Genomic DNA, 44,471 nt, shown 5'->3' with positions numbered 1-44,471 from the left:
TCTCGCTCGACTTGCATGTGTTAGGCCTGCCGCCAGCGTTCGTTCTGAGCCAGGATCAAACTCTCAAGTTCAGACAGAGATATTCAAACCAAAAGGTCCAAATACTCCACATTCCAAGCGTCTTTCCATACTCACAATCATTCCAAGTTCCACAAGAAACTTGGCCGAATTACTTGCATTGGCATAAGACACCTAGACGACTTTATATCGCACCATCTAAACCCAGAACCGAAGCTCCAGACCCAGAAGACACGCCGCCCAGGCATCCCTTCCATTATCATATTCAATTGTCCAAAAACCGGTGAAATCAGTGTTCGCGTTGCCGCGAAAAATACCGTCTCACACTTCAGCGCGGCGAGGTTTGTTGGCCCCCGGCCCGCGCTGAGGGGCGGCTTATACGTCTGGGCTTCGGGGGTGTCAAACCCTTTGTGACGATTTTTTTGCAAGAAAATTCACGGCCACCGTTTTCAGCGTCGCGTCCCCCTGAGAAAAGGCTTTTCGCATGTCCGGATCCGGCCATGCGCCCTTTCCCAAAAAACTGCGGCAAACCGCCCATTCCCTTTGAGAATGCTTGACTTCGAAACCGGATTTCAGCACTTTCAGTTCAATTGAAGTAAAAATTCGAAGCTATACTGTTTTTTCGCCGATTTATTCTTTCTTAATAGTTTACCTCTTAGGAAAGATCCCGGAACCCAATGTAGTTTCGAAGTTTACTAGCGTTATCGATACGGATGGGCACGTGTATAACGAAACGGCAGACAAATTCGCAAATGGGCAGGCAAACCCGATGCAGGAGGATCAATTCCTTCCGTCGGACGAAACGGCACTCCCCGGTAAATCAAAACAGTTCGAGAAGACAATGCGGCGCACACGTCTTATAGCAGCGGCTTGCCTCATCGCCTCCGGCGGTCTGATTACCGGCGCCGCCGTCGGCAGCAGAGGTCCGGCCGACCAATACGGCGCGGAGGGCACGGTCGTCGACACAGGGTCGGAAGACCTGTTGTCCGGCGCACCAGCACTACAATCCGGCACAGCCGGTAGTGATACACAGACGGCAGCCATCGGCCCGAATGACATCGACCTGAGTGAACCGGCCGCCGTCTTGGCGCCGCCCAAGGAAGTCACGCGCGTTCTGGCCGTGGGTAAGGGCGACACATTAATGGGCATGCTGACCAATGCCGGCATCGATCGCCGCATCGCGCATGACGCCATCGCCGCGCTTTCGACAGTCTTCAGTCCCCGCAAGCTTCGCCCGGGACATGAACTTTATGTAACCATGATGCCTGAAACAGAGCAGGCCGACCCCGCCCAGTCCGGCGTCGCCGCCGGCATCGAAGCCATGCAGCTCGTCTCCTTGCGTTTGCCCGAAACCCCGATCCGGGATGTTCAGGTCAGTCGCTTGGACGACGGCGCCTATGAGGCCGAGGCGCTGGAAAAAACAACGGAGATGGCGCCGACCGTCGCATCCGGCCATATCCAGACCAGCCTTTACGAAGCGGCACTGGATGCCGGCGTTCCCGCCACCGTCCTCAACGACCTGATCCAAATCTTCAGTTTCGACATCGATTTCCAGCGTGAAGTCCAGAAAGGCGATAAGTTCGCCCTGCTCTACGATTTGGTGACTGCGGACGGCGCAATCGTCGATACCGGCGCAATCCAAGTCGCTGAAATGACCGTGCGGGGCGAACTGCACCGTTACTACCGTTTCAAGGACGAACATGGTTTCTGGGATTATTTCGACGAGAAGGGCCAAAGCGTCCGCAAGGCGCTGCTACGCACCCCCATCGACGGCGCCAGGCTGACCTCAGGCTTCGGCAAACGCAAACACCCGATCCTGGGCTACACCAAGATGCATCGCGGCGTCGATTTTGCCGCCCCGACCGGCACGCCGATTTACGCCGCGGGCGACGGCACCGTCGAGGTGGCCGGCCGCAACGGCGGGTACGGCAATTATATCCGCATCCGGCACAACGGTACCTACAAGACGGCCTATGCCCATCTTTCCCGCATAAAGGTGAAGAAAGGCAGCCACGTTCGTCAGGGCCAGGTGATCGGGATGGTTGGCACGACCGGACGATCCACGGGCCCGCACCTTCACTATGAAGTCCATCAGAACAACAAGCAGACCAACCCGCTGAGCGTGAAGCTGCCGACCGGCAAGAAACTGACCGGCAATCAGTTGGCCGCCTTCAAGAAGCGCCAGGCCGAGTTGGATTCGCAATACGCCAAGTTGGATACGAGCTCCAGCGACGTCGCGACCGCCGCGGGCGAACAGTAAGCAGCGCTTCCGTCCCCGTCGTCACCGTATTTTTTTGATTTTCCGCATCGCCATGTCGCGTTTCACGCGCGACAGGCGGTCCGGGAAGAGAATGCCGTCCAGGTAATCCACTTCATGCTGGATAACCTGGGCAAGCCACCCTGCCGCCTCTAAATCCCGGCGCTCCCCCGCCTCATCCAAATAGGTCACGCGAATGGCGTCCGGCCGGGTCACCTCTGCCGTCACGCCGGGGAAGCAGAGGGACGCCTCGGTAAATGTCTGTTCCCGGTCCGACTGCCATGTAATCTCAGGATTGATCATGGCCAGTGGCTCCCGCACCCCTTCAGGCTGCAAGTCGACCACGGCTATCCTGTCCAGCGACCCCACCATATTGGCGCCCAGCCCGATGCCGCCCGCTTCATAGAGAATGTGGAACATCCGCGCGACAGCCGCCCGCACCGCATCGTCCACCGCCGCGACCGGTTGGGCCTTTTTGCGGAAGATGGGATCATAGCCCCGGATCAACGAAAGCTCGCTCACCGCCGCCCTCATACGTCCTCCGCCCTCACGGCGGCCATGCAAACATGATCAACGGCACGGACACCACGACGATCAGAATTTCCAAAGGCAGGCCAAGCCGCCAGTAGTCGCCGAACCTATACCCGCCCGGCCCCATCACAAGCGCGTTGTTCTGATGCCCGATCGGCGTCAGGAAAGCGCAGGACGCACCGACCGCCACAGCCATCAGGAACGGGTCAGGCGAGGCGCCCATGCCGCGCGCGACCTGCACCGCGATCGGGGCCATAACCACGACCGTCGCCGCGTTGTTCAACAGGTCGGACATGAACATCGTGGTTACCAGCAGGATGGCCACGACCACAAAGGCCGGCACACCCTGCGTCACCTCGGTAATGCCGCCCGCAATTAGGCCGGTCATGCCGGTCGTCTCCAACGCCTGACCAACCGGCAACAAGGCCGCCAACAGGACGATCACAGGCATGTCCACATTGGCGTAGAGATCCCGGATCGGCAGAATGCCCGACACGACGACGGCGACAACCGCCGCCACGAAGCAGACGGCAATCGGCAACAGACCAAAAGCCGCGACACCAACGGCCGCCGCGAAAATGCCGGCCGCAGCAACGCTGCGCCCGCGCAGGCCATGGGAAATATCGCGGCTTGCCAGCGGCAGACAGCCAAGCCGATTGAGCGCGTCGGGCACATCGTTTTCAAGGCCCTGCACCAGAAGAACGTCCCCCGGCCGAACCCGGAAGGAACTGAGGCGCCCGCCGCGCGCATGCCCCTGCCGGCTGATCCCCAGAAGGGTGAGGTTGTATCGGCCTTTCAACCGCAGCGCCCCGACCGTGCGCCCGGCGATGCGCGATCCAGGTGTGACCACCGCCTCGGTCAATACGGCATGTTCGCCTTTCGAAAGCGACTCCTTGTCGGGGCGGCTTCCCGCGACCCGCAAACCCAGCCGATCAACGAACCTGTCCAGATCCTCGGGCCCCGCCTCGACCAACAGACGGTCGGTTCCTTGCAGCGGTTCGTGTTGCGGTGGGCGCGGGTAGTGACGCTTTCGCCGCACCAGGCCGACGATGGCGACATCCAGGTCCTCGGTCATCTCCTCGATTTCCGAGAGCGTCTTGCCATGTGCCTCGGACGCTTTCGGAACCGCCAGTTCAGATAAATACGCCTCCAGATCGAAGGCCTCCCCGCCTTCCGCGGTCTTGCCCGAAGCGCTGGGGATCAAGCGCCAGCCGACCAGAGCGATGAAGGCGACCCCAAGCAGCGCGACCGGGAAACCCACCCAGGCAAAATCGAACATCGCAAATCCCTCGCCCATCGCATCCTGGCGATAGGTGGCGATCAGGATATTCGGCGGCGTGCCGATCAAGGTGACCATCCCGCCCAGGATCGACGCGAAGGCGAGCGGCATCAGGACAAGCCGGACCGGCCTGTTCGCTTTCGTGCAGGATTCGATTGCCGCGGGGAGCAGAAGGGCCAACGCGCCGACATTGTTCATGAAGCCGGACATCGACGCGGCCACAACGCTGAGCACGCCGATCTGCCCCGTCTCGGTACCGGACGCACTGCGGATCCATCGGGCGATACCATCGACGGCGCCGGAAACCGAGAGCGCCCGGCTCATCACCAACACGCCGGCCACGGTAATGACCGCCGGGTGACCGAACCCTTCGAAGGCGCTTTCCGCCGGTACAAGCCCCAAGACCACGGCGGCCACAAGCCCGCCCGCCGCCACGACGTCATAACGCACACGGCCCCAGACGAAGAGGCCGAGCAAGGTGGTCAGAAGAAGAGAGATCGCAATTTGATCGGTTGTCATGACGCGAGGCTAGCCCAAATTTGGCAATCCCGACAGACGTTCCGGATCGTCTGCGCTATTGGTTAGACATCGCATCCAGGCCTGACCAGGTGGTTAGGGCGACAACCACCAACATCGCCACCGCCATTGTCGAATTGATAATGGTCATGGCGCGTGGGGTGAGGTCCAGGCGGTGCAGCGTTACGCCTGCGGCCAACCAAATCAGATGAACCGGAATCCAGATAATATTGGTCAGCAGGAATTTCAGCAGAATTTCCGTTGTCAGGCTTTCCAGGTGGAAAGGATACCCGAAAAAAAACGCCGAATTCACCACATAGGCTTTCGGATTGATCAACTGCAGCATGACGCCGCCAAGAAAACCCGGGGCGGCCTGCTTCTCGATGAAGGAAATCTTCGACCCGGATCGCGCGATGCGCAGTGCCAGATACAGAAGATATCCCGCGGACGCGAAGATCAGGACCGTCCGGATGGTTTCATCGGCCAGAACCGCGGCGGCCAAACCCGTCACAACCGCCAGGGCCACCGCATTTGTCCCGACCCATAACCCCAGAAGAAATACCAAGCCGGGCCGATACCCAAAACCGGACCCCACACCGGCCGTGGTCAACACCCCCGGTCCCGGCGTGAGGATGGTCAGGAAAAAGGCAGCCGTGAATGTCAGCATGGGAAATCAGCCTTTTCCGTTACGGGGAACCGCAACAGCGGCATCAACGCAAATCGTCCAGGACGGCATAGATCGCGTCCAAGCAGGAGGCACCCAATTTGCGGCACCGGTTCGGGGACCAGCCGAACTGTTCGTCCGGCGAATTCGCATTGTCCTTGAACGGCATTTCCAGCGTCATGGCGAGGCATTTATGCGCCGACGCGATTTGCGTCGAACACATGCTGAGATTGGCCTTGCCCGGGGGCGCCTTGGGATAACCGTGTTCCGATTGGAAGTCCGGATTGGACTGCCGCAGGGCGGCTTCAAACGCGATGCGTAGATCGATTTGCCGCTGCTCCACATCCGGGATGCCGTCGGCACCGGCAATGAAGTTGTACGGCAGTCCTTCGTCGCCATGAACGTCGATGGAGAAATCCACCCCGGTGGAGCGCATCTTCGCGGCGACGTGATACACTTCGGGACTGGTTTCCGGGTTCGGATCGGCCCAGACACGATTCAGGTTCACGCCGGCCGCATTGGTGCGCAGGTGACCACGGCGGCTTCCATCCGGGTTCATATTCGGCACCACATAGAGGGCCGCCTTGGCGAGTACCGCCTTGGCCACGGGGTCGTCCGGGTCCAGCGCTCGGGCAAGGAAACCCTCCATCCAAAACTCAGCCTGTGTTTCGCCAGGATGCTGGCGCGCGATCGCCCAGATTTTCAACTTGGAGGAATCCGACCCGCCGATGGTGATCAGGTCCATCGCATCGCCGTCCACCGTTTCGCCCAAAACCTCCACCCGCACGCGCGGGTCCGATTGGCATCGCGCGATCAGATCGTGATGACGGTCCCGGCCATAAGGGGCGAAATAGGCGTAATAGGTGCTGTCGCAGGCGGGCACATGATCGATGATCAACTGGCCGTTCTCATAAGACGTGTCGACGCGGAACCAGGTTTCCCGATCATAGCTGGCGCAGGCGCGATAATCTTCCCAGCCCTTCGTGTAGCTCGCTTCCCCGGCGTTTTCGATCACCATGCGGCGACGCTCACCCGCTTCCCCTGTGACCCGATAGTGGAACCACTGGAAAAACCCTTCCGGGCCTTCATCTTTGCGGATGCGCAGTCGGATATCATTCGGGTCTTCGGCGCTGACGACCTCGATATTGCCGGAATCGAAAAAGGCGGAGATATGCATGCCCTGTTTCCCAAAAATTCGGATGACATTGAAAGTTGTTCGCCCCCAGAAAGTATAGGGTGCCTGCCCTTTGACAAGCGGGCGGGGGCAGACCGGCGGCGACGCGGGCCGGAATATCTGTGTTTCCCTCTCTGCAGCAAACCTCAATCGACAGTCAGCCGGCCGACCTTGGGATGGCCGGAAGGGCTCGAAATTCACCGCGACGCCCGCTATAGGTTGGCGGGCAATACTTGTCGCGTGCCCGTTGGCGAACACGGCCCCCAAACCCAATATTCCGGCGCAAGCCTGTGAGGAACCAAATGCCAGTAGACTTGTCATTCACCGAATATGGAACCGGCTCCCCGGTGGTGATCGTGCACGGCCTGTTCGGGTCGAAGCGGAACTGGTCTTCCATCGCCAAGCAATTGGGTAGGACCCACCGCATCATCGCGGTGGACCAGCGCAACCATGGTGATTCCCCCTGGGACGATGAGCACACCTATCCCCAGATGGCTGAAGACTTGGCGCATCTGATCCGCAACCATGCAGACGGCCGGGCAACGGTCATCGGCCACAGCATGGGCGGGAAAGCCGCCATGGCACTTGCCCTGTCCGAACCTGACCTGGTGGAAAGGCTTGCGGTCGTCGACATCGCGCCTGCCCCGTCCGGCGGCACCCTGATCGACCTTGTCCATACAATGGCCGATTTGGACCTGAGCGATTACAGCCGCCGGTCTGAGGTTGAGGCCGCCCTGAGCAAAAGCATTCCCGAACCCGCGATCCGCGCCTTCCTGGCGCAGAATGTCGCGACCGGCGACGATGGTTTGCGTTGGCAATTGAACCTGAAAGCTCTGGCCGAAAATTTCGACGCCATCCTGGAATTCCCGGACTACGACGACGCCTGCGCCTATACCGGACAGACGCATTTCATCGCGGGCGGAAAATCCGACTATATCCAACCGCATCATCAGGCCGAGATTGAGCGTTTGTTTCCGGGCGCGGCCATCGACGTCATCGTGGATGCCGGCCATTGGGTGCATGCGGAACAGCCCAAAGCGTTCATCGAAACAATTCACCGCATACTTCCCTGACCGCCCATGCGTGCGTCCGTCATCATCAATGCCCTGGTGGCGGTCGTCGTCGGCTTTGGCAGTACCCTGGCCATCATCGTCGCCGCCGCCCAGGCGCTTGGCGCAACAACAACGCAGATTTCCTCAAGCGTATCGGCCATCTGCCTCGCCCTCGCAATTTCGGCCACCTATCTAAGCATCCGGCACAAGATCCCCATGGTCACCGCCTGGTCGACGCCGGGCGCCGCCCTGATCGCCGCGACAGACGGGTCCATCAGCTTTGCGGAGGGCGTCGGTGCCTATATCGCGGTCGCCGCCGCTATTTTGCTGACCGCTTTTCTGAAACCCCTGACACGGTTGGTCGAACGCATTCCCGCCTCGATCGCCGCCGGAATGCTGGCCGGTGTGTTGATCAAGTTCGTCATCGCCGTGTTCGATCAGGCGGCCGCGGCCCCCCTACTGGTGTTGCCTTTGTTCGCGCTGTTCCTGGTCGTGCGCAGCTTCAGTCCCGCCTGGGCGGTGATCAGTGTTCTGATCGCCGGAACGGGGCTGGTCTATGGCCTCGACATGGCCGGGCCGCTGCCCGACGACATCGGCCTCACCAGTTATGAATTCGTCATGCCGGTCTTTGATCCGGCGGCGCTGGTCGGGCTCGCGGCGCCGCTCTATTTGGTTACGATGGCATCGCAGAACCTGCCCGGTTTCGCGGTTTTGCGCGGGTCCGGATACACCCCGCCAACGGCATCCGCACTGACCGTTACCGGCCTCACATCCCTGGGCTCCGCCTTTTTCGGGTCACTGACCACAAACATGGCGGCCATCACCGCAGCGATTTGCACTGGGCCCGATACCCATCCGGATGCAACGAAACGGTGGATGACGGGGCCGTTTTATGGGTTTTTCTATCTGATCCTGTCGCTCTTCGGCGCCTCGCTCGTCGCCTTGTTCGCCGCCCTGCCGACCGCCTTCATCGCCACTGTCGCCGGCCTGGCCCTGTTGAGCCCGCTGGTCGGCGCCGCGACAACCGCCTTGAAGGACGAGGCTGGCCGCGTCGCCGCCATGGCAACGCTGTGTGTCACTGCGTCGAGCCTGTCGCTTTTCGGGATAGGGTCCGCATTCTGGGGCGTCCTGGCCGGGCTTGCCGTGATCGGCATGGATGCTTTTGCGAAGAATATCCGCCGCCGGCGCGGAAACTAGCGCAGAACCAGCACGACGATACCGCCGCAGATCAGCGCTACGCCCAGGACCTCGGCCGGCTTTGACCGCTCCTTGAAGATGAACCAACTGGCCGCGAAGGTGAAAACCAGTTCCACCTGCCCCAGGGCCCGGACATAAGCGGCATTCTGGATCGTCATTGCGACGAACCAGCAGGCCGACGCTGCAAAGCCGGAGATGCCGGCGGGCAAGGCGATCCGCCACGCCCGAATGGTGGCCATTGCTTGGCCCGGTTCCCTAATTTTCAGCCACAGCGCCATGACCACGCATTGGATCACCAATGCCACCGCCAATGTGAGCGACGCCTGTGCCAGGAAACCGTCCCCGCCCAGCGAGAGCGATCCCGCGCGATAACACACGACGGACATGGCCAAACAAGTGCCCGACGCAATCCCCGTCAACGCCGGCCTGCCGACCAGGTCGCGCAGCATATAGCGGTTCCATCCGGTCTGGGCGAAGGAAATGGCGAGCACACCGAGCAGGCTGATCAGGATGCCGATCAAGGCCTGAAAGCTCACAGACTCACCCAGCAGGATAAGGCCCAAAAATACAGTCTGGACCGTCTCGGTCTTCGAATACGCAGTGCCGACCGCAAAATTCCGGTGGGAGAAGATCGCCACCAATAGCCCGGTTGCCATGATCTGGGCGACCCCGCCAAGGGCGCAATACAGCACGAACTGCGCATTCGGCTCAGGCGGCGCGCCGACCTGGATATGCTGCATCGCGGCCGCGAAGACGATGGCGAAGGGAAGCGCGAAGACGAAGCGGGAAAAGGTCGCCCCGCCGGTTGTGAGCGACGCCTTCAACTGTTTTTGGAACACCATCCGCAGATTCTGCAGAAAGGCGGCCGCTACGGTGACCGGGATCCAGAGTTCCAAAGATCAAGTTCCGTTCTGTAAGGCTGAAAAGACTTAGAAGAAGGACCGACCGAGAAGCATGGCCCCAGAGAGCAACAGCAGGCACTGAACGATTACGTTGAATAGCCGATCATCCAAACGATGGTAAAGCGTCGTTCCGATCCAAGAACCTATGACGGTCGCCGGGATACTGATCAGGAAGGCCATGCCGACTTCCCCGTCGACGCGACCGTAAAGCGCATGCACGCCCGTCGCCGTGGCCAGGATGATCGCGTTGTAGGGCTGATAAATGCCGCGCTGAACCGTCTTGGCCAAACCGCGCAACTGACACCAGATCAAAGGGGCCGGACCGGACAACCCGGCCACACCCCCCATCACCCCGCCGATGATGCCGACGGCCCCGTCGGCAAAACGGTTGTCGATCTTGATGGAGGCAATATTCCCGCGGAAAAGGAAAAACAGGGAATAGATCGAATATCCGACCAGGAAGACGCCGACGGCCACTTTTACATGGCCGGGTTCGACATAGTCCAGGGACCACACACCGAGCGGCAGGCCGATAAAGGCCCCGATCAGGAACGGCGTCACCGCTTTCCATTGCAGGTGACGCCAAGTGCCTTTCAGGGCGGAAATCTGGCCGACCACCGAGCATGCCGCCGCCAATGGCGCGACCACGACAGGGTCCATGAAATGCAGCCAGAAGGCGGAAACGATCAGCGCCGTGCCAAACCCCGCAAGCCCGGTCACGAAGCCACCGGCCCCCGCGCCAAGCAGGAAAATCATCATGTAAAAGGGGTCGAACTGATCCATCCCGCGACTGAATCCAGGTAAATGTTTTCGGACGGGCCTTCGCGGCCTTGCGGGTAATTGCACGCCCCGGCGCTGGGCTGCAAGGGCCATTGCCCCGCGCGCCGATGGGCCGGACCGATCGAAAAATAGAACGGGCGTCCGCGACAATGCGGACGCCCGTTGCCTTACCAAACGCTGGGGATGGTTCTAGGCGGCAGCCTCCAGCGCTTCTCCATTGATTGAGAGGCCTTCGCCGGAGACGGAAACTCTCGCCTCCTCCCCATCGGAAACCGCCCCTTCCAGGATCATGCTGGCCAGCGGGTTTTGCAGCGATCTTTGGATGACCCGCTTCAAGGGTCGCGCGCCATAGACCGGGTCGTAGCCCTTGTCGGCCAACCAGACCTTTGCGGCCTCGTCCACCTCCAGCGTGATATTCCGGTCTTCCAGCAGTTTTGCCAGATGACCCAGCTGGATATCGACAATCCCGGTCATGTGGTCCCGACTCAACCGGCGGAACAGCAAGATTTCATCCAGACGGTTCAGGAATTCGGGTCGGAACGAAGACCGGACCACATCCATTACCATCGGGCGAACCGCTTCGACATCTTCGCCTTCCGCCTGGCCCGCCAGGAATTCGGAACCGAGGTTGGAGGTCATGACGATCAGCACATTCTTGAAATCGACTGTGCGGCCCTGTCCATCGGTCAAGCGCCCGTCGTCCAAGACCTGAAGCAGGACGTTGAAGACATCCGGATGGGCCTTCTCGATCTCGTCGAACAACACGACCTGGTAGGGCCGGCGGCGAACCGCTTCGGTCAGCGCACCGCCTTCGTCGTAACCGACATAGCCCGGGGGCGCCCCGATGAGGCGGGAGACCGCATGCTTTTCCATATATTCCGACATGTCGATCCGGACCATGGCCTGATCGTCGTCAAACAGGAACTCAGCCAGGGCCTTGGTCAATTCCGTCTTACCCACACCAGTCGGGCCAAGGAACAGGAAGGAACCGATCGGCCGGTTTGGATCCTGCAGTCCGGCGCGGGACCGGCGCACCGCATTCGCAATCGCGGTGACCGCTTCGTCCTGCCCGATGACACGGGACGCAATCTGGCTTTCCATCTGCAGAAGCTTTTCGCGCTCGCCTTCCAGCATTTTGTCGACGGGAATGCCGGTCCAGCGCGAAACCACGCCGGCGACGTCCTGGTCGCGAACTTCCTCATTCAGCATATGCTCGCCGGTGATCTCCTCGGACGCGTCCAGCGCTTTTTCCAAGTCGGGGATGACGCCATAGGCCAGTTCCCCAGCGCGCTCATACTTGCCTTCACGCTGGGCGCGGTCCAATTCGGCGCGCGCATTGTCCAGCTTTTCCTTGATGTCTTGGGCACTGTTGAGCTTGGTTTTCTCCGCTTCCCAACGCGCGGTCAGCACGGCGGATTCCTCTTCCAGGCCGCTCAACTCGACTTCCAGTTTCTCGAGCCGGTCCTTCGAGGCACGGTCGGATTCCTTCTTCAGGGCTTCCCGCTCGATCTTCAACTGCACGATCCGGCGGTCAAGCTCGTCGATTTCCTCAGGCTTGGAGTCGACCTCCATGCGCAACCGGCTCGCCGCCTCGTCCACAAGGTCGATGGCTTTATCCGGCAGGAAACGGTCGGTGATATAGCGGTTGGACAGGGTTGCCGCCGCAACGATGGCCGCATCGGTGATGCGCACACCGTGGTGCAATTCGTATTTTTCCTTCAACCCACGCAGGATCGAAATGGTATCGGCGACCGTCGGCTCGGAAACCACAACAGGCTGGAACCGCCGCGCGAGCGCCGCATCCTTTTCGATATGCTTGCGGTATTCGTTCAGCGTCGTGGCACCCACACAGTGCAACTCACCGCGCGCCAAGGCCGGTTTCAGCATGTTGGAAGCATCCATCGATCCTTCCGCCGCGCCGGCGCCGACCAGCGTGTGAAGCTCGTCGATGAACAGGATAATTTCGCCAGCGGCCGAGCCGATTTCTTCCAACACCGCCTTCAGCCGTTCCTCGAATTCGCCACGGAACTTGGACCCGGCGACCATCGCGCCGAGGTCAAGCGACATCAGCCGCTTGTTCTTGAGGGATTCCGGCACGTCGCCGTTTACGATGCGCTGGGCCAAACCTTCGATGATCGCCGTCTTCCCGACGCCCGGCTCGCCGATAAGGACCGGGTTGTTCTTGGTGCGGCGGGACAGGACCTGAACGGTCCGGCGGATTTCTTCGTCGCGTCCGATGACCGGGTCAAGCTTGCCGGCCCGGGCCGCTTCGGTCAGGTCGCGGGCGTATTTCTTCAGCGCGTCGTAGCTCGATTCCGCACCGGCGGAGTCTGCCGTGCGGCCCTTGCGCAATTCCTTGATCGCGGCGTTCAGCGCCTGGGGGGCGACATTGCCGTCCTTGAACGCTTTCGCCGACGCGGTTCCCTCGGCCATGGCCAAGGCCAGCAGCATGATTTCCGCGGTCACGAAGCTGTCACCATTCTTTTCGGCCAGCTTCTGGGCCGCGTCGAAAATCTTCGCGAGGGAGCCGTCCAGATGCAGATTGCCTGCGCCCGCGCCTTCCACCTTCGGCATCTTCGCCAAGGCGGCTTCGGCTGCGGCATGAATAGGCTGCGGATTACCGCCGGCTGCCTGGATCAGGCTGGCGGCCAAGCCTTCCTTGTCGTCGAGGAGGACTTTTAGCAGATGTTCCGACGTCAGCCGTTGATGGCTGCTTGTAAGCGCCAGGGTCTGGGCGGATTGGATAAAGCCACGTGCCCTATCCGTGAATTTCTCGAATTCCATGGTTCAACCTCTCTTGCTGCGCCCCCGGCCAGTGCCAGCAAACGCTTAGTCGAGTCGATGTTTCGTAGCAGTTACACTACCGTTCTATGGACCCTATCAGGCGTCCGAGACATATATGGTGTGTCAAAAAAATCACACAATAGGGGTAAGGAGATTGCAATGGCCTTTCCCCTGAAACCTAGGCTATTCAACCGTTATACGGCAGTTCAAATAGCGCATCGAGCATGAGCAATGCATCATGTCACGAATATAGAAGCCAGGGATGACTGGGCCACGGTGACTTGGTCCGATGGCCTGACTCAATCGCTCTATGCGCCTTGGTTGCGCGACAACGCGCAGGACGCCGAAACGGTCCATCCGGGCAATGGACAAAGGCTGATCGATGTTTCGGATATCCCGGCGAACCCGACCTTCAAATCCACCGAATTGGCGACAGATGGCACCCTTGCCGTCACCTTCGAGCCGGACGGCCATTCATGCCGATACGCACCGGATTGGCTGCGCCGGTTTGCCGAGCCGGTCGCCGATCCTTTCGCGCCGCGTCTTTGGCACGAAAGCTTCACCGTGCCCCGCTTTTCCTACGACGCGATCACCACCTCCACCGATGTAGAGCGGCAATGGCTGACCGCCGTCGCTCGCGACGGGATCGCCTTGGTTACCGGCGCGCCGACCGAACCCGAAACGGTCTGCGCCATTGCCGAGCTGTTCGGTTTCGTCCGGCATACGAATTACGGACGGCTGTTCGACGTCGTATCGGTCGAAAACCCCACGAATATGGCTTTCAGCGCCGCCGGACTGATGGTGCACACGGACAATCCCTACCGCGACCCGGTGCCCGGCCTGCAGCTTCTGCATTGCCTGGAGAATGAAAGCGACGGCGGCGGATCACTTTTCATCGACGGTTTCCAAGCGGCCGAACGGCTACGACACGAAGACCCGACGGCCTTCCACATCCTTGCCACCACCTGGCTGCCCTTCCGGTTCCGGGACGCGAATGTCGATCTGCAGGCCCGCGCGCCGTTGATCACGGTCGACGACAAGGACAGGGTGGTGACGGTCCGTTACAACAATCGATCCATCGCGCCGGCCGATATTCCGGCAAGCGACCTGCCCGATTTCTACCGCGCCTATCGCACATTTTCCGGCCTGCTGCGCAATCCCGAAACCGAAGCAGTCCTGCGCCTGACCCCCGGCGACTGCGTCGTTTTCGACAATATGCGGGTCCTTCACGGCCGAAAGAGTTTCGCCAAGGGGCGACGGTGGCTTCAGGGTTGCTATGCGGACAAGGATGCGATTTTAGGGCGTTTGCGCCTTGGCATCCGTGACACGGCAAGCCTACAACTGTAACAATCAGTCGATAACCTATTGGCAATACTACTTAAATCCACAAATACGGAATTTGTCATGAGCCTGCGGCAAGCACAAAAAGCCAATCCGGACGGCGATATCGTCGACCACCTGATCACGATTTTCGCGGAACGCGGCGGCGAGCATTACGGCGAAGGCGTCAGCCAAACCGAACATGCCCTGCAATCCGCCATCCATGTGGACCAGCAGAATTGCAGCGACGCGCTGGTCTGTGCGGCCCTGCTGCACGATGTCGGTCATCTGTTGCATGAGGAAGACATCTATCACGCCGAACAGGGCATCGACGCCATCCACGAACAGGTGGGCGCGGATTTCCTGGAAGAGTATTTCGGCCCCGAAGTGTCCGAACCGGTGCGCATGCATGTGGATGCGAAACGCTACCTTTGTGCGGTCGAACCCGGGTATTTCGACCTGCTTTCGGAAGCTTCGGTCTTGAGCCTGAAACTTCAGGGCGGGGTGATGGGCGAGGAGGAGGTCAAAGACTTCGAAGCCTCCCCACATTTAGAAGCAGCCCTTCTTCTGCGCCGCGCCGATGAAGCGGCGAAGGTGCCGGGCCTAAAGACGCCAGGCGTCGAAACCTTCGCCGACCGGTTGCGGGGACTGCTGAAGCGCGCTTAGTCTGTTCCCAGAAAAAACGCAGCAGGGGATAGGCCATGTCACGGGAAGCGACCGCGGAACTAGACGATCCGACAACACTTCGGGTCGGCATCAATCTTGGCAATATGCTTCTGGTGACGGACCGGAAGCCGGACGGCACACCCGTGGGCGTCGCGCCGGATATGGCCGCCCGGATCGCGGAGGCGCTCGGTACCGGTGTTGAATACGTATGTTACCCAACGCCGGGCGAGGTCGGCGACGCCATCGACACCTGGGATATCTGCCTGATCGCGATTGAGCCGAAGCGCGCCGAGATCATCGATTTTTGCGAAGCCTATGTTCAGATAGAGGCGACCTATCTTGTCCCCGCCGGATCGCCGCTGGAAAAGATCGAAGATGTGGACAAGCCGGGCGTGAAAATCGCCGTCCCGGCCCGCGCTGCCTATGACCTTTATCTGACCCGCACCTTGCAGCATGCCGAACTGGTTCATGGCCAGGGCCTGCCAGGCACGTTCGAAATGTTCAAGCAGGGTGGTCAGGACGCGCTGGCCGGCCTGACGCCGGCTCTATTGGAAAATGCCAAGGAGATGCCGGGCTCCCGCGTTTTGCCGGGCCGCTATACCGCCATCAAACAGTCTGTCGGCACCAAACACGGCAAGCCGGCATTGAAGGCTGTTATCGAAAAGGTCCTGGCCGATGCCGTCGCCGACGGTACGGTGCAATCCTTGATCGACAAGCATGGTGTCACTGGAAAGCTGGCCGTCGCAACGGACGACTAGCCCTAGTTCTGGCCGGGCCTGTCCCCACCGGGCGACATCCGGACGGGGCTCGCGCCCCTCACCCCACTCCCATTCCTGACAGGAGAGCTCATGGCAAACCTGGAAACTTCCCAAACCTCCTCGCCCAACACCGCCGAACGGTGGTGGCACAGGGCCACCGGATATCAGGTGTATCCGCGCAGCTTCGCCGACAGCAACGGTGATGGCGTGGGCGATATTCCCGGCATCATTTCCAAGTTGGGCCACTTGTCGGATTTGGGCATCGGCTTCATCTGGCTTTCCCCGGTCTACGCGTCGCCGATGATCGACAACGGCTATGATATTTCGGACTACCGCAATATCGCGCATGAATTCGGCACGCTTGAGGACATGGACCATTTGATTGCCGCCGCTAAGGACCGTGGCATCGGCATCGTCATGGACTTGGTCGTCAACCACACCTCATCCCTTCACGCTTGGTTCCAGCGTGCCAGAACATCCCGCGACCTGCCGGAACACGACTTCTACATCTGGCGTGATCCGGGTCCCGACGGCGGGCCGCCGGACGACATGCGGGCCTATTTCGGCGGGCCGGCCTGGACCTATGTGGAGGAGGTCGACCGATACTACTTCCATTATTTCAGCCCGGCCCAGCCGGATCTGAACTGGCAGAATGCCGACTTGCGGGCTGCAATCTACGACATGATGAGCTGGTGGCTCGACCGCGGCATCGCAGGCTTCCGGATGGATGTCATCGACCTGATCGGCAAGGATGTCGACGCGCGGATATATGAAGAAGGCCCCGACCTTCATCCGTTGATTCAGGAAATGCACCGGAAGGTTCTGGCCGGACGGGATATCCTGACCGTCGGCGAAACCTGGTCGGCTTCGACCGACACAGGGCTGCTCTATTGTGGTCGTGACCGCAAAGAGATCGATATGGTCTTCGAATTCTCGCATATCCGAGACGGTTGGCATCCGGACCTAGGAAAATTTGCGGCGCATCCGTTCAATCTGGTGACCTTCAAACGCACGCTCTTCGCCTGGCAGGAATTGATACGCGACGAGGGCTGGCACGCGCTGTTCCTGTCCAATCACGACCTGCCGCGCCAAGTGTCCTACTACGCAGACGATGGCGAGCATCGCCGCGCCAGCGCCAAGATGCTGGCCACCGTGATGCATCTGTTGAAAGGCACGCCCTTCATCTACCAAGGCGAAGAAATCGGTATGACAAACGCCAAGTTCGAGCGTATCGACCAGTATCGTGACCTGGACACGCTGAACCATTTCGAGGAGCAGGTCGCCCTCGGCGTTCCGCCGGAAACATTCATCGCCGGGGCGAACCGCAACAGCCGTGACAATGCACGCACGCCGATGCAGTGGAATTCCGCGCCCCATGGCGGCTTCACAACGGGAACGCCCTGGATCGAAGCCAATCCGAATGCGCATGAGATCAACGTCGAACAGGACCTGATCCATCCCGAGAGTATTTTCGATCACTATCGCCAGCTGATCCAAATTCGGAAGGACCATGATGTTGTCGTCTTCGGGCACACCGTTCCGCTATTGCTGGACGATCCCGATATTCTGGCCTACCAGCGGAAATTGGGTGACGAAACGCTGCTGGTGGCCGGCAATTTCAGCGATAAGCCCCGCCGAGCCGAGCTTCCCGGCGAGGTCTGCGGCACCGGTGAATGCCTGATCCATTCCCATGACGTGCGCAACAAGGTCGACCGCGACTTGGCTTTGGCGCCCTATGAAAGCTTTGCGATCCTGATGAAGTAGTACACGTCGATCCAGCAAGGGGCTGCGGGGTCGTCGACGAGACGGCCGTGACCTGTCAGGCAAAGCACATCCAAATCGCGACGGCCGTTAAGACCGTGCCGAAAGTCATGTTCAGCATTCTGGCGCTGCCCGCTTGGGCAAAACATTTCGAAAGTCTGCCGCCAATTGCCGTCCATACGGAAAATGCGAGAAAATTGTTCAATGTAAACACGGTCGTGATCGCAAGAATGAGGGGAAGGTGCTCTTCGTCCGGCGCGCGCAGAAACTGTGTGAACATCAGCGCTATGATCACGTAGGCCTTGGGGTTGAGGAGAAGCAGAACGGCGCCATCCATGAATGACGCCGGGCGCGCATCGGCGGGGTTGTCGGCAACACCGGAGAAGAACATTTTCCAGGCAATCCGAAGAACGTAGAGCGTTCCCGCTATTTTAAGGACAAGGAAAACGTCAGGTGAATTCTGAAGAGTCGTCATCAGCCCCAAGCCGATGAGCACTGTCACGAGCCATGTCGCAATGTGATATCCGACATTCGCCGGGATCGTTGCAAGCATGCCGAAACGCGCACCGTTGGCGGCGAAGAATATGTTCCCGGGCCCCGGACTGTAGGCGAGTGGAAACAGGAAAAGAACAAGCGAGAATAGCGTTTCGATCATGGCGGCATCTCCTTGTTCACAAGGGAACATGCCTATGATCCAGCAGCCACCCGGTTCTTGCGCACAGCGAACGCCGTTACCGAGGGCATCATCACGGTTTCAGCGTTCGCCACCTTTTTTCAGAAACCGCTGCTCGTCGTTGTCGGTTGACTGCAGCGCCGCCAGGATGCGGACATTTTCCAGCGCGATAACGCTCTGATCGGCGAAGGTTTGGGCAAGCCGCATCGTCGCCTCCCCAAACGGTCGGACTTGCTGGCGATAGATCGTGGCGTACGACGGTTCCAGATACCGGAGCGTCAGCTCGTCTTCAATCCACCAAGGTCTGCTGGTGCGTCAGACGAAGCCACGTGTCGTCGTCCTTCAGATAGGTCGAGGTGCAGAGCGCTTCATACGTCGGCTCGTCACCCCGATCGGCGGCGACGGAATAGGCCAAAATGGCAATCTTGTCTTGGATAGAAATATAGCGTTCGCTCATCTCAACCGACCGCCAACGCTGTGCGACGTTCTTTTCTCTCCACACGTCGGCGCCGTGAAGAATTCCGGCAGGGTAAGGAAAGACAATGACCCCGTTTTCCGCCGTCATGTGACGGGCACCGTCGGCGCCTTCCGTCCAGAAGCGTTCTTCCAGATCCCATATTGTGCTCTCGGTGGTCATGCGGCGCGCCTTTCTAAAACAAGTTATAGGGCCAGGAGAAAACCGCGAAGCGGCGTAGCCCAGTGCCGGCGCAGGTCAGGTTCAGCCCTTCACGTAGCAGGTTGACCCGGCGCCGACCGCAGATGCGGCAGCGGGGCCAAGTGCGAAAATCGTGTGGACCGCGACAATTCTTGTCGAAACAGGCTCCGTCAAGAGATCCTGCTGGAATCGCTACCCGACATTTAGACCGAGGAAGGCATTTGCTTCTGCAAAAACTTGCGGTGCGCGATTTTCGGCGCTGACGAAATGCCCACCATCGGCGATTTCCACATAGTGGCGGGCATCCGTCCCCAGCTTGTCGAAAAGCGCCAGGGCATCGGACCTTGTAGAGGTCATGTCGGCCCCGCCGCGCAGAAGCAGCGTCGGACAGGTGATCGCCGCGGGGTCGTACAATGCGCGACCGTTGAACGCCTCCCACAGATCCAGAAAGGTTCCGTTGGGTGCGCGGAAAGCCGGTGGAGTCTGCTTCTTCGCCAATGGGTCATCCGCCAGCGACGCCTGAAACATCGCCGTCAGAACAGCGTCGTCACGGCGGGTCACGCCGGGTGGCGATTCCTCGTCCCAACGCAGCCGCGTCGTTTCCTCGTTCACCCAGCGGCACGCGCCGAAACCCGGATTGATCCTGGATGGCTCTTTCGGATCGGCCAGAAGGGTGAGCCAACCTTGGTTCCGTTCCGCGAAAATCGGTGCGTACAGGATCAGGCGTTCGACCTTGCCCCGTCCGATGGTCGCGGCATAGCGGGCTGTAGTGATCGACCCCCATGACCCGCCGCCCAGCGCTACGCGGCCCGCCCCGTGCCGTGCGATCAACCACGTCACCGCATCGTCGATATCCCGCAGCGCCTGGTCGCCCGTGGCGTAGGGACTATCCGCGTCTTCCATGACCTGCGAGCGCGATTGTCCGTAACCGCGAATATCCAGCGCATAGGCGGCGAACCCCGCTTCCGCGATCGCCTGAAGCCAGCTCGCGCCGGGATGAGCCACGTCATAAAGCGGGCTGGCATAGGTTGCGCCATGCACGAGCAGCACCGGCGGACAGGCCAAAGGATCCTTCCCGACCGGCGCACGCAGACGTAAGTGAAGACGCAATCCCGGCTCGTCGCCGGACTCTATGAAATGTGACGACGCGGCATCGGAAGTCATCGAACCCTCCCCCAACTTTCCTCAAATCTCGTCATACTGGACCTTTTTGCCCGTCCTGGCGGCAGCAAGGTCCAAGGCAGGTTTGAAGCTGTCGGCACGAGCGGCCGCCCACCAATCGGCATAGATTGTATCTTCAGGTTCCTCCAACAGAATGCCTTTCGGCAGGAAGGTCCTGATCTTGTCCATCGGCACCGCACGCTCGGTCCCGACACGGTGCATCAGATGGTGCGGTTGAAGGTCACTTGGATGTTTGAACCCGGCGGAGGCCACAATGTCGGATAACGCCAGAAGAGTCTTTTCGTGGAAGCGCGCCGCGCGCTCGCCCTGTACCTCTGGCACAAGCCCGCGCTGCCTGCCGGCATCCTGCGTCGTGACGCCGGTCGGACATGTTCCCAGATGACAGCGTTGCGCTTGGATGCAGCCGATCGACAGCATGAAGGCGCGCGCGGCGTTGCACCAGTCGGCACCCTGCGCGATGGCATAGGCCAGCCCCATGCCGGAATACATCTTGCCGCTGGCGGCCAGCTTCACATCTTCCTTGAGGCCCGCCCCTTCAAGCGCGTTGCGCATAAGCACCAACCCTTCCGACAGGGGCATTCCCACCCAATCGGACAATTCAAGCGGGGCCGCACCGGTTCCCCCTTCACCACCGTCGACGACGATGAAATCGGGCCTGATGCCGGTTTCCAGCATCGCCTTGACCAAGGCAAAGGGCTCGTGCGGATGACCGATGCACAACTTCACGCCAATCGGCTTTCCGCCTGACAGATCCCGCATACGGGCCGCGAACTCCATCAATTCGATGGGCGTGGAGAAGGCCGAATGGCCACGCGGCGAAAGACAGTCCTGATGCGCGGGAACACCGCGAACCCGGGCGATCTCCTCCGTCACCTTGGCGGCGGGCAACATACCTCCATGGCCCGGCTTGGCGCCTTGCGACAATTTGATTTCCGTCATTTTGACCGCGTCCCGCTGGGCCGTGTCCTTGAACTTTTCCGGATCGAAATTTCCATCCTTGTCGCGTGCGCCAAAATAGCCGGAGCCTAGCTCCCAGACCACATCCCCGCCCGGCTCCAAATGATAGGCCGACAGGCCGCCTTCCCCGGTGTCGTGATAGAAGCCGCCTTTCTTGGCGCCGATATTGAGGGCCCTGACCGCATTGGCGGACAACGCCCCGAAACTCATTGCCGAGATGTTGAGGAGCGAGGCGGAATAGGGTTGCTTGCACTGATCGTTCCCGACCATGACGCGCGGCTTTTCATCCGGGTTCGGTTCCGGGGCGATGGAATGACCGATCCAGTAATATTCCTCACTATCGACATCTCTTTCCGTTCCAAAAGGGTGCGTATCGGTTTCCCCTCGCGCCCTGGTATGAACAAGATTGCGGGCCTCGTATGAGTACGGGGTGCCATGCAGATCATCTTCGACGATGTAGGTGTGCAGATAGGGACGCAACTTGTAGAACAGCCACCGTATCCGACCCGCTACCGGGAAGTTCCGGGTAATCGTCCAACGATCCTGGAAATAATCATAAATCCCCAGCGCGACGATCGGGATGCACAACACCGCCAGCCATATCCATGAGAATAAGAGCGACAGAACCAAAACGGCGGCTGCAACGATTGGGATGATCGCGCGTTGAATTAAATCCAGCATTGATTGCCTCTCTATAAAGCTGTGGGGTGCGGGTTTCGTTGAGAGGGCGCGGCCCCAAGAAGGTGTTGCCCGCTCTACATTTAACGCACAGGTCGGGGTAAGGTCGCAAATTTCCTCTCCGCTCGACCGAGCGCACCGACCCGTGTAACTCTTGTCCCTCGGCCAAATAGCAAAAATGGGGGGCCTTTCGTGGATGTGCAAATGAACGGCGCGCAAGTCATCTTAAAAATGTTGGAACTGCATGGCGTTCGGCATGTCTTCGGCCTACCCGGCGAAACCACCATCGGCTGGTACAAAGAATGGCGGCGCCATTCGGATATCGAATTCGTCCTGACCCGGGACGAGCGCACCGCATCCTACGCGGCGGAATCCTATGCGAAGATCACCGGCCGTCCCGCCGTACTGGAAGCACCCAGCCCCGGCGTCACCCATTGCACGCCGGGCATCACGGAAGCCTATCTCAGCTCTGTCCCGATCATCTTTTTCAGTTCGGATATTCCCGTGAATGCGGACAAGCGGCATGGTCTGACCGGCGTCGACCAGACCGCCCTATACGACAGTATCAGCAAGGAATCCTTCACCCTTACCGACGTGAAGGACATCCCGTTCCTGATGCGCCGTGCCTTTCGGGTCGCCACCTCCGGCCGTCCCGCGCCGGTTCATATCCGCGTTCCGGCGAATATCTTCCACGAGACGGCTGAGTTAACCGATCTCTATGCCGAACCGGAATACGCGACCTATCCGGCGCACCGGCCAGTCGCCGATCATGGCAAAATCCGCGCTGCGATGGATCTGCTGATCTCGGCGGAAAAGCCGGTCATCGTCTGCGGCCAAGGCGCGCTGATCTCGCACGCCACCGAAGCCGTGCTCGCCCTTGCCGAACTGTTGCAGATACCCGTCGGCACGACCACGCCGGGCAAAGGGACCATTCCGGAAACGCATCCGCTGTCCCTGCGCGTCGTCGGCGCGCGCGGCGGGATGGAATATGCGAACCACACTGTCCGGGACGCCGACCTGATCTTCTTCGTCGGCACGAACACGGACTCGGCCGGTACGGACCACTGGAAACTCTATGGCGACCCGGCGTCGAAGACTTTCCTGCAGTTGGACATCGCTGAGGCCCATATCGGCAACAATTTTCCGCTGAAAGTCGGCTTGGCCGGCGATGCCCGCGCCACGCTCGATTACATGGTGGAATTGATCCATCGCGAGCATCCCGGTCTGGTGCGGGAGAAGATCGATCTGAACCCGATGAAGCGGACCGCACTGGACACGGTCTTCAATTCCAACATCCAGATGCCGGAAGGGACAATCTCCCCGGTGAAACTGACGCAGGCATTGGACGCGATGCTGCCGGCGAATGCGATCGTCACGGCGGAACCCGGCGTCAGCGCGATCTACCCCTCCGCGCTTTTGTCCATTCGCGAAGCCGGGCGGCGGTACATCACCAATTATTCGATGGGCGCGCTGGGCTATTCGGTACCGGCGGGAATCGGGGCGTCTTTCGCTTCCGACGGTCCGGTGATCTCGTTTACCGGAGACGGATCGCTCGGCTTTGTGCTGGGCGATTTCGAAACGATCCGCCGGTCGGGCAAGAACGTCACCGTCATTCTGACCCGGAACGACACCTTCGGCTGGATCAGGGGCGAGGCTATTCTGCTGGATGAGGTGGACGAGCCTTGGTCGACCGACTTCGGACCGGTCGACTATGTGAAAGTGGCGGAAGGCTTCGGTTTCCAGACGGCCAGGATCACGTCCGAAAGCGAGATCGAGTCGACGCTTCGAGACGCGATTGAGAACCCCGGCGCGAACTTCATCGAGGTCATGGTGCCTAGCCAGGACAAGATCGTCCCCTTCGTACCCAACTGGGTGGACGCCGCAAAGGAAAAAGGTCTTCCGTATTTCAGTTGAGCGACGGTCTTCAGATCCCCCTATTGTTTTGCACTTAGCCTCGGTATGATCGGTAAAAGAACACCGATTGTTATTGGGGGTATGGCTGAATGAAAGTCATCGTGTTGGGTGCCGGTGTGATCGGCGTGACCACGGCCTATTATCTGGCCCGTGCGGGGGCCGAGGTTCTGGTGCTGGACCGCCAGCGCGAGCCCGGCTTGGAAACCAGCTATGCAAATGCGGGTGAGCTTTCCTACGGCATGACTTCCCCCTGGGCTGCGCCCGGCATTCCCATGAAGGCCGTCAAATGGCTGTTCATGCGCCACCGGCCGCTTTTCATTTATCCCATGGTCAGCCCCCGCATGTGGTCCTGGGGCCTGCAGATGCTCGCCAATTGCAATGAAGAGGCTTACCGGATCAACAAATCCCGCATGGTCCGTGTGTCGAATTACAGCAAGCAGGCCCTGAAGGACCTGCTGGCCGACGTGCCGCTGGACTTCGACTTGCGCGAACAAGGCACGCTGCAATTGTTCCGAACCCAGAAGCAGCTCGACGGGTCGAAGGCCGACCAGGACGTGCTCGCTGAGTTCGATTCCCCCTTCGAGGTCCTGGACAAGGACGGCTGCATCGCCGTCGAACCGGGCCTGCAACACGTGAAGGAGAAATTCGTCGGCGGCTTGCGGCTGACGGCCGACCGCACCGGGGACTGCCGCATGTTCACGCAGGGCCTGGCGAAGAAGGCCGAGGCAATGGGTGTGCAATTCCATTACAATGTGAACATCCAGGGCGTTACCACCGGCATGGACCGTGTGGAGAAAGTGTTGACCGACGAAGGCACACATGAGGCGGATGCCTTCGTCTGCTGCATGGGGCCCTTCGCGCCCAGCCTGTTGCGGTCAATCGGCATCGATGCCCCGATCTACCCGATCAAGGGCTATTCGATCACGCTGCCGGTCACCGACGGGGACGCCGCGCCGCAATCGACCATCATGGACGAGACGCACAAGGTTGCGATCACCCGTCTTGGCGACCGTATCCGTGTCGCCGGCCAGGCGGAGATCGCCGGTTATTCCGCGAAGCTCGGCGCACACAAGACCGACACCGTGCGCTATGTGGTGAACGACCTGTTCCCGAAAGGCGGCGATGTTTCAAAGGCGGAAGGCTGGACCGGCCTGCGCCCGATGACGCCCGACGGCACGCCCGTGATCGGCAAAACGCGCTATGCCAACATGTTCCTGAATACCGGCCATGGCACGCTGGGCTGGACAATGGCTTGCGGATCGTCCCGCGCGGTCGCCGATGTGGTTATGGGCAAAACACCCGAGATCGACATGGATGGGCTGGAACTGACACGCTACGGCACCTGACGGCCATCGGTTTTGGCGATGGCCCCTGTGCGATAGGGAAAGTCCGTCAACGGCGACGCGGCGACCGGGTGTACCTTTCCTTATATCTGTTCCAGCCGGGCTTGTTTTCTGCCCATCGCAAGTATGACGAAGGTGATCAGCAGGACGGCCATTGTGACAAAGGCAAGCACCGCCCAGCCGTAACCGGTGACGACCAACCCGGCGGCGAAAGCGCAAACCGTGGACACAAGCGCAATGATCGTATCGTTGACCCCTTGTATCGCGGCCTTTTCCCCAGCCGTCACCGCACTGGCCAACAGGCTGGTCGCACCGATAAAGCCGAAATTCCAACCAACGCCCAGCAAGATCAACGACCCGTAAAAATGCGCGGCGGATAGGCCGGCCGCGGCGGCCAGGGCTGCAGCCAAAACCATCACAAGGCCCGCAATCGCTATCTGTTCCGCGCCGAAACGTTTGATCAGAAACCCTGTGAAAAAGCTCGGCGCGAACATCGCAACGACATGCCAGCGGATCACGTCGCCCGCGGTGGCCTCAACGAACCCGCAGCCTATCATCGCCAATGGCGTCGGTATCATCAGAAAGATCATGACGCCTTGGGATACGGCCGCGATTCCCACCGCCCTGCGTACCGGTCCCCGGCGAAGTTCGGACAGTGCGGAAAACCGCGTGATATTCAACTTGGGGCTCGGATCCTCGGTGCGCGGAATTCTAACCGCCGCAAGAGGCGTAATTCCGAACAGAAGAACAGCGGCCAAGGCGGCATAGGCACCAGCCAAAGGAATAGGGGCCAACGCGTCCTTGGCCATGATGAAAATCTCCGGACCGGCGATGGCGGCAACAAGGCCGGAGGTTAACATCAGCGATATCGCGACAGGCTGCCACTCTGTACTGACTACCTCGGCGGCGGCGAACCGGAAATACTGAAACGACGCCAGTGCTGCGCCCAGAACGAAATGGGCCGCACACAGCAGGACGAAACTATCGGCGATCAACGCATATGTCGCCAACAAGGCGCCGGTAATCGCAACGCAGCCCCCCGCCGCAAAGCCAATTCGCCGACCATAGCGCCCCATGAACAAGGAACACGGCGCAGCGGCCAGCAGTCCGGCCAATGTCTGAACAGAGGCCGGCAGCGTCACCAGACCCTCCGTCGGGGCCAGCATCAAGCCGGTCAATCCTCCCAGGATCAGCAGCATGGGCATGGCTACCCCAAGAATCGTATTGGCAAACAGCAAACCAATGAAGTTCACATTTCGGCTAATCCACATAACCTGCATTTGCAGAGTTCCTCTTGAACCGTATTGACAACCCGGCTTATAGGATGGTTTACGGTTGTCTTAAATGACATTCAGGCATCAAAAATGGACAATCCATTGGAACCTCGGAAAATTGACGTTTTGCTCTTTGACGGCGTCAACATGCTGGATGTGGCAGGGCCGGTTCAGGCCTTTGAAACCGCACGCGTTAACGACCGAAGGAAATACCAAACTCGGTTTGTTTCGCATGACGGGAAGACCGTACGGGCGTGTTGCGGATTGCGGTTGTCGGCGGACGCACGGTTTACGTCAGAATCGAGCAGCAACGACCTTTTGATTCCGGGCGGCAATGGGGTCGATGATCTGATTTCCGATACCGACCTTCTGGAAACCATAAAAAAGCACTCATCGGGTAAAGGACGCATTATCTCTGTATGTTCCGGGGCGCTTGTATTGGCGGCCGCTGGCGTTCTGGACGGAAAACAGGCGACCACCCATTGGTCGAGGCTGGACGACACAAGAAAGTATGCCGACGTCCGCTGGGATCTGGATCGCATCAGCATTTCACAGGGCAATATCTATACGTCCGCCGGGATAACGACGGGAATCGATCTGGCGCTTGCGATTATCCAACAGGATTGCGGGCCGTCCGCCGCGCTTGCCGTTGCGCGGGAGCTTGTCGTGCAACTGCGCCGCACCGGTGGCCAAAGCCAATACGCGTTTCACTTGGCGGGGCAGTTCACCAAGGATGAAACACTTGCGCAGCTCATTGAACGGATTGTCTCGCAGCCGCATCTGGATTGGTCGCTGGAAACCATGGCGGAAACCGCGCGGATGAATTCACGAACGCTGACGAGGTATTTCAAGCGCGATACACAGGAAACGCCGGCACACTTTGTCGAGAAAGTCCGGGTCGACCACGCGCGAAGTCTATTGCTGGAGGATCTTCCCCTCAAACAAGTTGCGGCAAGCAGCGGCTTCGGGGATCTGCAACGCATGCGCCGTGCTTTCCAGCGACAACTCGGCGTCCAAATCAGCGATTATCGAAACATGTTCGCATGATTGAAGTGCTCCAAAGACGGTAACGAAGCCCTGAAAGGAAATTTCCAGATGACGGAAAGCGTCCAGACCCGAACCGGGCATTGCCTTTGCGGGGCGTGCACTTTCGAACTTGTCGGCCCCCACAACTGGGTCGGGCATTGTCACTGCGAAAGTTGCCGTCGGGCGACGGCATCCCCTTTCACAACATGGATCGGCCACGAAGACGGGGGCTGGCGTTTCACGGGCGAACAGCCCGCAAGCTTCGTCAGTAGCCCGGGAAACACGCGCGGCTTCTGCGGCACATGCGGATCCCCGATGTTTTTCAAGTCGGGCAGGTACCCGACAGAAATGCATTTCTATGCGGCGCTTTTGACGGATTCCCGAACGGTTCAGCCCACGATCCACTTCCACGCGGATGAAATCCTTCCTTGGGTCCATCTGTCCGACGGGCTTCCATTCAAAGATCACAGTGTGTGAGTGCCCGTCGCACCCGCGATCGCGCCCCTTTCAAGCCCCATGCAAAGCCCGCACATACCGAGGCAACTGCCAAACTAGGCACCGGTTCCAAATTCCTCGACGATCCGCGCTTCAACGGCGCGAAGGCCGTCGCCGAGTTCGATTCTTGGGCGGCCTCGATGACAGCAACGTCAATGAGCAGGCCGAAGACATCTTTCGCATGCTTGATGCGCTGGCAACGGGGCGCGGCCGCGAGCACACTTGCCGTTGGAACCCAGCTTGGTCGTTTCCTGATAGGCAATAAGACACCCAAGGACATTCCGGTACTCTTGTCGGTCACTTCGCAAGACTGAGCACGGAACCGCCGTGCCGCAGTGTCGCCAGCAGGGCGCCTATTCCAGAGCGGAAAAGGGCGCCTTCATCGCGAAGACGCCCATTCCCTGCGGCGGATGCAGAACAAGTATGGGGACACTAGGCCGCTTCGCCGTGCTCCATCTCAATCAGGCCGCGTTCGATCTGGAGCGAATGGTCAGCAATCGACGACAGGAGTTCGGGACTCGATTCCGTGATCAGGAAGGCGATCTCGGGTCTTGCTTCTCGCAAGCGCTTGAGCGCCTGAGCATATTCGAGCGCGAGCGCAGGGGCGAGACCCTGGAAGGGTTCGTCGAGCAGCAACACGTGATCAGCAACCATCAAGGCGCGCCCAAGCGCGACCATTTTTCCCTGACCGCCCGACACGCCGCCGCCGGGTCGGTCACCCATTGTTTTGAGTTGAGGCAGGAGATCATAGACTTCGTTCAGCCGCCTTTGCCTTTCATCACGCTGCATACGTGTCGCATAGGCGGGCAAGAGAATGTTCTCCTCAACCGTGAAGGCCGGGATCAGACGTCTGTCCTCCGGTGCGTAACCGATGCCGAGCTTGGCCCGGCCATAGCCGGGATGTCGGTCGAGATCAGTCTTGCCCAGCATCAGTCTGCCACCGGTCTTGGTCTGCAGGCCCATCACCGTGCGCAGGGTCGTGGTCTTGCCGGCACCGTTCCGGCCAATCAGAACCGTTGTTTTGCCCGCCTCAAGATCAAAGCTCACACCACGCAGGATCTGCGCGCCTTCGATTGAGACGTCGAGATTTTTGATACTGAGCATCACACCACTCCCACGACGCGTTCAACCACCTTGGGGTCCTTTAGCACCTGAGCCGGATTCCCTTCGGCGATGATCTTGCCCGCATCCCAAACAACCACACGGTCCGCATAACGCCGGACCACCTCCATGTCATGTTCGACGAAAAGTGCCGTCATTTGCCTTGAACGCAGAGCGGCCATCAGCTTCTCCATGAGCGAAAACCGCTCTATGGCGCTGACGCCGCTGGTGGGCTCGTCGAGCAGCAGCAGTTTCGGGTTGAGCGCCAGGGCAAGGGTGATGTCGGCGAGCTTGCGCAAGCCCTCGGGCAACGTGCCGGTTATAGTTTCTGCGTGTCTTTCAAGCCCGAACAGGGCCAAGAGTTCCAGCGCTTCCTCTACATAGACTGAACGATTGAGCGGTTTTAACCCTTCCCAGATACCCCGACGCGATGCAATCGCCAGCATCACGTTTTCCAGAAGCGTCTGATCCGTGAAGAGCTGGGGGATCTGGAATGCCCTGGCGATCCCGAGGCGAGCAATCCGGCGCGGCGCCATCCCGGTGATAGGCTTTTCGCCAAGATAGACGGTTCCAGCCGTCGGACTCAGGTAACCCGTGCACATGTTCAGGAAGGTCGTCTTGCCCGAGCCGTTCGATCCGATGATGGCGAGAAATTCTCCCTCACGGATCTCAAGGTCGATACCATCGGCAGCCTTGACCCCGAAAAAGGCGAGTTCGAGCCCTTCGGCTCTTAATACGGGCTGGCTCATTTCGCCCCTCCTTCAATAGCCGTGTTCGGGGTGTCGCCGGTTTCCTCGTCGGCAGAGGCGCGCTTTGCCGGTTTACCCTCAAACAGGCCGAAAAGGCCCCGTGGCACGAAGAAGATGACAAGCAACAGCGTTGCACCGAGGATCATGTTCCAGGCATCCGCTGCAAAATCGACGGCAAAGGTATGGACGGCTTCAAGGAACACGGAGCCGATGAACGGTCCGGCGACACCGCCAATCCCACCCAGCACGGCGGTCAGCACCAGATGTCCGCTTTCGGTCCAATAGGCGTATTCTGGCAGGACGTGACCGATGGAAAGCGCGGCCATCGCGCCGCCAAGGCCCGCGAGCGCTGCTGAGATTGTGTAGGCGATCAACGTAATCGAATAAGCGGAGACGCCGAGATACTCAAGGCGGACCTCGTTGGTGTGTATGGCCTTGAGGCCATAGCCAAGCGGGCTTTTGAAATAGGCGCGTACTAGGAAACCGACGATCACCAACAAAGCGATGCAAACATAATACAGAACGCCGTCAAAGGCGGCCTTATCGAGCACATTGCCGAAAATAGCCGGCACAGAGACGCGCATGCCATCGGTGCCACCGGTCAATCCATAAAGTTTGGAGAAGAGAGCAAAAAGAACCATCGACACCGCGAGGTTGAGCATTGCGAAAAAAATCGCCCGGAACCGCACCAAGAACGATCCGACGATGAGCCCGACCAATGTCGCGACCAATGTCGAACCCAGCAGCAGCAAGGCAAGATCGCCGAGCATGTCGGATTTCATCATGAAGGCGGTGACATAGGCGCCGATCGCGAAGTACATAGCATGGCCAATCGAGATCAGCCCGCCACGCAGCAATAGGGCAACGCCGAGCGCGGCGAAACCCTTAGCGATGGCGATGGTAATGATGAACTGGCTCCAAGGCAGCACCACCGGTAGCAGCAGCAATGTGAGTACGGCTATGGCCGTGATGAGAGGCAGTAAACGCGTCATCATACCCTCCGAGTTTCTGCAACGCCGAACAAGCCCTGGGGACGGACCATCAACACGGCGAGCATGACGAGGTAGGGCGCTACTGAATCGAGCGCCGGAACAAAATAGACCGCCAGCACCTTGGCGGTAGCGACTATGACGGCGGCGATGGCTGCGCCTTCGATCTGGCCGAGCCCGCCGATGGCTGCAACGGCGAATGCAAGCACCATGGTTTCGGCGCCAAGCCCTGGGGCAACGCCGGTCGTCGGCGTGGCCAATGCGCCGCCGAGAGCAGCGAGAAACACTCCGATTGAGAAGGCAAGCATGAAAATTCGGTCGGTATTGATGCCCATGGCCTCGGAGACTTCCCTGTCCGCGACGACTGCGGCCAGAAGACGGCCCATGCGTGTACGCTTGATCAACAGCCTTAGGCCGATCAGGACGATTAAAGCGAGCACGATCAGCAAGATCTGATAGTTGAGATAAACAACGCCGCCAACCATGGTGACGCCCAGTAGCGTCATTGGAGTGTCCTGATAGAGCGACTGCACACCGAACACCATTCGCTGCAGATCTTCGAGAATCAGGAACAACCCAAATGTCACAAGGATTTGGATTGCCTCGCCCTTGCCATAGGTCCAGCGGACCAGCAAACGCTCGATGGTCGGTCCGAAAAGGGCGGCGACCAACGCGGCGCTGACCAGCAGGGCCGGGTAAGAAAGCCAGGGATTGGCTCCCACACTGACCAGCCACAGCCCGAGGCTCGCCGCGCCATAGGCGCCGATGGAATAGAAACTACCATGAGCGACATTGAGAATGCGCAGAACGCTGAAGACCAGTGTGAGGCCGACAGCGACAAAGAAGATAAGCGCCGCATTGGCGAGCCCGTCGACGAGCAGTGGGAGGATCGAATTGAGCATTGGTGTGCCTTGTGCGAGAGGTCTGCCGGCCCCAACCCGGTGGACATTCCGGTTACAGGGGCCGGCAAATCACTGTTTGGACCCGCTCCCAACCAGCAGGAGCAGGACGCCGGTTATTTGTACGATCCGGGTTTCGGAAGCGCTTTAAGGAAGGCGGAATCGAGAGTGCGGATCCATTCGACCGGTTCCTCGTCGATGGGTGCCATGAACACATCACCGTCATAGCGGACCATATCGGCAATCACCTTAAAGTCATAGGTGTCGGACTTTGCGGTGACGCCGATTACCTGATCGACGATACCGTCATTGTCTTCTCGAATGCGAACATGGCCGGTCATGGTGTCGACCTCCATACCTTTCATGGCGGCCGCGATCTCATCACGTGTCGGCCATTCGCCGCCTTTGGCGTCAATGGCCTTCTCGATTGCAGCCTTCATGACCACGAAGGCGTTGGCCATCTTCATAGCGGGAAAGACCGGATATTCGCCATATCGCTTGTGATAGGCCTCGGCAAAGGCAACGGTGTCGGCATTGGCCTGGGAATCGGGTGAAAGCCAGTAACCGTCTCCGAGCATGCCCACGATTACCCCTTCAGGCAGATCAACGCGCTGCAGCACGGTTTCACCAAGTGCCAGAATGACCTGACTTTGCATGAAAATCCCACGCGGCGAGGCCTGACGCACGAAATTCTCGAGATCGCCCCCCCAAAGATTAGAGAAGATCGCGTCGGGGCGGGCCGAGGAAAGACGGGATATTTCGGTTTGGTAGGTAGACGCCCCAAGTTTGGGGAAGAGTTCGGCAACGATCTCAACGTCCGGGGCAAATGTCTCGAACGCTGTTTTGACGATCTCCGCGGCGTCATGGCCGAAGGAATAATCTGGATTGATGATCGCCACGCGCTTCACGTCCGGATTGCGCTCTAGCAGATAAGCGACGAAGGCCGTGAATTCAGGGATGGTATTCCCGTTTGGCCGATAAGTATATTGAAGGCGATCATTCAAGAGGAGTTGGTGGGTGTCGCAGTTCCAAGCGATGGTCGGCATCTTAAGCTGCTCGCCCAGCGGGGCGAGCGCCAGGCAATTGCCGCTCGACAACGCTGCGACGGCAACCTGATTGGAGGGGTCTTCGGCCATCCGGCGGTATTCAGAGATAACGCCTTCAGCGCCCTGCGCCTCATCCACGAATTTGGCTTCGATCGGTAATCCACCAATGCCGCCATCGGCATTGATTCGCTCGATCATCAATTCGGCAGCTTGCTTGCCGGGCATGCCATAGGCGGCAGCAGGTCCCGACGTGAAAGTAAACACGCCGATATTGAGCGTGTCAGGATTGTCCTGAGCAACAGCAACGCTCGTGGTGAGCGCCAGCGCTGCAGCCGGCAGAACCGTTTTGGCCCATTGGCCAATCTTTCTTTTCATAATCCACTCCTTTTCGCCAAGCCTCCCGTTGCCCAGCAATTTGTTAGGTTTCGCCACAGCGCCATTCCCTTTCAAACCGGTCATCCGTTGACTTCCACCGGCAGACATGAATAAAACGCTTGTGATATTTCACCGCAACATCACCATGCGTGTTTGTCAAGAGAGTGTGCTGCAGCCCCGGCGAATGAGCGGGAAAACAGACGTTTCACACGGTGACGGGCCAATGGAAAAAGAAAGGCAAAGTGGTCATGGAAACGATCAACATCGACGTTGAAACGCTCAACGGCACAGAGGCCAAGGCGATCGAAGTAACCGACCTGGTCATCGCTGGCTGGGCTGGGAGAGACGCCGAAGCGATGGAACACCATATCCGTGAGCTTGAAGCGCTGGGCATTGCACGCCCGCGTGAGACGCCGATCTTCTATCGGGTCTCCGCGTCACGATTGGCGACAGAAGACGCCATCGAAGTTATGGGCGACGATTCCAGTGGTGAAGTGGAATGTGTGTTGACGAGCCACAACGGTAAGCTTTTTGTCGGTATTGGGTCAGATCATACCGACCGCAAGGTAGAGACCTTCGGGGTCACCGCGTCCAAACAAATTTGTGAGAAGCCCGTTTCGACCGTGTTCTGGCCTTTTGATGAAGTATCTGATCACTGGGACGAACTTGTGATCACTAGCTACGCGACCATCGGGGGTGAGCGGGTTCTCTATCAGAACGGGCCAGTCGCGGGCCTGCTACGGCCTGAAACTCTCATCAAAAAATACACCGACGGTGGCACTCTGCCGGACGGCACAATGATGTTCTGCGGCACGTTGCCTGCGATTGGTGGTATCAGGTCGGCATCGGATTTCGAATGTCGGTTGGTCGATCCTGTTCTCGCCCGTGAACTTGAATTACGGTATCATATTAAATCACTGGCCATTGCCGATTAGAAATGGCCCGATCGGATAGGGTACTATGCAGAATCTTGGGAACGGGACAGTTTCGTCTCGGCAAAACGGAAAACCCATTGAAAAGCGCAAATCCCTGCGCGATACGGCCTATGAAGAAATCAAACGCCGGATCGTGAGCTGCGAACTCAGGCCAGGCGAAGCCGTAACGGTCACTGAGCTGGCCGCTGAGCTTGAGTTGGGACGCACCCCGGTTATTCAAGCCATTGACCGGCTTACCGTAGACGGCCTAGTGGAAGTAATGCCTCGCAAGGGCGTTGTCGTTAGCCCCGTCAGTCTTGACGATTTCGTCGAAAACATCGAGATGCGGTTGATCAATGAAACCCAGGCCGTGCGGTGGGCGGCAGAAAAGGCGAGCCGAGACGATATCGCCCGCATTCGAAAAAATGTCGATGCGACCTGGAAAGCGGCAAATGCCCACGATATCGACGCAATGATCGCTCTTGATCGGGAGTTCCACCGCTCGATTACGGCGGCAGCTGGCAATTTGATCCTTTCGGAGTTCCTCGGCAATCTCCACGATAAAGCATTGCGCTTCTGGTTCATCTCGCTGCGCGCACCGGACCACAATATTCGGGTGTGCGAACAACACGCCGAAATATTGGCAGGAATCAAGAAGCATGATCCGGCTGCCGCCGAAAAGGCGATGCGCGAACATATCGCCTCGTTCCACGCTAACACCACAAACCAAATACTTAGAACCTGACGGTCAATACGTGCCGAGTACCCTCTCCACGGCCTGGGCTAGCCCGAGCAGCTTCTTGTCGGCCATCGTTTCACCCATCAGCATAAACCCGGCCGGCATACCGTTGCCCGTCGGCATTGGGACGGATATGGCGCAACGATCCAGGAAGTTGGCGATTGTCGGGTTTCGAAGAGCCAGCAAGTTGAGCCGCCCGTAGTCCGATTCGTCCATCAGATCAGCGATCAACGGGGCCTGTATGGGGGTGGTTGGCATCACAACTGCGTCAAATCCGGTCGTGATGGTATCGGCGTTGTCGATGATCTCCTGACGCGCATTCAACAGCGCCTCATATTCGCCCTCTTCTTGTTCGCGAGCCTTTTCGATTCTCACGCGTACACGCGGGTCGTATTCGACGCCATGCTCGGCGATCATTTCCTTATGCAGTCGCCAGGCTTCAGCACCGATGATGCCGCCGCGCGCATTCAGATCGGCGACGCGGTCAAAGTCGGGCAGGCTGATGTCTGTCAGGCGCGCGCCGGCTTGCTCGATCGCGCGCAGGGCCTTTTCGAACGCATCCGCCACGGCGGGTTCGATGCCGTCAAGCGCATAGTGCCTGAGTACACCGATCCTGAGACCGAAGAGTTCGTCGGGGATTTCGATCGGTGTCGCGTCGCCCGCCAGGATGGCATCGATCCGGATGCAGCAATCAACGGAGCGGGCAAGTGGGCCGATAGAGTCAAAGCTCTTTGACAGCGGGTAAGTACCCTGTTGGGGAACACGCCGGGCAGTAGGCTTGAACCCGACAATGCCGCAAAACGACGCCGGGATGCGGCAAGATCCGCCCGTATCCGTGCCTAGGCCCATAGCCGCCATACCGTCGGTCACAGATATTGCGGCACCCGAGGACGAACCGCCCGGAATGCGGCCACCTTCGCGATCCACCGGATTGCGTGGCGTGTCGTAATGCGGATTGATCCCGAGCCCTGAATAAGCGAACTCGGTCATGTTGGTGTGGCCGAGTATGACCAGGCCTGCCGCCCTAAGTCGCCGCACGACCTCGGCGTCTGTCTCGGCCGGCGGCGCGTTGCGCAGAACTGCCGATCCGGCCGTTGTGACCTCGCCCTCGATGTCGAAAAGGGCCTTGATGGAAACCGGGACGCCCGTGAGCGGCGAGGAGGCCTTGCCGGCCTTGCGGGCCTCGTCCATTGCCCGCGCTTGGGCGCGAACTCGTTCGGGGTCGGTTGACAAGAAGACCCGGCCGCCTTCACCCGCAGGGTCAGCGATCCGCTCGAGGCATTCATCAGCGAGGGCGAGGCTGGTAGCCTCGCCCTTTTCAAGTGCTTCAACCAATTCAGCAATCGGTTTCATCACTTGTCCTGATCGTAGTAATGTATCTCGAGAAGCACGCAACCGTTCTCCGATTTAAAGGGGCCATGATGTGCTCCTGGCGGCCGGCACGCATAGGTATTCGGTGCAAAACTTTCACCGCCCTCCCCGTTTTCGTCGTTCCCGACCGTCAGGTCGCCGGAGACAAGATAGACCTCCTCCCAATAGTCATGGACGAAGGGGGCGGTAGTGAAAATACCAGGCGCAAACCGCAACAGTCGCGTACGTGAGCCAAATTTCTGGTCTTCGTCGAGCGCGCCGGCGAGGATTTTCTGCTCGATACCCTTGGGATAGCCGGCTGGCACGTGCCACCCGTCGGCTTCCATGTCGACGGCGACGAATTCCTTGTGTTCCTTGTTAATTGTCATATCTATTACTCCGCAGCGGTTTTGAAATTGGTCATTTCGTTTTCAAGTGAGTAGCTATCAAGCATCTGATCGACAAGGTGCGTGCAGCGATCCCAGTCGAAAGTGCGGAAACTATGCCCTTTCGTCACGAAATTTGCGCCAGCATAGAACATCTCATACTGCGTGTGCCGCGACGCGAATTCCGAACCGACAGCATCCCAAGCGAGCTTGAAGAATTTCACGCGACCTTCCGACGAGGTCGTTGGCGATTGCTGGGTCTTGCCGATCAAATCGCGAAGTTCTGGATTGCCAAAATCCGCAACCGAGGAGGGCAGCATGATAAGGCCGCCGCCGGCAAGTTCGCGCAGCATGGTGATAACCTGCGGATAAAGCTGCTGGGTAAGCACTTGTGCAGCGTAAAGAGTATGCGCGTCAGGGATGAAATATTCGCCCTTCATCCCACCCTTGACTTCCATGGCGTGAACCAAACTGTCGACCAGTGCCGATTGTGCGGCCAGGGTGCCGAGCATTTCCTTGACCTGAGGAAAGCCGACAACGCCATTGGTCTCGGCAGTTACTTTGGCGATACCAAGCAGGAACCGCATCTTCACCATCAACCGAATTTGGGCCTGATAGTTCTGATAGACATGGGCCGGGGTGGCATGGAACTGACGCATGCACATGGCGGTGTCCTGATTGATGAACACCCGGTCCCACGGCACTTTCACATCGTCGAAATAGAGAACCGAATCGTTCTCGTCATAGCGGCTGCCGAGTGGGTTGTCGTAGACGGTTGGCGAACTCTCCTCATAGGACTTGCGCGACAGGATCTTGAGGCCGTTGGCGTTCATCGGAATGACGAAGGAGATTGCATAAGGCTCTTCACCGGGGCGCAACGGCTGGATGCACGTGACGAACACCTCATTGGCCATGATGCCGCCGGTTGCCAGCATTTTGGCGCCACGAATGGTGAGGCCCTCAGCATCCTGATCGACAACCCCCGCGGTCAGATGCGGATCGGATTGCTCGTTGGCGGCCTTGGACCTGTCGGCCTGAGGGTTGATGATCACATAGGTGAGATAGAGTTCATTGTCCCGGGCGTAGTGATAATAGTCGGCAAGTGCTTTGGCACGGGTCGGGTCATGCTCCTCAAAGACATTGAGGCCCATATACATCCCGGCAATGCAGGAGGCGACATGATCCGGTGCGCGCCCCAGGAAACCGCCATGGATCTCGGTCCAGGCCTCCAATGCCTTACGGCGTTCAACAAGGTCCTCATAGGAGTGCGGCAACTGCCAGATGCGGTTGGCGCGTTCGCCGGGTTTATCTGGGGTTTCGAAGGTCATCATCTCAAGATTGGCGGGCGAAGCTTGAAAATCATAGAGCTTCCCGACCGAGGCGACAGTCCGGCGATAGGCCTCGTGTGTTGTGACGTCTTTGACGACTTCGCCATTGATGTAGACTTGCCGATTGTCCTTAAGGGACTGAATGTGTTCCGATCCGGTCTTGATCACGAGGAGTTCCTCCAGTTGTCAGTAATGAATGTCGAGAGGCCACAGGGGGGCGGCTGTCTCGGTTGATTTGAGGGTGACGTAGCGGCCCTGCGAGAAGACCAGTGGCGTCCGATCGCTCTCGGAGCGGAAGCGCTTCACCTCCGCGACGAACAGCAAATGGTCGCCGCCGTCATGAATTGCGTGCGGCGCGCATTCGAAGGCGGCGGCCACACCGGGGAAAACTGGTGCATCAGCGAGACCGCGTTCGAATCTGACGCCCTGCCATTTTTCTCCGAGCGATTTGGCAAATCGGTTCGAAAGGTCGCGCTGCTTCTCGCTCAAGACGTTGACCGCATAGCCTTGTGCCTTCTCCCAAAGGGGAAGGCTCTTGGCCCGGCGATCGATGCTAAACAGCACCAACGGCGGATCGAGGGATAGAGTATTGAACGAGGAAATAGTCATTCCGATCTGCTCGCCTTCAACAGCTGCGGTGACGATGCAAACCCCGGTTGGGAATTGACCCAAGGCGTTTCGCAATTCTCGTGGGTTCAAGGCCGTGACATCCATTAACGACCCTCCCGGTCAGCCTCGATCAGATAGTCGGACAGCAGCGACGCCTTCTCTGATGAGTGGCGCAAGTCACGCGCCAATCGCCGGAACGTCAGATAGTTTTCAGAATTAACGGGTTCGAACAGGAGATCATTGATCTCCTGCTGCACCGGCGCGAGTTGGCTCAACAGTTCGACACCTTTGTCGGCAATCGTCAGATCGACGCGGCGCTGATCATCCGGGTTTGATCGCTTCCCCACCAACCCGAGCTTTACCAGCTTGGTGGTCTCGTTTGTGACGAAAGACGGTGAGAAGGCGAGGTGCTCGGCAATCGCCTTGACCCCCACACCGGTGCGTCCCTGGAGCTGCCGAATTGTGATCAGGATTGTGTACTGCACGCCGGACAAACCTACAAAGGCGCCGAAGCGCGAACGGATCTGCTCCAACCGGGCAGCAAAAGCCAAGAGGTCGTGAACCATCGCTCGAAATGCGTCGTCCTTCCCCTCGACCAGCAGGTCGTCACGGCTAACGGTCAGACCGGTCTTCAATTCAAACTCGTCCATTCAGACCTCCCTTTATATTCGTTATTTAATTAAGTTACGAAGGTATTTGTCAAGTCATTTGAGAATCAAATCCTCGGCGCGATGGCTTCCGCACGATGCAGGGCACAGGCGTTGTCTTCGTCATGCACCCCTCTCCACGAGAAGCTCCAGTGCCCGATAGCGCCGATCACCGGCCGGGATTTCGCTGCATTTTTACGGTGGGTTCCGCATTTTCGGCACACGCGAACGCCTGGGCCAGATGACCGACGGTCCGTTTCAGGGCCAATGGCGCGATGTCGAGATGCTTGAACGCCGACGCAGTCGGGTCGGCACGACGCAAGGCCAACACAATACGGACCAGATCTAAAGACCAGGCCATCGGGCTCGAATAGCCCTGCTGTTTACTTGTGCCGGACCGCCATCCTATAACCCGGTCAACGAAGATACAGTTGTACGAGGTTATCTGGATTGCGCCCTCTTATGCCATCGAACAGGCTTTCCGTCGCGCCGATGATGGATTGGACAGACCGGCATTGCCGGGTGTTCCACCGTTTGGCGACGCGTAATGCCCTGCTCTATACAGAGATGGTAACGACGGGCGCTGTACTGCATGGCGACCGAGACCGGTTGCTGGGATACGACGCGTCGGAGCACCCCGTCGCCTGCCAGTTGGGCGGGTCGGACCCCAAGGACCTCGCCGCCTCCGCAAAGATCGTCGCTGAATACGGTTATGACGAAGTGAACCTGAATGTCGGCTGCCCGTCGGACCGGGTTCAGTCCGGCCGGTTTGGGGCCTGTCTGATGGCGGAGCCGGACCTTGTCGCCGATTGCATCGCGGCGATGCAGGATGCGGTCGATATCCCCGTGACGGTAAAATCGCGGATCGGCATAGACGATGCAGATTCCTACGAAGGGCTTGTGGCCTTCGTCGATCGGGTGGCGCGGACCGGCTGCCGGTATTTTACCGTCCATGCCCGCAAGGCGATCCTTAGCGGCTTGAGCCCGAAGGAGAACCGGGAAATTCCGCCGCTGAAGTACGACTATGTCTATCGCTTGAAGCGGGATTTCCCCGAATTCGAGATCGTCTTGAACGGCGGCGTACAGTCGCTTGAGGAGGCACAGGAACACTTGGCCCATGTGGATGGTGTGATGATCGGGCGCGCCGCCTACAACACTCCAGCTGTCCTGTTGGGTACCGACCGGCTGATTTTCGGTGACGTCCGGCCGGACGGCGACTTGACCCGGCACGATCTTGTCCGCGCCTTTCTGCCCTATATCGACGGGCAAGTCAGGAACGGAACGCAACTGAACCGCATGACACGGCATATCCTGGGTATCTTCAACGGGCTTCCCGGCGCGCGGGCCTGGCGGCGGTATCTGAGCGAGAACGCCTATACATCGGAAGCCGGGCCGGAAGTTGTGGAAACAGCGTTGAAACTGGTTCCGGAAATCGACGACGCCATGGCGGAGACGGGGTGACCGCTCAATTCCTGAACACCCCTGGTTTTCTACGACCGCTTTAGGGGGGCTTTTAGTGATGGCTGGCGATCAGAACACCAATTTCCATTTCGATTCCTATGCACCGAAGGAAATAGCTGCGCGTGTTGAAACGGTCGGGGTCGCCAAGGCGACCATGCCGCTTCACGTCCTGTTCACCCTTGCCATCCTTGCCGGCGCATTCATCGCCTTCGGCGCGATGTACTATACCGTCGTGATCACAGGCTCGACCCTCGGCCTAGGGCCGACGAAGATGCTGGGATCCCTCGCCTTCTCCCTCGGCCTGGTGCTGGTCATCGTCGGCGGTGCGGAACTCTTCACCGGCAATATGCTGATCGTCATGGCCTGGGCCGACGGCAAGGTTTCCTTGACCGCCCTTTTGCGGAACTGGGGTGTCGTCTTCCTTGGCAATCTAGTCGGCGCGATGCTGACGGCCGGTGCCGTGCACATGGCCGGTAGCCTGGAAATGGGGGACGGGGCGGTCGCGGAAACCGCCCGGCGCATCGCCGACGGCAAAGTCGCGCTTTCCTGGGCCGAATCCTTCACCCGGGGCGTGCTGTGCAATGCATTGGTTTGCCTGGCCGTCTGGCTATGTTTCGCCGCCCATACCGTGACCGGCAAGATCGCCGCGATCCTGCTGCCGGTCAGCGCCTTTGTCGCAATGGGGTTCGAACACAGCGTCGCCAATATGTACCTGATCCCCGTCGGGATGCTGCAGGCGGGACCGATCGACGGCGCCGCCTTCCTCAACAACCTGATCCCGGTGACCCTAGGAAACATCGTCGGCGGCGGCGCCTTTGTGGCGCTGTCCTATTATGTTTGCTACATCGCGCCGGCCCGGAAGGCGAACCCAAAGAACTGATTAGGCCATCAGGGTAGGACCGAGCCCGCATCCACCATCGCATCGAAAACAACCCCGGCGACGGCCGAGGGCAGGTGCTGGCCGATTTCAATCGCCTCCCGACCCGCTTCAACCATCTGCTTGGACGGCGCGCGGGGGACGATTGCATAGCCCGACCGGTTCAAGGCGCGCACGACTTCTTCTGCCTGCCGATTGTAGTTTTCATTGAAGAATGTCCAATCAACGGACTGGATTGCCTTGGCGATGACATCGTTCACCGCTTCGTCCATCTGGCCTTGGGTCAGGTCCGGCGCCTGTTCCGTCATATCCCGCCGTTGCGCCATCTTTTCTTCCCTTTTCGATCCCGACACTTGCAAAAGCACCGCCCGCTGGGATACCGCCTTGGTATTCCGACGATCGGCATGGGTATTGTAGATGCTTCGCGCCGTTCGCCAAAACATCGCAATCACGGGCCGTGCATGTTCGACGAGCAAATCACCTTCCTCTATGTCGCCGATATGGATCGCGCCGCTGCTTTCTATGGCGAAGTTCTGAAACTGCCCCTGGTTTTGGTGCAGCCGGCCGGCTGCCGCATCTATCGGACCGGCCCCGGCGCCTTCATCGGCCTTTGCGCCGCACGTGAAGACAAGGGACCGGGCGGCGACGGTGTCGTCCTGTGCTTGGTGACACAGGATGTCGACAACCGGTTTGAGCAGCTATCGAAGGCCGGCGTGGATTGTGACGGTCCACCGCGCCTGAACCCGAATTATGGAATCTACCATTTCTATTTCCGCGATCCGGACGGGTACCTGCTGGAGATCCAGCGTTTCGAGAAACAGAACTGGGCGGGCTAGCGCATGGTTGAAATCTATATCGACGCGGATGCCTGCCCGGTTAAGGAAGAAACCGAGCGTGTCGCGGGACGCCACGGACTGAAGACCATCATGGTCAGCGATGGCGGCGTTCGGCCGCGCCCCAATCCGCTGGTTGAGATTGTCGTGGTCTCGCAAGGGGCGGATGCCGCGGATGACTGGATCGCCGATCATATCGGCGCGGCGGATATCTGCATCACCAGCGATATTCCCCTTGCCGCGCGGTGCCTGGAGAAAGACGCTTTCGCGCTGAAACCCAATGGCGAAGCCTTCACGAAAGAAGGTATCGGCATGGCTCTGGCCACCCGCGAATTGATGCGGGACCTGCGGGAAGCGGGAACCGTCACCGGCGGACCGCGCCCTTTCGCAAAAAAAGACAGGTCCGCCTTCCTGAACAAATTGGAAACCACGATTCAGGCAGCCCTGCGGCAAAAGCCCGCTCCCTAGGGCTGAAAACCGCGAATCCAATTTTTGCCAGTCGAATCCCAGTCGAATCTCGGGCAATTCACCGCCAATTTCCGGTAATTTCCTGGAAATTTTACTGATATTGACTTTCTTGGCGCATTGCTGCGGACAACCAAAGGTCTATAAGAATAGGGGTGGTCAACGAAGCAAAGCTGCCAAACGCAAGAAGGCTTGGTCTCGACAATGGTAAAGCGGCTTAATTTTCAGCCTCTCAGTTCCTTCACCAAGGGACGCGCACTGGTTGACGATGCAATGAGCCGCCGTCCGCCAAGAACCATCGATCTTGACGAAGCCCTGGACGTCGCCGGCATGCGGGATCATCATCGCAAGCTGATGGAATCAGCCGTCGATGGGGTGATCGAATGGGACAGGTTCGACATCATCGATTTCGGGCCGATAATGCCCTCAATCGCGCTTTTGGACAGCGTAACCGATGAGGACGGCAATCAGGATTTTAAATACGGCTATGTCGGTGAATCGATCAACGAGATCGCTCAACGCCCGCTGCGTGGCCTAAAGCTCGGTGATGTCCTGGTCGGCGAGGCGAAAGAAAAAATCATTTCGGAATACGCTGCGGCTTTGAATGGCGGCCATCCGCGCGTGAGTGTCGGCCGCGTGACCATTTCCGATTTGGATTGGGTGCAATATATGCGGTTTCTCTATCCGGTCCGGCGGGATGGCGAGGTGAACCGCATCCTGCTGATCATGCTTTTTTCCCTTTAGACGATCCCTCAACCAACCTACCCGGCGCTGTCCCGGGGCCTACTGACCGGCAATCGTCATACCGTCGATCCGCACGGTCGGCGCATTCGTGGCATGCAGGAAGTCCAGGTCGTCGGCCACGGACATGTTCATGAACATGTCCTTCAGGTTGCCGGCGATGGTCATTTCATTGACCGGGAAGGCGATCTCACCGTTCTCAATCCAGAAACCCGACGCGCCGCGGCTGTAGTCGCCGGTCACCCCGTTGATCCCCATCCCCATCAAGCTGGTCACATAAAGACCCGACGCAATGTCGGACATCAGCTCTTTCGGGCTGACCGTGCCGGCTTCCAAATGGACATTGGTTGTCGATGGTGACGGCGGCGCGGATGTGCCGCGCGCGGCTCGCCCGGTCGATTGCAGATTCAACTGGCGCGCCGTGTGCAGGTCGAGGATCCAGGTCTGCAAAACACCATCCTTGACCAGCGCCATGGGCGCATTGGGCAGACCTTCCGCGTCGAAGGGTTTGGACGCAAGGCCACGCACCCGGTGCGGATCGTCCATGATGGTCAAGGCCGAGTTCATGACCTGCTGATCCATCTTGTCCTTCAAGAAGCTCGTCCCGCGCGCGATTGCCGCCCCGTTGATGGCGGATGTCAGGTGTCGAACCAGGCTTGGCGACATTCTGGGATCGAACACCACGGGCAGCGATTTCGTCGCCCCCTTGCGCGGGTTCAGCTTGGCAATCGCCCGCTCCCCCGCTGACCGGCCGATATCTTCCGGCGCGCGCAGGTCCGACCCATGCACCGTGCTGCTGTAGTCATAGTCGGTCTCCATGCCGGTGCCCTCGCCGGCCAGGACCGAGACGCCGATACCGTGGCGCGACCCTTTATACCCGCCGACGAACCCGTTGCTCGCAGCAAGGTAGATGTCCCACTGGCTCCATTCCGCGCTCGCGCCATCCGAATTTGACACACCTTCGACGGCCAAAGCAGCATCCTCGGCGGCCCGTGCCCGCTCGATCAAGTCTTCGGCACTCGGTTCCGACGGGTCGAAAAGGTCCAGGTTCAGATCCGTCCGGTCCGTCAGCTGGTCCTGGTCCGCGAGGCCGCAATAGGCGTCGT

At 59.3% G+C, this 44,471-nt stretch carries 44 protein-coding genes and 1 rRNA gene (1 of these 45 running past the window's edge); 18 read left to right on the top strand and 27 right to left on the bottom strand.

Annotated features, from left to right (window positions below; genetic code table 11):
• Window positions 1-71 (bottom strand): 16S ribosomal RNA (locus EOI86_RS17070); the annotation flags it as partial.
• 668 nt (window positions 72-739) lie between these two features.
• Here EOI86_RS17070 and EOI86_RS17065 point away from each other — a divergent pair.
• Window positions 740-2,278, top strand: coding sequence for a M23 family metallopeptidase (locus EOI86_RS17065; RefSeq protein WP_240035696.1), 1,539 nt, complete (start codon window positions 740-742; stop codon window positions 2,276-2,278).
• Window positions 2,279-2,299: 21 nt separating this feature from the next.
• Here EOI86_RS17065 and def read toward each other — a convergent pair whose 3' ends face one another.
• The 4 genes from def to EOI86_RS17045 are packed head-to-tail and all read right to left on the bottom strand — an operon-like array spanning window position 2,300 to window position 6,442.
• Window positions 2,300-2,797 (bottom strand): peptide deformylase, encoded by a 498-nt coding sequence (gene def, locus EOI86_RS17060; protein ID WP_205032229.1) that lies wholly within the window; start codon window positions 2,795-2,797, stop codon window positions 2,300-2,302.
• 25 nt (window positions 2,798-2,822) lie between these two features.
• The gene (locus EOI86_RS17055; RefSeq protein WP_127766346.1) at window positions 2,823-4,604 is read right to left on the bottom strand and encodes an SLC13 family permease; all 1,782 of its coding nucleotides are present in this window, start codon (window positions 4,602-4,604) and stop codon (window positions 2,823-2,825) included.
• Window positions 4,605-4,659: 55 nt separating this feature from the next.
• The gene (locus EOI86_RS17050) at window positions 4,660-5,268 is read right to left on the bottom strand and encodes a LysE family translocator (RefSeq protein ID WP_127766345.1); all 609 of its coding nucleotides are present in this window, start codon (window positions 5,266-5,268) and stop codon (window positions 4,660-4,662) included.
• Window positions 5,269-5,311: 43 nt separating this feature from the next.
• Complete coding sequence (locus EOI86_RS17045) at window positions 5,312-6,442, bottom strand: M14 family metallopeptidase (protein WP_127766344.1); 1,131 nt, start codon at window positions 6,440-6,442, stop codon at window positions 5,312-5,314.
• 299 nt (window positions 6,443-6,741) lie between these two features.
• Between EOI86_RS17045 and EOI86_RS17040 the strand changes: the two genes are divergently transcribed.
• Together EOI86_RS17040 and EOI86_RS17035 are read left to right on the top strand one after the other, a co-directional pair.
• On the top strand, window positions 6,742-7,512 hold the full coding sequence (locus EOI86_RS17040) for an alpha/beta fold hydrolase (protein ID WP_127766343.1): 771 nt from the start codon (window positions 6,742-6,744) through the stop codon (window positions 7,510-7,512).
• 6 nt (window positions 7,513-7,518) lie between these two features.
• Window positions 7,519-8,688: a benzoate/H(+) symporter BenE family transporter gene (locus tag EOI86_RS17035; protein WP_127766342.1), complete on the top strand. Its 1,170-nt coding sequence runs from the start codon at window positions 7,519-7,521 to the stop codon at window positions 8,686-8,688.
• On the opposite strand, the gene EOI86_RS17030 is transcribed toward EOI86_RS17035, so the two are convergent.
• The 3 genes from EOI86_RS17030 to clpB all read right to left on the bottom strand — a co-directional run bounded on the left by EOI86_RS17030 (window position 8,685) and on the right by clpB (window position 13,154).
• On the bottom strand, window positions 8,685-9,584 hold the full coding sequence (locus EOI86_RS17030; RefSeq protein ID WP_127766341.1) for a DMT family transporter: 900 nt from the start codon (window positions 9,582-9,584) through the stop codon (window positions 8,685-8,687). The genes EOI86_RS17035 and EOI86_RS17030 overlap by 4 nt on opposite strands.
• A gap of 33 nt (window positions 9,585-9,617) precedes the next feature.
• Entirely contained in the window at window positions 9,618-10,373 is a 756-nt protein-coding gene (locus EOI86_RS17025; protein WP_161973873.1) for a sulfite exporter TauE/SafE family protein, read from the bottom strand.
• A gap of 186 nt (window positions 10,374-10,559) precedes the next feature.
• Window positions 10,560-13,154, bottom strand: coding sequence for an ATP-dependent chaperone ClpB (clpB, locus tag EOI86_RS17020; protein ID WP_127766339.1), 2,595 nt, complete (start codon window positions 13,152-13,154; stop codon window positions 10,560-10,562).
• A 276-nt stretch (window positions 13,155-13,430) separates the two neighbouring features.
• Between clpB and tmpA the strand changes: the two genes are divergently transcribed.
• The 4 genes from tmpA (at window position 13,431) to EOI86_RS17000 (ending at window position 17,662) form a co-directional block, all read left to right on the top strand.
• Window positions 13,431-14,501, top strand: a complete 1,071-nt coding sequence (tmpA, locus tag EOI86_RS17015) for a 2-trimethylaminoethylphosphonate dioxygenase (protein WP_161973872.1) — start codon at window positions 13,431-13,433, stop codon at window positions 14,499-14,501.
• 57 nt (window positions 14,502-14,558) lie between these two features.
• Complete coding sequence (locus EOI86_RS17010; RefSeq protein ID WP_127766337.1) at window positions 14,559-15,140, top strand: HD domain-containing protein; 582 nt, start codon at window positions 14,559-14,561, stop codon at window positions 15,138-15,140.
• 35 nt (window positions 15,141-15,175) lie between these two features.
• Window positions 15,176-15,898 carry a transporter substrate-binding domain-containing protein gene (locus EOI86_RS17005; RefSeq protein WP_127766336.1) on the top strand — a complete coding sequence of 241 codons (723 nt, stop codon included), beginning with the start codon at window positions 15,176-15,178 and terminating at the stop codon, window positions 15,896-15,898.
• 90 nt (window positions 15,899-15,988) lie between these two features.
• Window positions 15,989-17,662, top strand: coding sequence for a glycoside hydrolase family 13 protein (locus EOI86_RS17000; protein WP_127766335.1), 1,674 nt, complete (start codon window positions 15,989-15,991; stop codon window positions 17,660-17,662).
• 55 nt (window positions 17,663-17,717) lie between these two features.
• On the opposite strand, the gene EOI86_RS16995 is transcribed toward EOI86_RS17000, so the two are convergent.
• From EOI86_RS16995 to EOI86_RS16980, 5 genes are all read right to left on the bottom strand, one after another.
• A complete protein-coding gene (locus EOI86_RS16995; RefSeq protein WP_127766334.1) occupies window positions 17,718-18,314 on the bottom strand; it encodes a LysE family translocator in 597 nt (198 codons plus the stop codon).
• A 99-nt stretch (window positions 18,315-18,413) separates the two neighbouring features.
• Complete coding sequence (locus tag EOI86_RS24895) at window positions 18,414-18,539, bottom strand: hypothetical protein (RefSeq protein ID WP_275668593.1); 126 nt, start codon at window positions 18,537-18,539, stop codon at window positions 18,414-18,416.
• Window positions 18,540-18,621: 82 nt separating this feature from the next.
• Window positions 18,622-18,969: a hypothetical protein gene (locus EOI86_RS16990; protein ID WP_205032228.1), complete on the bottom strand. Its 348-nt coding sequence runs from the start codon at window positions 18,967-18,969 to the stop codon at window positions 18,622-18,624.
• Window positions 18,970-19,179: 210 nt separating this feature from the next.
• On the bottom strand, window positions 19,180-20,151 hold the full coding sequence (locus EOI86_RS16985; protein ID WP_127766333.1) for an alpha/beta hydrolase: 972 nt from the start codon (window positions 20,149-20,151) through the stop codon (window positions 19,180-19,182).
• Window positions 20,152-20,172: 21 nt separating this feature from the next.
• Entirely contained in the window at window positions 20,173-21,807 is a 1,635-nt protein-coding gene (locus tag EOI86_RS16980; protein WP_127766332.1) for an FMN-binding glutamate synthase family protein, read from the bottom strand.
• Between the two features lie 201 nt (window positions 21,808-22,008).
• Here EOI86_RS16980 and EOI86_RS16975 point away from each other — a divergent pair, with 201 nt between their 5' ends.
• The gene (locus EOI86_RS16975) at window positions 22,009-23,718 is read left to right on the top strand and encodes a thiamine pyrophosphate-binding protein (protein ID WP_127766331.1); all 1,710 of its coding nucleotides are present in this window, start codon (window positions 22,009-22,011) and stop codon (window positions 23,716-23,718) included.
• An 89-nt stretch (window positions 23,719-23,807) separates the two neighbouring features.
• Window positions 23,808-25,064, top strand: coding sequence for a D-amino acid dehydrogenase (locus EOI86_RS16970; protein ID WP_127766330.1), 1,257 nt, complete (start codon window positions 23,808-23,810; stop codon window positions 25,062-25,064).
• 80 nt (window positions 25,065-25,144) lie between these two features.
• Here the strand turns inward: EOI86_RS16970 and EOI86_RS16965 are convergent, their stop codons facing one another.
• Complete coding sequence (locus EOI86_RS16965; protein ID WP_127766329.1) at window positions 25,145-26,341, bottom strand: MFS transporter; 1,197 nt, start codon at window positions 26,339-26,341, stop codon at window positions 25,145-25,147.
• Between the two features lie 84 nt (window positions 26,342-26,425).
• Between EOI86_RS16965 and EOI86_RS16960 the strand changes: the two genes are divergently transcribed.
• Window positions 26,426-27,382, top strand: a complete 957-nt coding sequence (locus tag EOI86_RS16960; protein WP_127766328.1) for a GlxA family transcriptional regulator — start codon at window positions 26,426-26,428, stop codon at window positions 27,380-27,382.
• A 48-nt stretch (window positions 27,383-27,430) separates the two neighbouring features.
• A complete protein-coding gene (locus EOI86_RS24970) occupies window positions 27,431-27,838 on the top strand; it encodes a GFA family protein (RefSeq protein WP_127766327.1) in 408 nt (135 codons plus the stop codon).
• 450 nt (window positions 27,839-28,288) lie between these two features.
• Here EOI86_RS24970 and EOI86_RS16950 read toward each other — a convergent pair whose 3' ends face one another.
• From EOI86_RS16950 to EOI86_RS16930, 5 genes are all read right to left on the bottom strand, one after another.
• Window positions 28,289-28,960: an ABC transporter ATP-binding protein gene (locus EOI86_RS16950; RefSeq protein ID WP_127766326.1), complete on the bottom strand. Its 672-nt coding sequence runs from the start codon at window positions 28,958-28,960 to the stop codon at window positions 28,289-28,291.
• Entirely contained in the window at window positions 28,960-29,706 is a 747-nt protein-coding gene (locus EOI86_RS16945; RefSeq protein ID WP_127766325.1) for an ABC transporter ATP-binding protein, read from the bottom strand. The genes EOI86_RS16950 and EOI86_RS16945 overlap by 1 nt, the downstream gene beginning before the upstream one ends.
• A complete protein-coding gene (locus tag EOI86_RS16940) occupies window positions 29,703-30,698 on the bottom strand; it encodes a branched-chain amino acid ABC transporter permease (protein ID WP_127766534.1) in 996 nt (331 codons plus the stop codon). The genes EOI86_RS16945 and EOI86_RS16940 overlap by 4 nt, the downstream gene beginning before the upstream one ends.
• The gene (locus EOI86_RS16935; protein WP_127766324.1) at window positions 30,698-31,597 is read right to left on the bottom strand and encodes a branched-chain amino acid ABC transporter permease; all 900 of its coding nucleotides are present in this window, start codon (window positions 31,595-31,597) and stop codon (window positions 30,698-30,700) included. The genes EOI86_RS16940 and EOI86_RS16935 overlap by 1 nt, the downstream gene beginning before the upstream one ends.
• 113 nt (window positions 31,598-31,710) lie before the next feature.
• Window positions 31,711-33,099, bottom strand: a complete 1,389-nt coding sequence (locus tag EOI86_RS16930; protein ID WP_205032227.1) for an ABC transporter substrate-binding protein — start codon at window positions 33,097-33,099, stop codon at window positions 31,711-31,713.
• Between the two features lie 164 nt (window positions 33,100-33,263).
• Between EOI86_RS16930 and EOI86_RS16925 the strand changes: the two genes are divergently transcribed.
• Together EOI86_RS16925 and EOI86_RS16920 are read left to right on the top strand one after the other, a co-directional pair.
• The gene (locus EOI86_RS16925) at window positions 33,264-33,950 is read left to right on the top strand and encodes a DUF2848 domain-containing protein (protein WP_127766323.1); all 687 of its coding nucleotides are present in this window, start codon (window positions 33,264-33,266) and stop codon (window positions 33,948-33,950) included.
• Between the two features lie 25 nt (window positions 33,951-33,975).
• Window positions 33,976-34,674, top strand: a complete 699-nt coding sequence (locus tag EOI86_RS16920) for a GntR family transcriptional regulator (protein WP_127766322.1) — start codon at window positions 33,976-33,978, stop codon at window positions 34,672-34,674.
• Window positions 34,675-34,677: 3 nt separating this feature from the next.
• On the opposite strand, the gene EOI86_RS16915 is transcribed toward EOI86_RS16920, so the two are convergent.
• The 6 genes from EOI86_RS16915 to EOI86_RS16890 all read right to left on the bottom strand — a co-directional run bounded on the left by EOI86_RS16915 (window position 34,678) and on the right by EOI86_RS16890 (window position 39,349).
• Window positions 34,678-36,021 (bottom strand): amidase, encoded by a 1,344-nt coding sequence (locus EOI86_RS16915; protein WP_127766321.1) that lies wholly within the window; start codon window positions 36,019-36,021, stop codon window positions 34,678-34,680.
• On the bottom strand, window positions 36,021-36,407 hold the full coding sequence (locus EOI86_RS16910) for a cupin domain-containing protein (RefSeq protein ID WP_127766320.1): 387 nt from the start codon (window positions 36,405-36,407) through the stop codon (window positions 36,021-36,023). The genes EOI86_RS16915 and EOI86_RS16910 overlap by 1 nt, the downstream gene beginning before the upstream one ends.
• Window positions 36,408-36,412: 5 nt before the next feature.
• Window positions 36,413-37,900: a 4-hydroxyphenylacetate 3-hydroxylase family protein gene (locus EOI86_RS16905; RefSeq protein WP_127766319.1), complete on the bottom strand. Its 1,488-nt coding sequence runs from the start codon at window positions 37,898-37,900 to the stop codon at window positions 36,413-36,415.
• A gap of 18 nt (window positions 37,901-37,918) precedes the next feature.
• Window positions 37,919-38,446: a flavin reductase family protein gene (locus EOI86_RS16900; protein ID WP_127766318.1), complete on the bottom strand. Its 528-nt coding sequence runs from the start codon at window positions 38,444-38,446 to the stop codon at window positions 37,919-37,921.
• Window positions 38,446-38,991 carry a MarR family winged helix-turn-helix transcriptional regulator gene (locus EOI86_RS16895; protein ID WP_127766317.1) on the bottom strand — a complete coding sequence of 182 codons (546 nt, stop codon included), beginning with the start codon at window positions 38,989-38,991 and terminating at the stop codon, window positions 38,446-38,448. The genes EOI86_RS16900 and EOI86_RS16895 overlap by 1 nt, the downstream gene beginning before the upstream one ends.
• A 166-nt stretch (window positions 38,992-39,157) precedes the next feature.
• Window positions 39,158-39,349 carry a hypothetical protein gene (locus EOI86_RS16890; protein WP_127766316.1) on the bottom strand — a complete coding sequence of 64 codons (192 nt, stop codon included), beginning with the start codon at window positions 39,347-39,349 and terminating at the stop codon, window positions 39,158-39,160.
• Window positions 39,350-39,450: 101 nt separating this feature from the next.
• Here EOI86_RS16890 and dusA point away from each other — a divergent pair, with 101 nt between their 5' ends.
• Window positions 39,451-40,449, top strand: a complete 999-nt coding sequence (gene dusA, locus EOI86_RS16885; RefSeq protein ID WP_127766315.1) for a tRNA dihydrouridine(20/20a) synthase DusA — start codon at window positions 39,451-39,453, stop codon at window positions 40,447-40,449.
• Between the two features lie 58 nt (window positions 40,450-40,507).
• Window positions 40,508-41,329, top strand: a complete 822-nt coding sequence (locus EOI86_RS16880) for a formate/nitrite transporter family protein (RefSeq protein ID WP_127766314.1) — start codon at window positions 40,508-40,510, stop codon at window positions 41,327-41,329.
• An 8-nt stretch (window positions 41,330-41,337) separates the two neighbouring features.
• On the opposite strand, the gene EOI86_RS16875 is transcribed toward EOI86_RS16880, so the two are convergent.
• Entirely contained in the window at window positions 41,338-41,652 is a 315-nt protein-coding gene (locus tag EOI86_RS16875) for a hypothetical protein (RefSeq protein ID WP_127766313.1), read from the bottom strand.
• A gap of 135 nt (window positions 41,653-41,787) precedes the next feature.
• Between EOI86_RS16875 and EOI86_RS16870 the strand changes: the two genes are divergently transcribed.
• The 3 genes from EOI86_RS16870 to EOI86_RS16860 all read left to right on the top strand — a co-directional run bounded on the left by EOI86_RS16870 (window position 41,788) and on the right by EOI86_RS16860 (window position 43,368).
• The gene (locus EOI86_RS16870; RefSeq protein ID WP_127766312.1) at window positions 41,788-42,162 is read left to right on the top strand and encodes a VOC family protein; all 375 of its coding nucleotides are present in this window, start codon (window positions 41,788-41,790) and stop codon (window positions 42,160-42,162) included.
• Window positions 42,163-42,165: 3 nt separating this feature from the next.
• The gene (locus tag EOI86_RS16865) at window positions 42,166-42,627 is read left to right on the top strand and encodes a YaiI/YqxD family protein (RefSeq protein WP_127766311.1); all 462 of its coding nucleotides are present in this window, start codon (window positions 42,166-42,168) and stop codon (window positions 42,625-42,627) included.
• Window positions 42,628-42,828: 201 nt separating this feature from the next.
• Window positions 42,829-43,368, top strand: coding sequence for a hypothetical protein (locus tag EOI86_RS16860; RefSeq protein ID WP_127766310.1), 540 nt, complete (start codon window positions 42,829-42,831; stop codon window positions 43,366-43,368).
• Between the two features lie 39 nt (window positions 43,369-43,407).
• Here the strand turns inward: EOI86_RS16860 and EOI86_RS16855 are convergent, their stop codons facing one another.
• Window positions 43,408-44,471, bottom strand: the 3' portion of a protein-coding gene (locus EOI86_RS16855) for a TldD/PmbA family protein (RefSeq protein ID WP_127766309.1). It continues 280 nt past the right edge of the window; 1,064 of the gene's 1,344 nt are visible here — the last part of the coding sequence; the start codon falls outside the window, past its right edge; it ends in the stop codon at window positions 43,408-43,410.

Origin of the sequence: Hwanghaeella grinnelliae (assembly GCF_004005845.1) — a bacterium.
Lineage (GTDB): Bacteria > Pseudomonadota > Alphaproteobacteria > UBA8366 > Aestuariispiraceae > Hwanghaeella > Hwanghaeella grinnelliae.
The sequence above is the reverse complement of the archived record's forward strand: the minus strand, read 5'-3'. Positions and strand labels throughout refer to the sequence as shown.

Coding starts and splice junctions, on each gene's coding strand:
- EOI86_RS16870 (WP_127766312.1), top strand. CDS start 41,788: ATGTTCGACGAGCAAATCACCTTCCTCTATGTCGCCGATATGGATCGC.
- EOI86_RS17035 (WP_127766342.1), top strand. CDS start 7,519: ATGCGTGCGTCCGTCATCATCAATGCCCTGGTGGCGGTCGTCGTCGGC.
- EOI86_RS17055 (WP_127766346.1), bottom strand. CDS start 4,604: ATGACAACCGATCAAATTGCGATCTCTCTTCTTCTGACCACCTTGCTC.
- EOI86_RS16980 (WP_127766332.1), bottom strand. CDS start 21,807: ATGCTGGATTTAATTCAACGCGCGATCATCCCAATCGTTGCAGCCGCC.
- EOI86_RS17005 (WP_127766336.1), top strand. CDS start 15,176: ATGTCACGGGAAGCGACCGCGGAACTAGACGATCCGACAACACTTCGG.
- EOI86_RS16880 (WP_127766314.1), top strand. CDS start 40,508: ATGGCTGGCGATCAGAACACCAATTTCCATTTCGATTCCTATGCACCG.
- EOI86_RS16940 (WP_127766534.1), bottom strand. CDS start 30,698: ATGACGCGTTTACTGCCTCTCATCACGGCCATAGCCGTACTCACATTG.
- EOI86_RS17040 (WP_127766343.1), top strand. CDS start 6,742: ATGCCAGTAGACTTGTCATTCACCGAATATGGAACCGGCTCCCCGGTG.
- EOI86_RS16925 (WP_127766323.1), top strand. CDS start 33,264: ATGGAAACGATCAACATCGACGTTGAAACGCTCAACGGCACAGAGGCC.
- EOI86_RS17050 (WP_127766345.1), bottom strand. CDS start 5,268: ATGCTGACATTCACGGCTGCCTTTTTCCTGACCATCCTCACGCCGGGA.
- EOI86_RS16920 (WP_127766322.1), top strand. CDS start 33,976: ATGCAGAATCTTGGGAACGGGACAGTTTCGTCTCGGCAAAACGGAAAA.
- EOI86_RS17025 (WP_161973873.1), bottom strand. CDS start 10,373: ATGGATCAGTTCGACCCCTTTTACATGATGATTTTCCTGCTTGGCGCG.
- EOI86_RS16890 (WP_127766316.1), bottom strand. CDS start 39,349: ATGGCCTGGTCTTTAGATCTGGTCCGTATTGTGTTGGCCTTGCGTCGT.
- clpB (WP_127766339.1), bottom strand. CDS start 13,154: ATGGAATTCGAGAAATTCACGGATAGGGCACGTGGCTTTATCCAATCC.
- EOI86_RS16995 (WP_127766334.1), bottom strand. CDS start 18,314: ATGATCGAAACGCTATTCTCGCTTGTTCTTTTCCTGTTTCCACTCGCC.
- EOI86_RS16960 (WP_127766328.1), top strand. CDS start 26,426: ATGGACAATCCATTGGAACCTCGGAAAATTGACGTTTTGCTCTTTGAC.
- EOI86_RS16900 (WP_127766318.1), bottom strand. CDS start 38,446: ATGGATGTCACGGCCTTGAACCCACGAGAATTGCGAAACGCCTTGGGT.
- EOI86_RS16865 (WP_127766311.1), top strand. CDS start 42,166: ATGGTTGAAATCTATATCGACGCGGATGCCTGCCCGGTTAAGGAAGAA.
- EOI86_RS16930 (WP_205032227.1), bottom strand. CDS start 33,099: ATGACCGGTTTGAAAGGGAATGGCGCTGTGGCGAAACCTAACAAATTG.
- EOI86_RS16875 (WP_127766313.1), bottom strand. CDS start 41,652: ATGGCGCAACGGCGGGATATGACGGAACAGGCGCCGGACCTGACCCAA.
- EOI86_RS17045 (WP_127766344.1), bottom strand. CDS start 6,442: ATGCATATCTCCGCCTTTTTCGATTCCGGCAATATCGAGGTCGTCAGC.
- EOI86_RS16910 (WP_127766320.1), bottom strand. CDS start 36,407: ATGACAATTAACAAGGAACACAAGGAATTCGTCGCCGTCGACATGGAA.
- EOI86_RS17010 (WP_127766337.1), top strand. CDS start 14,559: ATGAGCCTGCGGCAAGCACAAAAAGCCAATCCGGACGGCGATATCGTC.
- EOI86_RS16950 (WP_127766326.1), bottom strand. CDS start 28,960: ATGCTCAGTATCAAAAATCTCGACGTCTCAATCGAAGGCGCGCAGATC.
- dusA (WP_127766315.1), top strand. CDS start 39,451: ATGCCATCGAACAGGCTTTCCGTCGCGCCGATGATGGATTGGACAGAC.
- EOI86_RS24970 (WP_127766327.1), top strand. CDS start 27,431: ATGACGGAAAGCGTCCAGACCCGAACCGGGCATTGCCTTTGCGGGGCG.
- EOI86_RS16990 (WP_205032228.1), bottom strand. CDS start 18,969: ATGACCACCGAGAGCACAATATGGGATCTGGAAGAACGCTTCTGGACG.
- EOI86_RS16985 (WP_127766333.1), bottom strand. CDS start 20,151: ATGACTTCCGATGCCGCGTCGTCACATTTCATAGAGTCCGGCGACGAG.
- EOI86_RS16970 (WP_127766330.1), top strand. CDS start 23,808: ATGAAAGTCATCGTGTTGGGTGCCGGTGTGATCGGCGTGACCACGGCC.
- EOI86_RS16975 (WP_127766331.1), top strand. CDS start 22,009: ATGAACGGCGCGCAAGTCATCTTAAAAATGTTGGAACTGCATGGCGTT.
- EOI86_RS16915 (WP_127766321.1), bottom strand. CDS start 36,021: ATGAAACCGATTGCTGAATTGGTTGAAGCACTTGAAAAGGGCGAGGCT.
- EOI86_RS24895 (WP_275668593.1), bottom strand. CDS start 18,539: ATGCGGCTTGCCCAAACCTTCGCCGATCAGAGCGTTATCGCGCTGGAA.
- EOI86_RS16945 (WP_127766325.1), bottom strand. CDS start 29,706: ATGAGCCAGCCCGTATTAAGAGCCGAAGGGCTCGAACTCGCCTTTTTC.
- EOI86_RS16860 (WP_127766310.1), top strand. CDS start 42,829: ATGGTAAAGCGGCTTAATTTTCAGCCTCTCAGTTCCTTCACCAAGGGA.
- EOI86_RS17000 (WP_127766335.1), top strand. CDS start 15,989: ATGGCAAACCTGGAAACTTCCCAAACCTCCTCGCCCAACACCGCCGAA.
- EOI86_RS16895 (WP_127766317.1), bottom strand. CDS start 38,991: ATGGACGAGTTTGAATTGAAGACCGGTCTGACCGTTAGCCGTGACGAC.
- EOI86_RS16965 (WP_127766329.1), bottom strand. CDS start 26,341: ATGCAGGTTATGTGGATTAGCCGAAATGTGAACTTCATTGGTTTGCTG.
- EOI86_RS16935 (WP_127766324.1), bottom strand. CDS start 31,597: ATGCTCAATTCGATCCTCCCACTGCTCGTCGACGGGCTCGCCAATGCG.